64 protein-coding genes (2 of these 64 cut by a window edge) are annotated in these 54284 nt (G+C 65.8%); 34 read left to right on the top strand and 30 right to left on the bottom strand.

The genetic code is table 11. The features are described from left to right. The 13 genes from VHP37_17340 to VHP37_17280 form a co-directional block, all read left to right on the top strand. Window positions 1-742, top strand: partial view of a TauD/TfdA family dioxygenase gene (locus tag VHP37_17340; GenBank protein ID HEX2828122.1) — the 3' portion only. It extends 143 nt beyond the left edge of the window; the window shows 742 of its 885 coding nt (coding positions 144-885); the start codon falls outside the window, past its left edge; the stop codon is at window positions 740-742. A 145-nt stretch (window positions 743-887) separates the two neighbouring features. Further along, window positions 888-1277 carry a VOC family protein gene (locus VHP37_17335; GenBank protein HEX2828121.1) on the top strand — a complete coding sequence of 130 codons (390 nt, stop codon included), beginning with the start codon at window positions 888-890 and terminating at the stop codon, window positions 1275-1277. A 10-nt stretch (window positions 1278-1287) separates the two neighbouring features. Continuing rightward, window positions 1288-1695, top strand: coding sequence for a zinc ribbon domain-containing protein (locus VHP37_17330; GenBank protein HEX2828120.1), 408 nt, complete (start codon window positions 1288-1290; stop codon window positions 1693-1695). A gap of 9 nt (window positions 1696-1704) precedes the next feature. Next, the gene (locus VHP37_17325; GenBank protein ID HEX2828119.1) at window positions 1705-3018 is read left to right on the top strand and encodes a thiolase family protein; all 1314 of its coding nucleotides are present in this window, start codon (window positions 1705-1707) and stop codon (window positions 3016-3018) included. A 5-nt stretch (window positions 3019-3023) separates the two neighbouring features. Continuing rightward, the gene (locus VHP37_17320; protein ID HEX2828118.1) at window positions 3024-3368 is read left to right on the top strand and encodes an HAD family hydrolase; all 345 of its coding nucleotides are present in this window, start codon (window positions 3024-3026) and stop codon (window positions 3366-3368) included. Beyond that, window positions 3365-4615, top strand: a complete 1251-nt coding sequence (locus tag VHP37_17315) for a CoA transferase (protein ID HEX2828117.1) — start codon at window positions 3365-3367, stop codon at window positions 4613-4615. Before VHP37_17320 ends, VHP37_17315 begins: the two co-directional genes overlap by 4 nt. Then, entirely contained in the window at window positions 4612-5823 is a 1212-nt protein-coding gene (locus VHP37_17310) for a CoA transferase (protein HEX2828116.1), read from the top strand. The genes VHP37_17315 and VHP37_17310 overlap by 4 nt, the downstream gene beginning before the upstream one ends. Before the next feature lie 14 nt (window positions 5824-5837). Continuing rightward, on the top strand, window positions 5838-6833 hold the full coding sequence (locus VHP37_17305) for a TauD/TfdA family dioxygenase (protein HEX2828115.1): 996 nt from the start codon (window positions 5838-5840) through the stop codon (window positions 6831-6833). A gap of 9 nt (window positions 6834-6842) precedes the next feature. After that, on the top strand, window positions 6843-7019 hold the full coding sequence (locus VHP37_17300) for a hypothetical protein (GenBank protein ID HEX2828114.1): 177 nt from the start codon (window positions 6843-6845) through the stop codon (window positions 7017-7019). Continuing rightward, window positions 7016-7429 carry a hotdog domain-containing protein gene (locus VHP37_17295; GenBank protein ID HEX2828113.1) on the top strand — a complete coding sequence of 138 codons (414 nt, stop codon included), beginning with the start codon at window positions 7016-7018 and terminating at the stop codon, window positions 7427-7429. The genes VHP37_17300 and VHP37_17295 overlap by 4 nt, the downstream gene beginning before the upstream one ends. Before the next feature lie 25 nt (window positions 7430-7454). Further along, window positions 7455-7832, top strand: a complete 378-nt coding sequence (locus VHP37_17290) for a nuclear transport factor 2 family protein (GenBank protein ID HEX2828112.1) — start codon at window positions 7455-7457, stop codon at window positions 7830-7832. 29 nt (window positions 7833-7861) lie between these two features. Continuing rightward, complete coding sequence (locus VHP37_17285) at window positions 7862-8479, top strand: DUF1080 domain-containing protein (protein HEX2828111.1); 618 nt, start codon at window positions 7862-7864, stop codon at window positions 8477-8479. A 64-nt stretch (window positions 8480-8543) separates the two neighbouring features. Continuing rightward, window positions 8544-8936, top strand: coding sequence for a hypothetical protein (locus tag VHP37_17280; protein ID HEX2828110.1), 393 nt, complete (start codon window positions 8544-8546; stop codon window positions 8934-8936). Window positions 8937-9068: 132 nt separating this feature from the next. On the opposite strand, the gene VHP37_17275 is transcribed toward VHP37_17280, so the two are convergent. The 5 genes from VHP37_17275 to VHP37_17255 all read right to left on the bottom strand — a co-directional run bounded on the left by VHP37_17275 (window position 9069) and on the right by VHP37_17255 (window position 12475). Next, a complete protein-coding gene (locus VHP37_17275) occupies window positions 9069-9524 on the bottom strand; it encodes a hypothetical protein (protein HEX2828109.1) in 456 nt (151 codons plus the stop codon). Between the two features lie 35 nt (window positions 9525-9559). After that, the gene (locus tag VHP37_17270; GenBank protein ID HEX2828108.1) at window positions 9560-9895 is read right to left on the bottom strand and encodes a hypothetical protein; all 336 of its coding nucleotides are present in this window, start codon (window positions 9893-9895) and stop codon (window positions 9560-9562) included. A gap of 28 nt (window positions 9896-9923) precedes the next feature. Beyond that, window positions 9924-10982: a M35 family metallo-endopeptidase gene (locus tag VHP37_17265; GenBank protein ID HEX2828107.1), complete on the bottom strand. Its 1059-nt coding sequence runs from the start codon at window positions 10980-10982 to the stop codon at window positions 9924-9926. Between the two features lie 168 nt (window positions 10983-11150). Next, window positions 11151-12122, bottom strand: a complete 972-nt coding sequence (locus VHP37_17260) for a tripartite tricarboxylate transporter substrate binding protein (protein HEX2828106.1) — start codon at window positions 12120-12122, stop codon at window positions 11151-11153. Next, window positions 12119-12475 (bottom strand): MmgE/PrpD family protein, encoded by a 357-nt coding sequence (locus VHP37_17255; GenBank protein HEX2828105.1) that lies wholly within the window; start codon window positions 12473-12475, stop codon window positions 12119-12121. Before VHP37_17255 ends, VHP37_17260 begins: the two co-directional genes overlap by 4 nt. 63 nt (window positions 12476-12538) lie before the next feature. Between VHP37_17255 and VHP37_17250 the strand changes: the two genes are divergently transcribed. Continuing rightward, a complete protein-coding gene (locus VHP37_17250; protein HEX2828104.1) occupies window positions 12539-13393 on the top strand; it encodes a TauD/TfdA family dioxygenase in 855 nt (284 codons plus the stop codon). Window positions 13394-13415: 22 nt separating this feature from the next. On the opposite strand, the gene VHP37_17245 is transcribed toward VHP37_17250, so the two are convergent. The 4 genes from VHP37_17245 to VHP37_17230 form a co-directional block, all read right to left on the bottom strand. After that, a complete protein-coding gene (locus tag VHP37_17245) occupies window positions 13416-14879 on the bottom strand; it encodes an amidohydrolase family protein (GenBank protein ID HEX2828103.1) in 1464 nt (487 codons plus the stop codon). A 206-nt stretch (window positions 14880-15085) separates the two neighbouring features. Beyond that, window positions 15086-15748, bottom strand: coding sequence for a PEP-CTERM sorting domain-containing protein (locus VHP37_17240; GenBank protein ID HEX2828102.1), 663 nt, complete (start codon window positions 15746-15748; stop codon window positions 15086-15088). A gap of 151 nt (window positions 15749-15899) precedes the next feature. After that, window positions 15900-17078, bottom strand: coding sequence for a CoA transferase (locus VHP37_17235; protein HEX2828101.1), 1179 nt, complete (start codon window positions 17076-17078; stop codon window positions 15900-15902). Window positions 17079-17122: 44 nt separating this feature from the next. Beyond that, complete coding sequence (locus VHP37_17230; protein HEX2828100.1) at window positions 17123-18205, bottom strand: enolase C-terminal domain-like protein; 1083 nt, start codon at window positions 18203-18205, stop codon at window positions 17123-17125. Between the two features lie 179 nt (window positions 18206-18384). Here VHP37_17230 and VHP37_17225 point away from each other — a divergent pair, with 179 nt between their 5' ends. Then, window positions 18385-19368 (top strand): tripartite tricarboxylate transporter substrate binding protein, encoded by a 984-nt coding sequence (locus VHP37_17225; protein ID HEX2828099.1) that lies wholly within the window; start codon window positions 18385-18387, stop codon window positions 19366-19368. A 3-nt stretch (window positions 19369-19371) separates the two neighbouring features. On the opposite strand, the gene VHP37_17220 is transcribed toward VHP37_17225, so the two are convergent. Beyond that, the gene (locus tag VHP37_17220) at window positions 19372-20229 is read right to left on the bottom strand and encodes an amidohydrolase family protein (protein ID HEX2828098.1); all 858 of its coding nucleotides are present in this window, start codon (window positions 20227-20229) and stop codon (window positions 19372-19374) included. An 18-nt stretch (window positions 20230-20247) separates the two neighbouring features. Continuing rightward, window positions 20248-21021, bottom strand: a complete 774-nt coding sequence (locus VHP37_17215) for a class II aldolase/adducin family protein (protein HEX2828097.1) — start codon at window positions 21019-21021, stop codon at window positions 20248-20250. A 134-nt stretch (window positions 21022-21155) separates the two neighbouring features. Here VHP37_17215 and VHP37_17210 point away from each other — a divergent pair, with 134 nt between their 5' ends. Together VHP37_17210 and VHP37_17205 are read left to right on the top strand one after the other, a co-directional pair. After that, window positions 21156-22094, top strand: coding sequence for a hypothetical protein (locus tag VHP37_17210; GenBank protein ID HEX2828096.1), 939 nt, complete (start codon window positions 21156-21158; stop codon window positions 22092-22094). A gap of 26 nt (window positions 22095-22120) precedes the next feature. Beyond that, the gene (locus tag VHP37_17205) at window positions 22121-22738 is read left to right on the top strand and encodes a glutathione S-transferase N-terminal domain-containing protein (GenBank protein ID HEX2828095.1); all 618 of its coding nucleotides are present in this window, start codon (window positions 22121-22123) and stop codon (window positions 22736-22738) included. A gap of 29 nt (window positions 22739-22767) precedes the next feature. On the opposite strand, the gene VHP37_17200 is transcribed toward VHP37_17205, so the two are convergent. After that, window positions 22768-23736, bottom strand: coding sequence for a tripartite tricarboxylate transporter substrate binding protein (locus VHP37_17200; GenBank protein ID HEX2828094.1), 969 nt, complete (start codon window positions 23734-23736; stop codon window positions 22768-22770). A 53-nt stretch (window positions 23737-23789) separates the two neighbouring features. Between VHP37_17200 and VHP37_17195 the strand changes: the two genes are divergently transcribed. Genes VHP37_17195 through VHP37_17185 form a run of 3 tightly spaced genes read left to right on the top strand, consistent with a single transcriptional unit; the run spans window position 23790 to window position 24904 of the window. Next, window positions 23790-24179 (top strand): RidA family protein, encoded by a 390-nt coding sequence (locus tag VHP37_17195; GenBank protein HEX2828093.1) that lies wholly within the window; start codon window positions 23790-23792, stop codon window positions 24177-24179. Beyond that, the gene (locus VHP37_17190; protein HEX2828092.1) at window positions 24160-24510 is read left to right on the top strand and encodes a RidA family protein; all 351 of its coding nucleotides are present in this window, start codon (window positions 24160-24162) and stop codon (window positions 24508-24510) included. The genes VHP37_17195 and VHP37_17190 overlap by 20 nt, the downstream gene beginning before the upstream one ends. After that, window positions 24497-24904, top strand: a complete 408-nt coding sequence (locus VHP37_17185; protein HEX2828091.1) for a RidA family protein — start codon at window positions 24497-24499, stop codon at window positions 24902-24904. Before VHP37_17190 ends, VHP37_17185 begins: the two co-directional genes overlap by 14 nt. A gap of 7 nt (window positions 24905-24911) precedes the next feature. Here the strand turns inward: VHP37_17185 and VHP37_17180 are convergent, their stop codons facing one another. Beyond that, window positions 24912-25262, bottom strand: coding sequence for a RidA family protein (locus VHP37_17180; GenBank protein HEX2828090.1), 351 nt, complete (start codon window positions 25260-25262; stop codon window positions 24912-24914). Window positions 25263-25426: 164 nt separating this feature from the next. Between VHP37_17180 and VHP37_17175 the strand changes: the two genes are divergently transcribed. After that, on the top strand, window positions 25427-26284 hold the full coding sequence (locus tag VHP37_17175) for a tripartite tricarboxylate transporter substrate binding protein (protein ID HEX2828089.1): 858 nt from the start codon (window positions 25427-25429) through the stop codon (window positions 26282-26284). A 26-nt stretch (window positions 26285-26310) separates the two neighbouring features. Beyond that, entirely contained in the window at window positions 26311-27543 is a 1233-nt protein-coding gene (locus VHP37_17170) for an alpha-hydroxy acid oxidase (protein ID HEX2828088.1), read from the top strand. A gap of 7 nt (window positions 27544-27550) precedes the next feature. Here VHP37_17170 and msrA read toward each other — a convergent pair whose 3' ends face one another. Beyond that, on the bottom strand, window positions 27551-28057 hold the full coding sequence (gene msrA, locus VHP37_17165) for a peptide-methionine (S)-S-oxide reductase MsrA (protein HEX2828087.1): 507 nt from the start codon (window positions 28055-28057) through the stop codon (window positions 27551-27553). Then, window positions 28054-28503: a peptide-methionine (R)-S-oxide reductase MsrB gene (gene msrB / locus VHP37_17160; protein ID HEX2828086.1), complete on the bottom strand. Its 450-nt coding sequence runs from the start codon at window positions 28501-28503 to the stop codon at window positions 28054-28056. The genes msrA and msrB overlap by 4 nt, the downstream gene beginning before the upstream one ends. 210 nt (window positions 28504-28713) lie before the next feature. Here msrB and VHP37_17155 point away from each other — a divergent pair, with 210 nt between their 5' ends. Together VHP37_17155 and VHP37_17150 are read left to right on the top strand one after the other, a co-directional pair. Further along, the gene (locus tag VHP37_17155) at window positions 28714-30204 is read left to right on the top strand and encodes a DHA2 family efflux MFS transporter permease subunit (GenBank protein HEX2828085.1); all 1491 of its coding nucleotides are present in this window, start codon (window positions 28714-28716) and stop codon (window positions 30202-30204) included. A gap of 65 nt (window positions 30205-30269) precedes the next feature. Beyond that, entirely contained in the window at window positions 30270-31307 is a 1038-nt protein-coding gene (locus tag VHP37_17150; GenBank protein ID HEX2828084.1) for a hypothetical protein, read from the top strand. 4 nt (window positions 31308-31311) lie between these two features. Here the strand turns inward: VHP37_17150 and VHP37_17145 are convergent, their stop codons facing one another. Next, window positions 31312-32244, bottom strand: coding sequence for a fumarylacetoacetate hydrolase family protein (locus tag VHP37_17145; GenBank protein ID HEX2828083.1), 933 nt, complete (start codon window positions 32242-32244; stop codon window positions 31312-31314). Between the two features lie 83 nt (window positions 32245-32327). Here VHP37_17145 and VHP37_17140 point away from each other — a divergent pair, with 83 nt between their 5' ends. Genes VHP37_17140 through VHP37_17120 form a run of 5 tightly spaced genes read left to right on the top strand, consistent with a single transcriptional unit; the run spans window position 32328 to window position 36166 of the window. Further along, window positions 32328-33257 carry a 2-dehydropantoate 2-reductase gene (locus VHP37_17140; protein ID HEX2828082.1) on the top strand — a complete coding sequence of 310 codons (930 nt, stop codon included), beginning with the start codon at window positions 32328-32330 and terminating at the stop codon, window positions 33255-33257. A 14-nt stretch (window positions 33258-33271) separates the two neighbouring features. Beyond that, a complete protein-coding gene (locus tag VHP37_17135; protein HEX2828081.1) occupies window positions 33272-33805 on the top strand; it encodes a hypothetical protein in 534 nt (177 codons plus the stop codon). A gap of 31 nt (window positions 33806-33836) precedes the next feature. Then, entirely contained in the window at window positions 33837-34238 is a 402-nt protein-coding gene (locus VHP37_17130; protein ID HEX2828080.1) for a heme-binding protein, read from the top strand. Window positions 34239-34253: 15 nt separating this feature from the next. After that, window positions 34254-35165 carry a dioxygenase gene (locus tag VHP37_17125; protein ID HEX2828079.1) on the top strand — a complete coding sequence of 304 codons (912 nt, stop codon included), beginning with the start codon at window positions 34254-34256 and terminating at the stop codon, window positions 35163-35165. Then, the gene (locus VHP37_17120) at window positions 35162-36166 is read left to right on the top strand and encodes a putative FMN-dependent luciferase-like monooxygenase (protein ID HEX2828078.1); all 1005 of its coding nucleotides are present in this window, start codon (window positions 35162-35164) and stop codon (window positions 36164-36166) included. Before VHP37_17125 ends, VHP37_17120 begins: the two co-directional genes overlap by 4 nt. 38 nt (window positions 36167-36204) lie before the next feature. Here the strand turns inward: VHP37_17120 and VHP37_17115 are convergent, their stop codons facing one another. The 5 genes from VHP37_17115 to VHP37_17095 form a co-directional block, all read right to left on the bottom strand. Then, entirely contained in the window at window positions 36205-36687 is a 483-nt protein-coding gene (locus VHP37_17115; GenBank protein ID HEX2828077.1) for a VOC family protein, read from the bottom strand. A gap of 115 nt (window positions 36688-36802) precedes the next feature. Next, the gene (locus VHP37_17110; GenBank protein ID HEX2828076.1) at window positions 36803-37957 is read right to left on the bottom strand and encodes an amidohydrolase/deacetylase family metallohydrolase; all 1155 of its coding nucleotides are present in this window, start codon (window positions 37955-37957) and stop codon (window positions 36803-36805) included. Window positions 37958-37967: 10 nt separating this feature from the next. Continuing rightward, a complete protein-coding gene (locus tag VHP37_17105; protein ID HEX2828075.1) occupies window positions 37968-38966 on the bottom strand; it encodes a mandelate racemase/muconate lactonizing enzyme family protein in 999 nt (332 codons plus the stop codon). A 152-nt stretch (window positions 38967-39118) separates the two neighbouring features. Continuing rightward, on the bottom strand, window positions 39119-40252 hold the full coding sequence (locus VHP37_17100; GenBank protein ID HEX2828074.1) for an aminotransferase class V-fold PLP-dependent enzyme: 1134 nt from the start codon (window positions 40250-40252) through the stop codon (window positions 39119-39121). A 5-nt stretch (window positions 40253-40257) separates the two neighbouring features. Continuing rightward, a complete protein-coding gene (locus VHP37_17095) occupies window positions 40258-41124 on the bottom strand; it encodes a hypothetical protein (GenBank protein ID HEX2828073.1) in 867 nt (288 codons plus the stop codon). Between the two features lie 95 nt (window positions 41125-41219). Here VHP37_17095 and VHP37_17090 point away from each other — a divergent pair, with 95 nt between their 5' ends. Next, entirely contained in the window at window positions 41220-42323 is a 1104-nt protein-coding gene (locus VHP37_17090; GenBank protein ID HEX2828072.1) for a Gfo/Idh/MocA family oxidoreductase, read from the top strand. 103 nt (window positions 42324-42426) lie between these two features. Here VHP37_17090 and VHP37_17085 read toward each other — a convergent pair whose 3' ends face one another. From VHP37_17085 to VHP37_17065, 5 genes are all read right to left on the bottom strand, one after another. Then, window positions 42427-43413, bottom strand: a complete 987-nt coding sequence (locus VHP37_17085) for a hypothetical protein (protein ID HEX2828071.1) — start codon at window positions 43411-43413, stop codon at window positions 42427-42429. Between the two features lie 405 nt (window positions 43414-43818). Then, complete coding sequence (locus VHP37_17080) at window positions 43819-44313, bottom strand: OB-fold domain-containing protein (GenBank protein ID HEX2828070.1); 495 nt, start codon at window positions 44311-44313, stop codon at window positions 43819-43821. Between the two features lie 38 nt (window positions 44314-44351). Further along, complete coding sequence (locus VHP37_17075) at window positions 44352-45608, bottom strand: hypothetical protein (GenBank protein HEX2828069.1); 1257 nt, start codon at window positions 45606-45608, stop codon at window positions 44352-44354. Then, complete coding sequence (locus VHP37_17070; GenBank protein ID HEX2828068.1) at window positions 45608-46600, bottom strand: tripartite tricarboxylate transporter substrate binding protein; 993 nt, start codon at window positions 46598-46600, stop codon at window positions 45608-45610. The genes VHP37_17075 and VHP37_17070 overlap by 1 nt, the downstream gene beginning before the upstream one ends. 14 nt (window positions 46601-46614) lie before the next feature. Then, on the bottom strand, window positions 46615-47598 hold the full coding sequence (locus VHP37_17065; protein ID HEX2828067.1) for a tripartite tricarboxylate transporter substrate binding protein: 984 nt from the start codon (window positions 47596-47598) through the stop codon (window positions 46615-46617). A 452-nt stretch (window positions 47599-48050) separates the two neighbouring features. Here VHP37_17065 and VHP37_17060 point away from each other — a divergent pair, with 452 nt between their 5' ends. From VHP37_17060 to VHP37_17050, 3 genes are all read left to right on the top strand, one after another. Beyond that, the gene (locus VHP37_17060) at window positions 48051-48287 is read left to right on the top strand and encodes a hypothetical protein (GenBank protein ID HEX2828066.1); all 237 of its coding nucleotides are present in this window, start codon (window positions 48051-48053) and stop codon (window positions 48285-48287) included. A 295-nt stretch (window positions 48288-48582) separates the two neighbouring features. After that, a complete protein-coding gene (locus tag VHP37_17055) occupies window positions 48583-49344 on the top strand; it encodes a dienelactone hydrolase family protein (protein ID HEX2828065.1) in 762 nt (253 codons plus the stop codon). A gap of 11 nt (window positions 49345-49355) precedes the next feature. Beyond that, the gene (locus VHP37_17050) at window positions 49356-49658 is read left to right on the top strand and encodes a DUF6295 family protein (protein HEX2828064.1); all 303 of its coding nucleotides are present in this window, start codon (window positions 49356-49358) and stop codon (window positions 49656-49658) included. 36 nt (window positions 49659-49694) lie between these two features. Here the strand turns inward: VHP37_17050 and VHP37_17045 are convergent, their stop codons facing one another. Further along, window positions 49695-50585, bottom strand: a complete 891-nt coding sequence (locus VHP37_17045; GenBank protein HEX2828063.1) for a TauD/TfdA family dioxygenase — start codon at window positions 50583-50585, stop codon at window positions 49695-49697. A 42-nt stretch (window positions 50586-50627) separates the two neighbouring features. Next, window positions 50628-52247 carry a hypothetical protein gene (locus VHP37_17040; protein HEX2828062.1) on the bottom strand — a complete coding sequence of 540 codons (1620 nt, stop codon included), beginning with the start codon at window positions 52245-52247 and terminating at the stop codon, window positions 50628-50630. Between the two features lie 129 nt (window positions 52248-52376). Here VHP37_17040 and VHP37_17035 point away from each other — a divergent pair, with 129 nt between their 5' ends. After that, complete coding sequence (locus VHP37_17035) at window positions 52377-53330, top strand: LysR family transcriptional regulator (protein HEX2828061.1); 954 nt, start codon at window positions 52377-52379, stop codon at window positions 53328-53330. On the opposite strand, the gene VHP37_17030 is transcribed toward VHP37_17035, so the two are convergent. Both VHP37_17030 and VHP37_17025 read right to left on the bottom strand, forming a co-directional pair. Next, window positions 53309-54043 (bottom strand): ABC transporter ATP-binding protein, encoded by a 735-nt coding sequence (locus tag VHP37_17030; protein ID HEX2828060.1) that lies wholly within the window; start codon window positions 54041-54043, stop codon window positions 53309-53311. The genes VHP37_17035 and VHP37_17030 overlap by 22 nt on opposite strands. Then, window positions 54033-54284, bottom strand: partial view of an ABC transporter ATP-binding protein gene (locus tag VHP37_17025; protein ID HEX2828059.1) — the 3' end only. It continues 453 nt past the right edge of the window; 252 of the gene's 705 nt are visible here — the last part of the coding sequence; its start codon lies off the right edge, out of view; the stop codon is at window positions 54033-54035. The genes VHP37_17030 and VHP37_17025 overlap by 11 nt, the downstream gene beginning before the upstream one ends.

Here is a 54284-nt window from a genome sequence, read left to right as displayed (position 1 = left end):
CCTCTCGCCGCGCGAGCTGGTCGACTTCAGCGCAAGGTTCGGGAAGCTCCTCGAATATCCGCTGGGAAACTATCTTCTCCCGGGCTTCCCCGAAATCTTCGTCGTGTCCAACATCATCGAAAACGGCAAGCCGATCGGCATGAAGGAAGCCGGCGCCAACTGGCATACGGACATGTCTTTCACCAGGGAGCCTCCGCGCGGGTCCATCCTGTACGCGGTCGAGGTACCAGTCAGGGACGGCGAGACGCTCGGCGATACGTTGTTTGCAAGCGGCGCTGCGGCGTACGACGACCTGCCGGCCGACATGAAGGAAAAGCTCGAAGGGGTGTATGCCGTCAACAGCGCGAGTCATGCCGCGAAAAAGAAGTTGGAGCGCGCGAAGGAAAGAGGGACCGACGACGCCGAGCTGCGGCAACGCATCGAGCGGCAGGCGAGGGAATTTCCGGACGTGGTGCATCCGCTGGTGCGCAGGCACCCGTTGACCGGGCGGAAGTGCCTGTACCTCAGCGGAGACCAGACCTGCGCGGTCGTCGGCTGGGACGAGCCATCCTCGAACGCGTTGCTGGACGAGCTGAAAAATCACTATCTGTCGCCCAGGTACATCTACCGTCATACTTGGAAAGTCGGCGACGTGGTGTTCTGGGACAACTGTCTTTGCATGCACAAGGCGGTGCAGGATTACCAGCTGCCGCTGCGCCGCAAAATGCTTCGCACCACCATCGCCGGCTGGGCAACGCACTGAGGTTCTGCGGACACATCGCCCCGCGAACGAGCGGCACCCGCTGCGCTTGCCGGTGAAGATTAGGGGGACGCAAATGCGCATCAGATTGCCGGTCGCGGCGCCGACGGCATGCCCATCCAACTGAACGAAACCGGAGGAGATCGCAATGCCCGCTGCAGCCATGAATCATTTCACCGTGCTCACCGACAATCTCGACAAGACCCTGACCTTCTACGCCGATCTGCTCGACCTGCATCCCGGCGCGCGGCCGCCGTTCAAGTTTCCCGGCGCCTGGCTGTATGCGCGCGGCGGCAACGACCCCATCCTGCACGTCATCGCGAACAAGCCCAAGGAGGCGCTCGTGAAAGGCGTGATCGACCACATGGCGTTCACCGGGATCGACCTCGCGGGCACCATCGCGAATCTGAAAGCGCGCGCGATCGATTACGATCTGCGCCGCCTGCCCGAGTACGGGACGTGGCAGCTGTTCTTCGACGATCCGAACGGCGCGAAGGTCGAGCTCGATTTCGACAAGAACGAACGCGAACCCGCCTGACGGATACCGAATGCCCAAACTGATACCGGTCGCCGACGAGGTGAGCAAGCCGTTCTGGGACGCGGTGAACCAGAAACGCTTGCTGCTCCAGCACTGCGCGGCCTGCGACAAGCTTCAGTATCCGCCGCAGGCGAGCTGCCAGGTCTGCGGGTCCGCCGCACAGCTCGGCTGGAAAGAGGTCGCCGGCAAGGGCCACATCGCCGCATTCGCCGTCATCGAGGACGGCCGGCTCAATCGCCGCATGCCCGACCAGCCTTACAACCTCGCGATGGTGAAGCTCGATCAGGACCCGACGATCAACTTCTATTCCAACCTTCCGGGAACGCCGCCGTACGAGGTGCCCGTCGGAGCGGCCGTGGAAGTGACGTTCGAGGAAGTCGCGCCGGGTCAGCTGATACACGAATGGCGCGTAGTGTGAGGGGGATGCATGGCGCAAAGTAACTACAACTGGCGCAGGGACAAGGACGGTCTCGGCGTATGGGAGCATCGCGGCAAAGTCGCGGTCGCCGGGCTCGGCCATTCGCCGGTCGATCGCCGCTGGGACGGCGTCTCGATGGACAAGACGCTCGGCGCCTACTGCATGCTGGCATGCCAGAAAGCGATGGACGAGGCGGGCGTCACGGCCGACCAAATCGACGGCGTGATCTGCTGCGACAGCCATATCGCGGGCCCCAGCGGCGGCTCGGCCTCCAAATGGGCGCCGCGGCCGTACTTCGATCCGCCGTACGATTCCGAGTGGGGCCTCACGCTCGTCAACGCCGAGTGGCTCGTCAGGAACATGGGCTTCAAGAACGTGAAGTTCGCGCCCACGGGCGTGCCGACGATCGGCGAGATGATCGGCATGGCGGCGCAGGCCGTCGGCGACGGGATGTGCACCACGTGCCTGATGATCTATCCGTGCGGCAATCTCGAGGGACGCTATCGCCGCGGCGGCGAGAACGCCGACGATTACGCACGCGGCGCGCGGCAGTGGACGGTGCCGTGGGGTAATCACGGCGGGAACGACTTCATCAACATCTTTCCGCACAACCAGTACTGCCTCAAATACGGCGGCCGGCACGACGATCTCGCGCCGTTCGTCATCAACCAGCAGAAAAACGGCATGCTCACGCCGTGGGGCTTCAATGCGACGCACGGCGTCGAGCCCATCACGGTCGAGGACTACGAGAGCTCGCGCTTCATCCTGAATCCGCTGCGGATCTGGGATTGCGACCGCCCGGTCCAGGCCGCGACCGCGTATCTCTTCACCACCGCGGATCGCGCGAAAGACATGAAGCAGAAGCCGGTCTACGTGCTCAATCACTCGCAGCACAGCTTCAAGAAGCGCAGCACCCAGGAAGATCTGGACGAGATCGAGATGTGGACCGACCGCGCGGCGAAGCGGATGTACGAAGGCGCGGGGCTGGGGCCGAAGGACGTCGACATCTTCAACCCCTACGACGGCTACTCGATCATGACGCAGTTCTACCTGGAAGCGTTCCAGTGGCACGGCGTCAAGCGCGGCGACGCGTTCGGGTTCTACGCCGGCGACATCAGCGTCAAGGGCCCGCATCCGTTCAGCTCGAGCGGCGGCAATCTCGGCACGGGGCGCGTGCGCAGCGCGATGTACACCGACAGCATCGAGCAGCTCCGCGGGACGGCCGGCGCGCGGCAGGTGACGGTGCGCGCCGAGACGGCGCTCGCGGCGTTCACCACGCCGCCTAGCGGCGGGTGGATGATGTTCGGGAAGCATCCGGGCTGACGAACGTGCCGAACCTCATCAGCTTCGACATCGACGGCACCCTCGAAGTCGGCGAGCCGCCGGGCATCATCACCATCGCGCGCGTGCGGGAGGCCCTCGCCCTCGGTTACATCATCGGCAGCTGCTCGGACCGCACGGTGAGCTGGCAGCAGCGCATGTGGGAAGCGTACGGCGTGCCCGTCTCTTTCACGGTGTTGAAGCACCGGCTCGACCAGGTGAAAGCGCAATTCAGCGCCGAACGGTATTTCCACATCGGCGACACGAACATGGACAAGCACTACGCCGAGCGCAACGGCTTCGTCTATTTCTACCCCGACACGTCCATCGATCATCTCTGGGCGCCGCGATGAGCGCCGCATCGCCACTGCTCCAAGGCATACGCGTGCTCACGCTGGAGCAGGTGCACGCATTGCCGTGGGGCACCGCTTTCCTGGCGGACCTCGGCGCGCAGGTGATCCGCATCGAAAGCGTCGAGCACCTCCAGGACCGGAAGGCCGGACCGTTCCCCGACGGCAAGCCGGGCCCGGAATGGTGGAACGAGGGCGCGAACCTCGCGTACTTCGGGACGCGCAACAAGCAGAGTCTCTGCCTGCAGGTCGCGACGCCCGCGGGGAAAGACGTGTTCCTTTCGCTCGTGAAGCACTGCGACATCGTCACGGACAACTTCAGGCCCGGCACCATGAAGCGCTACGGGTTCGACCACGAGAGCCTCGCGGCGATCAATCCGCGCATCATCACGCTCTCCAGCACCGCCTACGGCCATACCGGGCCGTGGCGCAGCGCCGGGTCCCGCGCGCGCACGGTCGATTCGGTGTGCGGCATGTCGTACCTCACCGGCTTCGAAGGCGGGCCGTCGAAACGCGCGAGCAACAACTACATGGATCACTCGACGGGCAACAACGTCGCCTACGCGCTGCTGCTCGCGCTCTATCGCCGCAACCGGACGGGCCAGGGCATGCGCATCGATCTGTCGATGCTGGAGACGGGCGTATCGTGCATCGGGCCGGCGATGCTCGAAGCTCAGCGCGGCATCACGCGGCCGCGGCTGGGCACCTCTCACCTGTGGAAAGCGCCGCACAACCTCTATCCATGCGCCGGTGACGATCGTCACATCGCGATCACGGTGTCCGACGATGCGGAGTGGGCTCGGCTTACGAAGGCGATGGGCGCGCCGGCCTGGGCGCAGGATCCGCGCTACGACACGGTGCAGGGCCGCTGGGAGCACCGGCACGAGCTCGACGCAAAGATCGGCGCGTGGACCGCTGCACAGGACGCGCGGGAGTTGATGCGATCGCTGCAGGCGCAAGGCGTGCACGCCGGCGCCGTCATGACCGCGGCCGATCTCGTCGAGGATCCGCATCTTTCGCACCGCGAGTTCATCCAGACCCTTCAGCGCGCAGGCGGTCCCCGGACGTATGCCGGACGACCGTTTCGCATCCCCGGCCTGTCCATGGCGATCCGCCATACCGCCGACCTGGGCGAGCACAACGAGAAGGTGCTGCGCGAGGTCGCGGGCCTGTCCGCTGAAGAGATCAGCGCGCTCGCCGCAGACGGCGTCATCTCGAATCGGCCGCGGCCCGAGGAGAAAGCGCCATGAGCGGCGGCATCCTCTCCGACATCAAAGTCCTCGAGCTCGCGTTTGATCTCTCCGGCGCATTCTGCGCGAAGCTGCTCGCAGACCAGGGCGCCGACACGATCAAGGTCGAGCCCCCCGGCCGCGGGGACGCAGCGCGCTTCGAGCCGCCGTTCATCGACGGCGAGCCGCACCCCGGCAAGAGCACGACCTTCCTCGCGCTCAACACGAACAAGCGCGGCATCACGCTCGATCTCGATAAGGCCGAAGGCCGAGCGCTCCTGCGTAAGCTCGCCGCTGACGCCGACGTCATCATCGAAAGCTTCGAGCCCGGTCGTCTCGACGAGCTCGAGCTCGGCTACGCCACGCTTTCAGCCGCGAATCCGCAAGCGATCCTGGTCTCGATCACCTGGTTCGGGCAGACCGGACCGTACGCGCACTACCGGGGCAACGACCTGATCGCGCAGGCGACGGGCGGCTTCCTCTATGCGGTCACGGGTCCCCCGGACAAGCCGCCGATGGGTACGGCGCTGCAGCAGATGGAGCTCACCGCCGGCCGCAACGGCGTCATCGCGATCATGGCGGCGCTGTTGAATCGCGACCGGACGGGCGCAGGCACGCACATCGACGTCTCGGTGATGGAAGCCGCAATCGCGACGCCTTCGATGCTCATCCAGAACCACTCGTATCTCGGACGGAGCATCCGCCGCGGCGGCATGGACAACTTCGTGATGGACGGGATGCACCTGCCCACGAAGGACGGCGAAGTGACGCTCACCACCGCCGGGACTGGCGGAAAGCCGATGCAGGTCTGGTCGGAGTTCCTGGGCGAGCCGCGACTGCTCGATCCGAAGTTCGCCACGCGTGCGTCGCGCAACGAGCATTGGGAAGAGCTTCGCGATCTCGTGGCGCCGAAGCTCAAAGAATGGAGCAACCTCGACCTCATGCGCGAGACCATGGCGCGCGGGCTCGTCATCGGGCTCGTGCAAAGCCCGCAGCAGGTCGTCGATTCGCCTCATCTCAAGGAGCGCAACTTCTTCGTCGAGCTCGAGCATCCCGAGGCGGGCGCGCTGAAGTACCCGGGACCGGGATTCCTGCTGGATGGAGAGAATCCGATGAACGCCGCGCGCGCAGCGCCGCGTCTCGGGGAGCACAACGCGGAGGTGCTCGGCGGACGTCTCGGCATTGCGAGCGACGAGCTGGAGAAGTTGCGCGCGATGCACGTAATTTGATTCTGGAAGACACAATGACTTACGTTCATCGTGAACACATCGATCACCCCAGCGCCTGGACCGGACGATCCCTCGGCGGCAAGCAGGGTCTCGTCTATCGTCTCGAGCAACCGCACCTCGATGCGTTCGACGCGATCCTGGCCGCGACGGCGGACATCGAGCCGCTCGAGGTGACGCGCGAGCAGTTCGCCCATCCCGCGATCGAGCCGCTGATGGCCGAGGTCCGCGACATCGTGCTGAAGGGCCGAGGTTCGGTGATCGTTTCGGGCCTCACGCGGGAGCGCTACAGCGACGAGCAATTCGAGCGCATCTACTGGGGCTTCGGCCTGCATCTCGGCGTGCCGGTCAGCCAGAGTTATGGCGGAGACCGCCTCGGAAGAGTGACGCAGACCGAGATCGGTCCGGACAATCCCACCGGCCGCGGCTACAAGGGTTCCGGCGAGCTGAGACCCCACACCGACAACAACGTGACCATCGCGGGGCTCATGTGCGTCCAGAAGGCCGCTGAAGGCGGCTACAGCCTGCTGGCGAGCTCCGCGGCCATCCACAACGCCATCCTCGCCAGCCGGCCGGAGCTGCTCGATGTGCTCTATGACGGCTACTACATGACCAGCCAGGAGGCGACGCTCAGGGCCAAACCTCACGAGGATCTCAGGATTCCGGTCTTCAGCTATGTCGAAGGTCACCTCAGCTGCCTCTTCAACCGCGGGTTCTACGAACGCGCCCACGGCTCGCGCCACGACATGCGGGCGGAATTCGACGAGGCGACCAAGCTGGTCGAAGCGCTTGCCGGGCGCGACGACATCCAGCTACGCTTCATGCTCGAGCCCGGTGAGATCCTGATGATCAACAACTACACCGTCCTGCACGCCCGAACGCCTTTCAAGGATTCGCCGTCGTCGAAGCGCTCGCTCCTGAGACTGTGGCTGACCGTCCCGAATGGCCGCCCGCTGGGAGAAGCGTATCGACTCAAGGCCGTGGGTTATCGGCCCGGCACGCAGCGGGAGTAGGAGCGGGTGATGTCGGACTACGGCGTGCAGCCCGTCGGGTTCGACGAGCTTCTGCAACGCTCCGGCATCGTGTCGAGGCACGCCCCGGCGGCGGCGATCATGGCGCTGCAGGACGGCTGGATCGCCGGCGCCGCGGCCGGTGCTACGATGCAGGGGCCGGCAACAAAAGAGGAAGGCAGCAGATGAAAGCGGATTTTCGCACTGGATTGACGCACACGCAGCGGATCGTCGTGGACAGGGATCGCACGATCGGCTTCATGGGCGAGGCGATGCGCGTCTACTCGACGCCCTCGATGGTGGGCGACGTCGAAAGGACCTGCAAGGATTTCCTCGCAAAGTATCTGACGGACGAACAGAACTCCGTCGGCATGCGCGTCGAGATCGACCATCTGGGTCCGGCGCTGCTGGATACGTGGGTGGACGTCAACATCACCGTCACGGAAGTCGACAGGCGCAAAGTCACCTTCGAGGCCGAGGTGCGCGACGCGCTCGACGTGATAGGAAAGTCGACGCACATCCGCTTCGTCGTCGATCTCGCCAAACAGAAGGAGCGGCTGGAAGCCAAGAAAGCGAAGCTCGCGGAGCTCGGAAAGTGACCGGCCTTCAACCAAGGAGATGACCATGGCAAGCACCAGCACCGGAAAGGAGAGCGCCGTATCGGCGGCGGTGGAAGCGATGCGCAAAGCGATGGCGGAAAGCGACAAGGCGAGCCTCGAAAAGCTCGCCGAGGATCAATTGCTCTACAGCCACTCGAGCGGCCGGGTCGAGGACAAGGCCGAGTTCGTCGCGACGCTGATCGGGGCGAAGACGGGTTTCTCGGCGATCGCGCTCTCCGACCAGACCGTCAACGTGGTCGAGGACATCGCGCTCGTGCGCCACAAGTTCACCGGCACGCGCAAAGGCGACGGCAACAAGATGAATCTCGCGGTGCTCACGGTCTGGCGCGAGCGCGGCGGCCAGTGGAAGCTGCTCGCGCGCCAGGCGGCGAAAGCGGAGTAACCGGTTTCATCCCAAGGGAGGAGATGACCATGAAACGACGGACCGTACTCGTCGCAGCGGCGTTCGCGTTCGCCGCATCCGCCTGCTCGCAGATGGGCGGGCAATCCGAAGCGGGCTGGACCACGCTCATCGACGGCGACAAGGGCCTCGAGAACTTCACACGCGTGGGCGGTGCGAACTGGCGCGCGGAGGGTGGGGCGATCGTCGCCGACAACATCCGCGAGACGGGTTACCTGCTCACGAAGCAGTCGTACCGCGATTTCGTCATTCGCGCCGAATTCTGGGCCGAAGCGAACACCAACAGCGGCATCTTCATCCGCATCACGACCCCGCCCAAGATCACGGCGACCGAATCGTACGAAGTGAACATCTACGACGCGCGGGCCGCGGGGCTGGATTACGGCACCGGCGGGGTTCCGAATTTCGCCAAGGTCGATCAGCCCTATCCGAAAGCGGCCGGCCGGTGGAATACGTACGTGATCACGGCGAAAGGTCCGGTCATCACGGTCGAGCTGAACGGCCGCCAGACCGCGACCATCAGGGACGCCAAGTTCCTGAGCGGTCCCTTCGCGCTCCAGGGCGGCGCGCACGGCAAACAGCCGGGCGGCGCGATCAAGTGGCGCAAGGTGCAGGTCCGCGAGCTGTAGCCGGGAGGCCGGTCGGTCGCCGCGTTACACTCGAGCCATCCCACCGACACGTCAGGAGATCGCCATGCCACTCGTTCCAGGCTTCCCGGATCGCGTGCACTACGTCAACCACGAAAAGTGCGAAGCCGCTTTCGTGGAAGGCGGGCGTGTGATCGAGGACGGCGCGCTGACGGTGATCGCCAACCGCGGCCGGCAGCGCGGCGCCGAGATGCACGACATGACCAACCATGTCTTCATCATCGTCGACGGCGAGGCCGATTTCATTACCGGCGGGACGATGATCGAGCCGAAGGTGATCTCGCCGGGACAGACGCGCGGCTCGGGGATCGAGGGCGGAACGATGCACCACCTTACGAAGGGCGACATCATCGCCATCCCGGCGAAGACGCCGCATCAGTGGAAGGACACCTCGAAGACCGGCTCGGTCTGCTACTACGCGGTGAACTATCAGACGTAGCTGCGAGGCAATCGAGCCGCACGCCGGCGCGCCGGGCCACGGTTTTCCACCGGAAACACCGACGAGGCTGATCGGCGTCACATCTCGACGCGATCATCAGCGTGTAGCCGTCGGGTGCGGCGCCTGCCGCCTTCAGGGCGCGGCTGACACCTTGCGCGTGTCCACGTCCACGAGATAGGCCTTGCCGGCTTCATTGACGATCCGCAGCCGTCCGTCCGGATCGAAGGTCATGGACTCGAAAAAAATCCACTGCGCGTCGGCTTCCTGTTTCGGGTCGATCGGGTTGGGATAGACGGCGAGCACCCACAGGCGCTTGCCGGTGTCGGCTGCCGATGCGACCAGCACCCCGCCCACCTGGTCGAGGCCGACGTCGCGCCCGCTCGCGGCCTGCGTGTATCGCACGCCCTTGCGCTCCAGCGGCGGTATCGCCGGCGGAGGCAGACGATCCGCGCTCGGGCTGACGACGGCGGCCTGCGGCGGCTTCGCTGCAGGGGCCTCGACCGCGCGCGCCTGTTCCGGCGCGGCCGGTGTGCCGGGGCCGGCGCTTTTGTCGCCGCAGGAAGCCAGCAGGACGATCGCGGCGAGCACGCAGGCCGCGCGCGCGCTGTCTCCGCGCAATCGGCTCACCTGGCCGGCGTGGAGCTGCGTTTCTTCACGTCGACCAGGTAAGCCTCACCGTCCTCGTTGACGATGCGCAGGCGGCCGTCTCGATCGAACGCCATCGACTCGAAGAAGAGCCACTGCGCATCTTCTTCCTGCTCGGGATCAATGGGATTGCCGTAGACCGCGAGCGTCCACAGCCGCTTGCCCGTCTCGATCGAGGATGCGACCAGCACGCCGCCGACCTGGTTGAGGCCGACGTCGCGGCCGTCCTCGGCTTGTGCATAGCGCACCCCGTCGCGCTCTACGGGAGGGACCTCCGGCGGCGGTAAGCGGTCCTCCGAACTTTCGATATCCATCGGGAGCTCCTGTTGTCTGCGCGGCCGGCTATGCGACCTTGACCTTCGCGTAGTCGGACTCGGTCATCTCTCCGGCGCAGTCCATGCAGAACATGGCCCAGCTGTCGGCGTTGTCCAGCGCTTTCGCGGCATTGAAGTTGGCGTCGCCGGAGTCCGGCTTCAGGCCGGCGGTGTGATGGCGATAGCGGTGGTCCTGCGTCTTGACCTCGCGATGGGTGAGCTCGTGCACGACGATGCGTGTCCAGTTCTTCAGGCCCTTGAACATGTCGCGATCGCTGAAGAACGCGGGCTCGACGTAGATCGCGTCGATCTTCTCGTTGCTGAAGACGAATGCATTGACCCTTGCCCTGTCCTTGTTCCCGCGGTCCAGCGGCATGTCCACGATGAGCATGAACGTCGACCGGATACGCCCGGCGATCTTCTTGAGACCCGCATTCAGCGCGGCCGCGGCCTTCAGCATGTCTTCGTCGGTGGACGTCGAATCGGCGAACCAGCGCTTGATGATGGTCATGTTCTTCGTTTTCTTCGGGCTGGCCGCGACCTCCATCGCCTTGTGCACCCACTTGAGCCCGTGCTGGGTCGCTTCCGACAGGTGCTTGCGATCTTCCGTGCTGAAGTGCGCCGTCTTGTCGTCGAGCCGGTTGCTGATACCGGCGTAATCCTTGCCGGCCAGGTCCGCCTCGGGCCAGTCCCGATAGCCCTCGGGCAGCGACAGCACCCACAGCTTGTGGCTCCCGGATTTCTTGAGGAGCCACAGGTGGCGCAGCGAATCGAGCACGGCCACGCGCTTGACCACGGTGGCGGGGATCTCCTTCGAGCCGGTCGAAGGCAGACTGGTCACCCCGGCGGCGGTCAACAGGGTCGCTGCCGGTTTGGTTCGGCTCTTCTTCTCCGCGGCATCGACGCGCTTGCGGATCGCTTCGCATGCCCGGTAGCGGTCGACGTCGAAGCCTTCCGAGATGACGATGCGCCGTGCGTCCTCGATGACCGACTTCCAGTCATCGGAGCTCGCGAAGCCCTTGTCCTTCAGAATCTCGATCATCGCCGCATGGCGGGTCGAGTAAAGATCCTTGGTCTGGTACGCCACGATTGCCCCCTTTGCATCGAGTCTTTCCTGCAATTCGACGATACGGGATGGACGGCCGCCTTAACAAGCCGTCGTTCCGGACATATGCCCGATGGCAGCCCCCGCGCGTTCTTCCGGCCGCGCCCCGATGATATAAGAACGGCGCCGGGTCTGCGGCCGGGTCGAGGATCACTCCTTTCGCAAGCCCGCGGCCTGAACCACCTTCGCCCAGACCGCGATGTCGTCGCGGATGAAGCGGGCGAATTCCTCGGAGGAATTGCCCACCACGTCTCCGCCTTCCGCGGTCAGCCTGGCGCGCAGCTCCGGCGCCTTGACGGCCGCTGCGATGTCCGCGTTGAGCCGCGCAACGACGGAAGCGGGGACGCCGCTGGGCACGAAGATACCGTTCCACGCGCTCACGTCGAACCCCGGAACGCCGGACTCCGCGAGGGTGGGGAGATCCGGCACCGCCGAAACCCGACGCGCGCTCGTGACCGCCACGCCGCGCAGCCTGCCGGAATTCACGTGGGGCAACACCGCGAGGCTGGTCCCGAGCGCGAGGTGGATCTGTCCGCCGACGAGATCGGTGATCACGAGCGACGCGCCGCGATAGGCGACGTGCACCATCCTGATCCCGGTCTTGAGCTTCAGGAGCTCGAGCGCGAGCTGGTTCTGCGTGCCCGCCGCGCCGTAGTTGAGCGCACCGGGCCTCGCCTTCGCGAGGGCGACGAGCTCCTGGAACGTGCGCACCGGCACCGACGGATGGACCACCATCACGTACGGGATGAACGAGGTCAGCGTGACCGGCGTCAGGTCCTTGATCGAATCGAAAGGCAGCTTGCTGTGCAGGCTCGGATTGACGCTGAAGCTGGCGGACACCATCAGCAGGGTGTAGCCGTCGGGCGGCGCCTTGGCGACCAGGTCGGTCGCGATGACCATGCCGGCGCCGGGCCGGGGATCGACGACGACCGGCTGGCCCCACGCATCGGAGAGTCGCTTCGCGATGGCGCGCGCCACCACGTCGCCGGTGCTGCTGCCCGGCACGAATGCGGTCACCATGCGCACCAGACGCGACGGATAGACCCCGCCCGCCGGAGCCTGGGCGTCGGCGTGGCTGGACAGACAAACGAGCAGCCACGCGAGCAGAGCAGTCGTTTTCATGCTTCCTGTCGCCCCATCGCGATCGCGGCGGTGGACGTCACAGTACCGAGGTGCGCGTGCGCCGCGAGATCGGAATCGTCCGACGCCGCCGCATCGCTCATGATCGCGTTGGTGCGCGCGGCGTCCATCACCGGGAGCTTCGGACCGCTGTCGAACCAGAGCGTCGCGTCGGCTGTCCCGCCGCGCTCCTTCGCCATCTCGCGAAACGCGTGCGCGGAGCCGATGTCACGCCCCATCGCGGCGCTCCCGATGGTGCTCGCGATGACGACCTTCGCGTGCTCGACCGCGCGCGGAGGCAGATGCTCGAACCCGGTGTCGGTCGCGAAGCGCGCAAGCGTGGCGGCAGTCGTCATGGTGACCTCTCCGAGCGTTTTCCTGTACGATCGACCTGCTCAACCGCAAAAGCGAGACGGAGCATGATTCAGGTACGCCGCCTGGGATCGCAGATCGGCGCCGAGATCACCGGCGTCGATGTCCGCACGCTCGACGATGGCGACTTCGGCGTCATTTACCGCGCGTGGCTAGACTACAACGTCGTGGTCGTGCGCGACCAGACGCTCACGCTGCCCGAGTACGTGCACTACAGCCGTCGCTTCGGTCGGCTCGAGCTGCATCCGTCTAAGAGCACGCGCCATCCGGAAGCGCCCGAAGTCACGTTCCTCGGCGTGAACAAGTTCGATGCCGACGGCAAGCTGAACATGAGGATCTACCGGCGCGGCGCCGGGGGCTGGCACACCGACGGCTCGTATCAGCAGGTGCCGTTCAAGGCGACCCAGTTGTACGCGGTGGCGATCCCGAGCCGCGGCGGCGATACCTATTTCGCCAGTTGCTACGCGTCCTATGAAGCGCTGCCCGAGGCCCTGAAGCAGCGCCTGCACGGCCTGCGCGGCGCATACGTCTACGGCGCCCGCATCAAGGACGGCAAGGCGCTGCTCGATCCGGAAGACCGCAACAAGCCGGCGGTGCTGCATCCGCTGCTCAGGACGCATCCGGAGACCGGGCGCCCGGTGCTGTATTTCGATCCCAACAAGATCCTGCGCATCGAAGGTCTCGCCGACGAAGCCAGCGAGAGCCTGATCGCCGAGCTCAGGACCTACATGGTGCAGCCCGGGGCCGACTACATCCACAAATGGCGCAAGGGCGATATCGTGATCTGGGACAACCGCTGCTCGTACCACAAGGCAGCCGGCGATTATCCGCCCGAGGAAGACCGCATCCACTGGCGGGTTTCGATCAACGAGGCCGAACCGGATCGGGCGACTCGATCCTGATAGTCGAGAGCCGATCGGCGCGCTACGCCGCCGCGCGTGCCGGCGTGCTTGTCTTCAGCAGTGCGGCCGCCTCTTTCGCCACCCGCGTGCCTTCGAAGAACCGCGGGTTCTGCGTGCCCCACAGGCGCACCGCATTGCCGAAGACGAAGTCGGAGAAATCGTCCTCGGTGATGTGACCGTCCTCGACCAGCTCGTACGCTTCCGGCAGCGGGTCGCGCATGTCGACCACGTCGAAGTGTCCGATGTCGGAGCTGAACAGCGCGTTGATGCGCGCGCCGAGGGGCATCATCCTGCCGAAAGCCACCGCGTTCATGCGGTCGTCGGCCTCGCAGCCGAAGTAGTACGGCGTCGCGAAGAGATCGATCCAGTCCTGCTTCCGGGCGATCTTGCAGAAGTGGTAGTCGTCGAGCGGCACGCCGCCTGTCAGTGCGTCCTCTTCCTTCATCGGCCAGCCGTCGCGCCGGTCGAGCTCGGCGCCGATGTCGCCGTAGCCGTACTTCTCGACCAGATCGCGCAGGAGCTTACGGTCGAGCTTGGTCGGGTCCATGTTCGCCAGGCCCTGGGCGCCGCGCCGCTCCCAGTGCTCGATCAGATCGCAGAAGAGCTGGCAGCCCCAGCCGACGCCGCCTTCGAGGAAGGCGAAGCGCAGGTCGGGGAAGCGCCGCGTCACGCCGCCGAGGAACAGCGCTTTCGCCACGGCGTGCTGGGCGGCGGCGAAGTGGCCGATATGGTTGAAGGTGAAGTTGGTCGGGCTGTTGCGCTCGCCGTAGCTGCGGCCGCCGGTATGGAACGTCGGCGCGATCCCGAGCTCCGAGCATTTGCGCCACAGCGGGTCGTAATCGTACTGGCTGTCGAGCCCGAGCTGGTCGAAGCCCTGCGACAGCCGCGCGACGTCGGGATCGACGCCTTTCGCCTGGTCGTGCAACCGGCGTATGCCGCTGCCGAACATGCACACCTTGGCGCCGAGCTGCTTCACCACGAACTCGAGCTCCTCGATCGCCTCGTCCGGCGTATGCATCGGGATGACCGCAACCGCCGTCAGGCGGTCTTCGAGTCCCTTGAAGAAATCGGCGGTGACGATGTTGAAGCCGCGGATCACCGCCCGCCGAACCGCATCGTCGGCGATGCGATGGATGCTCAATCCGGCGGTGGGATAGATGACGGCGTAATCCAGGCCGAGCTCGTCGAGGCGATCGTAGAGGAGGCGCGGCATCATCGCGGTCGCGCGATCGAGCGTGTTGGTCGTCTGCCGGCCCCAGAACCCTTCCATCCCGACGCCGCGGCGCGCGCGCTCGGCGGGCGTCAGCTTGAGCGAGTTGGGAATGCGCCGCTGCGCCTCGAAGAATCCGTCGGCGCCGAGATTGCCGACCGCCTTGCGTATGCGCTCGCCGAATACCGGGGCGTACTCGATCCAGTGTCCGTCGCCGTCGATGACCGGATGCTTGAGCTGCTTGCGGATTTCTGCGGGTGTGCGATGCGCGCTCATCGGGCTCCTCCAGAAAGAAACGGCGATGACCCAGCGGAAGGGTGCGTTACAGGCTAGGCCCCGGGGTAGTCGAAGTCAAACCCGGATCGCCGGCTACGCGGGCACGCAGCGCAGGCCTTGGCGCACCTCGGCGAGCGCGAGGCCTGGGGAAATGAAAAAACCCCGCCGAAGCGGAGTCTCGTGACCGTTGCGCCGCAGGGCGGACGCTAGTCCGCGATGCGAGCTTTACGTCGGCGGGCGAACCCGAGCGCGCCCAGGGCCGCGCCGAGCAGTGCGAGCGATCCGGGCTCGGGCACTGCGGCTTCCGCCAGTTCGAACGTACCGGGACCTGCGGCAAGCTGATAGATCGGAATGTGAAGTGAGAAGCTTTCGCCGGGATCGATGGACGAGGCAAACACGAGATCGACGCGTTTGGCGTTCGGGCTGAGGGTGACCGTCCCGGGCGCTGCGGTCGACGCTACGGTAGGGCCGGAACTGACCGTCGCAAATGTCGGCACCGGAAAACCACTGTCCTGGAAGAAGATGCCATTGGCGCCAAGTTGCAGACTGTACGCCGACCACGCGAATGCCGTGTTGTTGGTGATCGTCTCGGTCCAGCGGAACCCCCTGGGAATGGAAGGAACGTCGAAGTCGAAGTCGCCGGAGGTGTACGTCACGTTGAGCACCGCGTCCATCGCGAGCTGGGACTTACTGACGAGTGTTCCCTCGAAGGCGCCGATCGGACCGGACATCGCAACGTAATTGACCGGGCCCTCGTAGGTGACTGCCGCAGTGGCGCCGACCGGAACGATGATCGGGGTAGCCCACGCGCCCGCCGAAAGGATCAGGCCCCCAAGCAACACCGTTACGCGCAGATCAGCCAGTCTCATGCAATTCTCCGGTCATCGCGCGTGCGTAAAGCATGCTTTATGCCATCTTGCTAAACCACTGGGTATAAAGAGTTCCTCCAAAATTGGCTGAACCGCGGGACGCGAACTGTAAAAATAATCGACAAAGGGCCGCTTCCCTTCGTCGGGCGCGTCAGACGATGCCTTCGTGCTTCATGCGCTTCACGTCCTCGGGCGATACGCCACAAAGCTCGCCGAGCACGCTCTCGGTGTGCTCGCCGAGCATGGGTGGACGGGTGATGCCGGCAGGCGAATCCGAGAGCTTCAGCGGGCAGCCCACCGTCTTGAAGGCGCCGCGCGGCGGATAGTCGAGATCGACGATCATCTCGCGCGCCTTCAGGTGCGGGTCGGCGAGGACCTCGGCGGTGTCCTGACAGGCGCCGGCCGGCACGCCCGCGTCGCCCATCAGCTTCATGACCTCGTGCTTGGTGCGGGTCGAGGTCCACTCGGTGACGAGGGCGTCGAGCGCCGCGCGATTTTCCCAGCGGTCGCCCGGCGTTTTGAACAGAGGGTTTTGCTCGAGCTCGGGCTGTCCCAGCACTTTGCACACCGCGGGCCACATCTGCGGCTGAGCGTAGATATAGACCCAGTCGTTGGGACCGCCGGGCGCGCAACGATAGGTCGTGCCCGGCACCGTCTTCCCCAGTTGATTGCCGGTCCGTGCGTTGACGCCGGTGCGCTGGTGCTCGCGCAGGCTGACGCGGATCAGGTTGAGCACGGCTTCCTGCATCGAGACCTCGACGTGCTGGCCGCGTCCGGTCGCATGACGCTGGTTGATCGCAGCGAGTATGGCGATGGCCATGTGCATGCCGGTGCCGCTGTCGCCGATCGAAGGCCAGTTGTAGGTCGGGGGTCCGTCCGCGAAGCCGGTGACGCACATGGCGCCGCCCATCGCCTGCGCGATCGGCTCGAAGCTCTTCATGTGCGCGTGAGGGCCGTAGGTACCGAAGCCCTTGATGGTCGCGAAGATCAGGCGCGGATTGATCTTCTGCAGGTCTTTCCAGCCGAGGCCCAGCCGGTCCAGCGCGCCGGGCCCGAAGTTCTCGATCAGCACGTCGGACTGCTCGACGATTTTCCTGAAATGCGCCTTGGCTTCTTCGTTCTTGAGGTTCAGCGTCAGGCTGCGCTTGTTGGAGTTGAACGCGAGGAAGAACAGCTCGTCGTTGTTCTGCGCCCGCGCGACATCGCCGCCTTTCGGCTCCTCGAGCTTGATCACGTCAGCGCCCAGAAATCCAAGCATCTGTGCGCAGGCGGGCCCCGCCTGGTTGTGCGTCATATCGATGACACGAAGTCCTGCGAGGGCCAGGCTCATGGCAATTCTCCTGGGGGGGAAATGTGCGACGTGAGGACGCTGTGTCATGCCTGCAGCGGCACCTTCAAGCCATAGCGATCGATGACGGCCTGATCGAGCTCGATGCGAAAACCCGGTCCCTCGACCGGCAATCGTCCGGACGCGTCCGGACCTGCGAGCGGATGGAACGCGGGATTGGTCCAGTCGAGCATCTCCACGGGCAGGCTGCGAGGCAGGCTCGCCAGCATGTGCACCGAGTAATGCGAGAAACGGTGTGCGCCCACCGTTGCGCCGAGGGCGTTCAGAGCCCTCGCGGCTTCGAGCCAGCGGACCGGACCGCCCACGTACTGCACGTCGATGATCAGCTTGCGAAGCCGGCCGCGCGTGTAGAGATCGTGGAGCTCGCGCGCGGTCGTCGCTTTCTCGCCGGCCGCGATGGTATTGACCGCGTCGTCACGAACGAGATGGATCTTGTCGTGCGCTTCGGGATCCTCGATCCACAGGAGCTCGTCGCGGCACGCATCGAGAAACTCGTTGGCGATCGCCGCCGTCCATTCGGAGCCCGTTTCGAGCGCGACGGTTCGAGGCTCGGAATACACTGCGCGCACGGCGGCGATGCGCTCGAGGTTGTCCGGCAGCGAGCGACTGACCCTCATCTTCACGCAGCGATAGTTGTTGCGGCGGTGCATCTTCGCTTCGGCGATCAACTCCGCGGGCGATTTGTCCAGCCAGAGCGCGCTCGCATAACACTCGAGGCTGTCGCGGCCCGCGGGGCGTCCCCACAGATCGGCGCAGGGCACGCCCGCGCGCTTGCCGGCGAGATCCCACGCCGCCAGGCTGATCGCGCTGGCCGCACGCCGGCTGGCCGCGCTGCTCTCGCAGGTGGCCTCCTCCCGGCGCTCGACGTCGAGCAGTCCGGCCAGGCCGGGCGCCGATTCGGCGGCGAGCTTCCGGGCGATCGCGGTCGCGCCGTTCATCTCCATCGCATCCCTGAAGGACGAATAGCCGATGCCGCGTTTGCCCTCCTTGTCCGAGGCGAAAACGAGCAGCAGGCACGTTTCGGTCGTCGGGCCTTTGGGTGAAACGACCGGCGGATCGAGCGGAACGCGAAGATTCCACAGCTCTACGTCGATGTCGCTACCCGCCATGGCGCCGCTCCCTCCGGATTATCGAGTGAACGATTTCAAACTGTTTCACCCTCGACTGGCAACCCGGTCCATAATGCGGCGACGGCCAGGCTTCTCTGCGCTTGGCTAGAAGCTCAAACAACCCGGCCGGGCGCACTGCTCTGCATCGAAAGCGTTGCCTTTCTTCGAGGAGGTGCGTGATGCGTGCTGTGACGGCAAGTCGGGTAGCGCTGTACTCAATCGCGGTTGCAGTGTGGATGTGCTCCGCCGCGGTACTCGCCCAGCAGAATTTCCCCACCAAGCCTGTCCGTTACGTCGTCCCGTTCCCCGGCGGGTCGGGCAACGACATGGTCGGCCGTCTGGTCACCGACCAACTGTCGAAGATGTGGAAGCAGCAGGTCATCGTCGACAATCGCGGCGGCGCCTCGGGCACGATCGGCGCGGCGATGGTCGCGAAAGCGCCGCCGGACGGGTACACGCTGCTCCATTGCAACATCGCGCCGAACGCGATTTCCCTGTCGCTGATGCCGCGGCTGCCGTACGAGCACAAGGATTTCGCGCCGATCACGCGCATCGGGATGCCGCCCAACATCATCATGGTGCACCCGTCCACGCCGTTCAGGTCGATCAGGGATCTGGTCGCGTATGCGAAGGCCCACCCGGGCAAGCTGAGCTATGCCGCCGGGCTGGTCGGCACCTCGCCGCACCTGACGATGGAATGGCTCAAGCAGCGGCTGAGGTTCGAGATCGTGCACGTGCCTTTCGTGAACCCGTCGCAGGCGATGGGGCAGGTCATCGGCGGCGAGCTTCCGATCTACATCACCAACATGCCGCTCGTCATCGGTCCGATCCAGGGTGGGCGCCTGCGCGCGCTGGCCGTCGCGAGCGCACAGCGTCAGGCGCTGCTGCCGGACGTGCCGACGATGCGCGAATCGGGTGTGCCCGACTTCGAGGTCAATTCCTGGTACGGCGTGTGCGCGCCGGCCGGGGTGCCCGAAGCGTTGCTCGACAGGCTGAACGCCGATGTGCACGCGGCCATGCGCGTGCCCGAAGTCGAGCACCGCCTGACCGAGCTGGGAATGCCGCCCGCGCCGACGACCCGCCAGGAGTTCGACGCGTTCATGCGCAAGGAGATCGCGCGCTGGGCGCAGGTGATCAGGGACGCGAAGATCCCGACGCACTGATCTTCAGCGGGCCGCTCTCCCGGTCGGCGACCAGCGATACGCTTTGGCGCAGGCGCCGCCCATGAGCATCGCGCGCTCGCTGTCGCTCAGGCGGTCGGTCTCGAAGAAGGGCCTGGTGGCCTGCTCGTAATCGACGACCGCGTGTGCGCGCGTCCAGTCGGTGCCCCACAGGCAGCGGTCGAAACCCCACGCGTCGAAGATGCGCGCGAGCGGGTCCCAGATGTCGTTGTACGGATACGGCTCGTGCGACAGGGTGCACGCGCCGCTCACCTTGATCACGGCGTTCGACCGTTTCGCGAGATCCACCACCTTCGGCAGATCGGCCCACGCGTTCGGCGGCGCGGGCGGCGTGCGCGGCTGAAGGATCGCGAGGTGATCGATGATGAAGCGGGTCTCGGGAAAGCGATCGATGATCGAAGCGCCGGCGTCGATGTTGCCCCAGCACAGGATGTTCACCGGAAAATCGTGACGCGCGGCCGCGCGCGCGATGCGCTCGAAGCCGGGATGGTTCGGATCGCGGTCGCGGCCCGGATCTTTGGTGATCTGGATTCGAACGCCGACCGTGCCCGGCGTCTTCTTCCACTCCGCGATCACGTCGGCGATGCCCGGATCGTCGACGTCGAGCGGCTTCACGACTGCGAAGCGGTCCGGATGCGCCCGGTACGCTTCCAGTGCATAGCTCGCGTCGTAGCGATACATCGAGAACGACGAGATCAGGATCGCGCCGTCGATGCCGAGCTTGTCCATCGCCGCGACGTTCTCGTCGGCGGTCGCGCTGGCGGGCCAGTTCGGCGTCTTGTCCCACGGCCGCTTCGGCGTGTTGGGTTCGTAAGGGTGAATCTGGGAATCGATGATCGGCATGAAAGGGTGTCTCTCCGATTAATTGCGGTAAGAAGGATTCGTCTCGTCCAGCAGCTTCAGCTGCGCCGGCCAGTCGAGATCTCCGAAGCGCCGGCCCGGACGCCAGTATTGTGCGGCGGTTTTCTCGCAGATCTCGCGCGGCGGCGTACTGTAAGGCTGGCCGGTGCCGAGAACGAGCAGCTGAGTCTCGCACGAACGCACGAGGTGATACATGAGGTGCCACGCCTCGCCGCAGTTCGCGCCCGCGGTCAGCAGCCCGTGGTTGCGCATGATCAGGCACTGGTGAGGGCCGAGGTCGGCGACGATGCGCTCGCGCTCGTCGAGGTCGTCCGCGATGCCTTCGAAGTCGTGATAGCCGATGTGGTTGTAGAACCGCATGGAGGCCTGATTGAGCGGCAGGAGGCCGCAATCGAGCGCCGAGACGGCCTGGCCCGGCACCGTGTGCGTGTGCAGGACGCAGTGCAGATCGGGGCGCGCCATGTGGATCGCGCTGTGGATGACGAAGCCGGCGCGGTTCACCTTGTAGGGCGTGTCGTCGAGGATGTTCCCTTCGACGTCGATCCTGACCAGGCTCGACGCGGTGATCTGCTCGTACAGCAGCCCGTACGGATTGATGAGGAACTGGTCCTCGGTGCCCGGGACGCGCAGCGAGATGTGATTGTTCACGAGGTTGGTCCAGCCGTGCTGCGCGACCAGCCGGTACGCGGCGGCGAGCTCGACGCGGGCCTGCCACTCTTCCTCGCCGACCCGCTGGCGAACCGACGGTGTCTCGAGTGCATTGCGGACTGTCATGAGGTCCTCCAGTCGTTGACCACGCTTTTTTCTATACGCGACTGTATCGCCGCCGAGGCGAGCGGTCCATCGTATTGACAGCCCGGCTCGATTGGCGCGATGGTCGTGCCTCATTGCGTTGACGGAGGTCGATGATGGCGGCTTACAGAATTCCGGGCTCTACTGCGACATCTCTCGGGCCTGTGCTGCCCGGCGGGACGCTGCCGAGAAGCCCCGCGCCGCCGCCGGGACCGGTGAATCTCGAGGGTCCGCAGGCGCGGAAGGTCTTTCGATTCGAGTCCTATCCGATCTACGTCGTTTACTCGAAGCAGAACCAGCTGGGTTACCAGGCCCTGGTGAGCGAGTTCTACAAGAAGGGCCAATACGAGCTGCAGAAGTTCGCCAACAACATCGGACTGCTGACTCCGGACAGCGACGCGGAGTCGCGCGTGGACGCCCGCCGATTCGACGCCGAGATCCGTTTTCTCCTGAGGCGCATACACGCCACGTCGATCGGCAGGACTCTGTTTCGACTCCTGAAAGCCGATGTCTGGATCGTGCCGCGCATCGGCGGCTGCTATTGCGCCCAGACCTACCCTCTCAACTACGGGACCAAACAGCTCGATTATTCGGTCGGCCAGGGGGAAGCGTATGTGTGGTTCGATCCGAACCGCGATTTTCAGGACGACACGCTATTCCACGAATTCATACACGCTTACCGCTACGGCGTCGGAAAGTTCAACCGGCGGCCGATGGCCAACAACGAGTACAACACCGAGGAATTCCTCGCCCACACGATGGAGAACATCTACCGCTCGCTGAAGGGCATGCCGCTCTTGTTCACCTACCAGGCCGGACGGGTGTCCGACCACCCGAGCGAGCAGGGCCGTACCGGGAGCATCTACCAGCACTTCCTGACGGATCCGGAGTTCATCATGGTGCTCAAGCATTTCCTGGATCACGACGATCTTGCGAAGCTCGTGGCGCAGATCAAGCAACCCGAGTTCAACCCGTTTCGGGACTACAAGATCCTCGAGCGCATGTACCTCGACCGGCTCGGCGATCCGGACATCAAGGCGCTGCCCGAGTTCTGATGGCCACATTGAAGAGAGGATGACCGATGCTCAAGTTCTTCTATGCCGTGGGTTCCTGCGCGCTCGCGTCGCACATCGCGCTCGAAGAAGCGGGCGCCGACTACGAAGCGGTGCGCCTGAATTTCGCCAGCAACGACCAGCGCAAGCCCGAGTACCTGAAGATCAATCCCAAGGGCCGGGTACCGGCGTTGATCACCGATTCGGGGATACTGACCGAAACGCCGGCGATCCTCGCCTATGTGGCGCAGGTGTTTCCGAAGGCGGCGCTGGCGCCTCTGGCCGACCCGTTCGCGTTTGCGCGCGTGCAGGCTTTCAACAGCTATCTGTGCTCCACGGCGCACGTGAACCACGCGCATCTCACGCGTGGCGGCCGCTGGGCGGACGAGCCGGCCTCGCTCGAGGACATGAAGCGCAAGGTGCCGAAGAACGTCGGCGAAAGCTTCGCGCTGATGGAGAGCGAGATGGTCGAGGGACCGTGGGTGATGGGCAGCGCCTACACGATCTGCGATCCCTACCTGTTCACCGTGGCGGGGTGGCTGACGCGCGACGGCGTGGACATCGCCCGCTTCCCCAGGATTCACGAGCATCACCGGCGCATGGCGGAGCGCCCGGCGGTGAAGAAAGTGCTCGCGGCGTGGACATGATCCTCGAGGCGGCGGCTGCGCAATGACGTTTACTGCGACGGGATGTTCGCGTCCCTCGCGACCTTCGCCCACTTGAGGGTCTCGGACTTCACGAACGCTGAAAACTCTTCACGGGTCGCAGACGATCCGGGGTCGATGCCCTGCTGCTCCAGCTTGAGCCGCAGATCGGCCGTGCCGAGCGCTTTCAGGGTGTCCGCGTGGAGCTTCTGGAGTATGGGCCGCGGCACGGCAGCCGGCGCCATGACGCCGTACCACACCATGACTTCGAAGCCCGGCACTCCGGATTCGTCGATGGTCGGGATCTCCGGCAGCCGCGGACTGCGCTTCAACGTCGTGACGCCGAGCCCCCGCAGCTTGCCGCTCCTGATCGGATCGACCTGGGCGGGCAGGTTGTTCATCATGACCGTGATGCGGCCGGCCAGGAGGTCCGGCAAGGCGAGCGCGAAGGCCTTGTACGGGACATGCACGAGGTTCACCCCGGTCATCGTCTTGAAGAGCTCCATCGACAGGTGCGTGGAGATGCCCACCCCGGTGGAACCGTAATCGATCTTGCCGGCATTGGCGCGCGCGTATGCGATGAATTCCTGCACCGATTTCGCAGGCACCGACGGATGCACGACGAGGATATTGGCCGTCGTGCCGATGAGCGAGATCGGCGCGAAATCCCTGAGAAGATCGTACGAGAGCTTCCGGTAGAGCGCCGGCGCGATGGTGTCCGAGATGCCGCAGTACACGATCGTATAGCCGTCGGGCGTCGACTTGGCTGCGATCGTGGGCGCCAGCGTGTTCCCGGCGCCGGGACGGTTTTCGACCACCACCTGCTGGCCCCACAGCTCGGTCATCTTCGACGCGTAGGTACGCGCCATGACGTCGGTCGGGCCGCCTGCACCCGGACCGATGAGCATGCGGACGGGCTTGTTCGGAAAAGCTTGCGAAAACGCCTGGCCGCTGACAGCCAGGACCAGCATCGAGGCAAACGCGAACGACAGTCTTATCATTACCGTCTCCACGGGCGCTTCAGCGCCGTTCACTATACTTCGGAGGTCCGACTTTGCGCGAATCGATTGCGGCGCCGGCACCCGGCCTCGATCTACGGCGGCACTACGGGCACTTCCAGTCGCCGGCCATCCGCGCCGGCGGCCTCATTTTCTGTTCCGGCATGATCCCGGTCGACCCGCAGTCGGGCGAGCGCATGCACGGCACGCTGACGAGCGAGGCGCACGTGATTTTCGGCAACCTTAAGCTGCTGCTCGAAGCGGCGGGCTCGTCGCTCGATCGACTGGTGCAGGTTCACGCGCTGATCTACGACAGCATCGAGTACGACGTGCTGAATCGCGTGTACCGGCAGTACGTCGCGAACGGCCCGCCCGCGCGTACCGTGTGGACCGCGCAGATCGAAGCCGGCTTCAAGGTGCAGCTCGATGTCATCGCCGCCGCGTGAAGTGATCGCGCCGTCGCGCGCGGTGCGCGGCGGGGATTTCGTATTCGTGGCCGGGCTGACCGCAATCGAGCGGGGCACGACGGCCGACGAGACCCGACAGATCCTCGAGAACCTCAGGGCGCTGCTCGAGGAAGCCGGCTCGTCGCTCGACCGGGTCGTGAAGGTGAACGTCCTGCTGCACAGCATGCTGGAAGCGCCGAACATGAACGAGGTCTACGCGCGCGTCTTCCCCGAGCCGCCGCCCGCGCGCACCGTCTGCGGCGCGCGCCTGCCCGACGGCGTGAAAGTCATGATCGAGTGCACCGCGCTCGGGTCCGATGTCGACGCTTAAGCTGCCGCGTTCGGCGATCGAGCCCGTGAACCCGGTGCTCAACGTGTCGCGCAGCGCCAACCTGCCGCACGTTCCCGGCATTCGTATCGGCGACTACATCTTCCTGTCCGGCATGGGGCCGATCGATCCGGTCACCGGCGAGCGCAGGCACGGCCCCATCGCGGAGCAGGTGCGCACGACGCTGAACAACGTGAAACACATGCTGGAATCGGCGGGGTCGTCGCTCGCGCGCGTGGTCAGGGTGCACGTCGTGCTCGCGGACATCGCCGACCTCGCGCAGATGGACCGCGTCTATCGCGAATTCTTCCCGGTCGACCCGCCGGCGCGGACGGCGTGGTCGATGCAGCTGCGATTCGGCAACGGATGCGAGATCGAGTGCGTGGCGCTCGCTTGAAGGCGGATCAATCCGTCACGACCGCAGTGACGACGATCTCCACCAGCGCGTCGCCGGCGAGCGGCGCACCGACGCAGGCGCGCTGAGGCCAGTCTTGCCAGTCGGCGCCGATCCAGTCGTTCCAGACTTCGTCCATCGCCGCTTTCTGCGAAAGATCCGCGAGGAAGATCTGGACCGACAAGAGACCCGCCTTATCGGAACCCGCATCCGCCAGATTGGCGTCGATCGCCGCGAGCGCAGCGCGCGTCTGCGTCTGGATGTCCGCGCCGGGCGCGGTGGCCACCGTGTAGACGAGACCGCCATGACGAACGGCACGGTTCCGCCCTTGGGCGCTTCCCCTCCAACGTTCGATAGTCATGTTCTGCCTCCCTTGGATCCGTACTCCGGATGGGTCTTGTTAATATTAACCACATGATCTCCCCCTCCGCATTGCGAGCCGGTGTCCTGTTGACGTGTGCGCTTGCCACGTATTTCCCATTCGCGGCCCGGTCTGCATACCCGGAAAAACCTGTTCGGCTCATCGTGCCGTCGCCGCCCGCCGGCGGCAACGATATCCTGGCGCGCCTGGCGGGCCAGAAGCTCACAGACGCGTGGGGCAGGCAGGTGGTGGTCGATAACCGGCCGGGCGCCGGCGGCGTGATCGCGTTCGAAATGGCCGCGCGTGCGGCACCGGACGGCTACACGCTGTTGCTGGGGAGCACCAACTTCACGACGCTTCCGGACATGACGAAAGTCGGTTACGACCCGATCAGGGATTTCGTGCCGATCTCGATGCTGGCGACCTCGATGAACATTCTCCTGCTTCATCCGAACGTGCCGGCGAAGTCGACGAAGGAGCTCATCGCGTTCGCGAAGGCGAACCCCGGCAAGCTCAGCTACGGCACCACTGCGGCGACGTCCACACATCTCGGCGCGGAGTTCTTCAAGGCGATGGCCGGAGTGAATATCCTGCGCGTCCAGTACAAAGGCGTCGCACAGGCGATGCTCGACGTCGCGGCAGGCAACATCGATCTCACGTTCAGCAACCCTGCCGCCGCGATTTCGTTCGTGCAATCGGGGCGGCTGCGCGCGCTCGCGGTCACCGGGGAGAAGCGCTCCGCGATGCTGCCGGAGGTGCCGACGATCGCGGAGAGCGCGATCCCGGGATTCGAGGCGAGCACGTGGTGGGGCATACTGGCTCCGGCCGGTACACCGGCCGCCGTCGTCGCGGAGGTGAACGGGCAGCTTGCGCGTGCGTTCACGCAGCGCGACGTGACCGACCGCATCGCCGCCCTCGGCGCAGAGCCTATCGGAGGACCGCCCGGTCGGCTTGCCGAGCACCTGAAAGCCGAGATACCGAAGTGGCGCCAGGTCATACGCACGGCGAACATCAGGCTCTAACCACGCAGCAAACATCGGAGTCGGTCATGGCGGGTCATGCCAACCTCGGCGCGTACAGCATCGAAGACCTTCGCAAGATGGCGAAGAAGCGCCTGCCGCGCTGCATATTCGAGTATGTCGACGGCGCTGCCGAGGATGGCATCGCCAAGGAACACAATCGCGAGGTCTACCGGTCGCTCAAGATCAAGAATCGCGTGCTGAAAGACGTGTCGGTGCGCTCGACCGCGACCGAGATCTTCGGCCGGAAGATCGCGATGCCGTTCGGGATCTCGCCGACGGCGTCGGCGGGCCTGATGAGCGAGGGCGGAGAAGTCGCTCTCGCCAGGGCGGCGGCGAGGATGGGGGTTCCCTGCACCGCGGCGACCAACTCGCTGACGCCGATGGAGGAGATCTACGAGGCGGCCGGCGGCAACCTGTGGATGCAGCTCTACATGTGGGTCGATCTGAGGCTCAGGGCGCAGTTCGTCGAGCGCATCAAGGCGGTCGGATTCGACACGCTGCTCGTCACCGTCGACGGCTCGGTGGGCCCGAACAAGGAGCACGATCGCAGGAACGGGTATTCGATGCCGCTCCGGTATACGCCGAAGCTCGTCGCATCGATCCTGGCGAATCCCGGTTGGTGCATGCGCGTGCTGGCGCCGCAGACCATCAAGCGCGGCGCGTTCAGGAAAGCGAACTATCCGCCGGAGATGGCGGGCAAGCTCACCGCGAAGATCAACGAGCACGAGCTGACCAAGCCTGCCACTCAGTGCTGGGACGACATCAAGCGCATACGCGACGTGTGGCCCGGCTACCTGCTGGTCAAAGGGTTGCAAAGCCTGGAAGACGCGGTGATCGCTGCCGACTACGGTCTGGACGGCGTCGTCATTTCGAACCACGGCGGCCGCTACCTGGATTGCGCACCGGCTCCGCTCCAGTTGGTGCCCGAGTTTCGCAGGGCCGTGGGCGATCGTCTCAAGCTCATCATCGACAGCGGTGCGCGACGCGGTTCCGATCTCGTGAAGGCGCTCGCGGTCGGGGCGGATATGGTGATGTCGGGAAGGCCGACGCTCTACGGCTCCGCGGCCGCCGGCGAAGCGGGCGCCTACCGGGCGCTGGAGATTTTCCAGACCGAGATGGATCGCATCATGGCCCAGCTCGGGCTGAACAACGTCGACGAGATCGGTCCGCACATCTTCTGGAATCCGCCCGACTGGGTTCCCAAGCCCCGGACGACCCGAGCGCTGGAAGAGATCGGCTCGCGGGCTATCGTCGGCTGAGGCGGCTTCAGGTCGTCTGCCTGGCCGGAAGCTTCCAGTTGGGGCGGACGAAGTGGCAGGTGTAGCCGTTCGGATGGCGCTCGAGATAGTCCTGGTGCTCCGGCTCGGCTTCCCAGAACGCGCCGGCCGGCGCGACTTCGGTCACGACCTTGCCCGGCCACAGCCCTGAGGCGTTGACGTCCGCGATCGTGTCCTCGGCGACGCGCTTTTGCTCCTCGCTGGTGTAGTAGATCGCCGATCGATAGCTGGTGCCCATGTCGTTGCCCTGACGATTCCGGGTGGTCGGGTCGTGGATCTGGAAGAAGAACTCGAGAATCGTCCGGTAGTCGGTCTTGTCGGGATCGAAGACGATCTCGATCGCTTCGGCGTGGGTGCCGTGATTGCGATAGGTCGCGTTCGGCACGTCGCCGCCCGAATAACCGACCCGGGTCGAGATCACGCCGGGATAGCGGCGGATCAGGTCCTGCATGCCCCAGAAGCAACCGCCCGCGAGAATCGCACGTTCCTGGCTCATTTCACGTCCTCGACTTGATTCAGATAAGCCCCGTAGCCTTGCGCTTCCATGTCGTCACGATGGATGAACCGCAGTGAGGCCGAGTTGATGCAGTAACGCAAGCCGCCCCGGTCCGTCGGACCGTCCGGAAAGACATGCCCGAGGTGGCTGTCGCCGAACGTCGAGCGCACTTCGGTGCGGATCATGCCGTGCGAAGTGTCTCTCAATTCGTTGACGTTGGCCGGCTCGATCGGTTTGGTGAAGCTCGGCCAGCCGCAGCCCGATTCGAACTTGTCGGACGAGGCGAACAGCGGCTCGCCCGATACGACATCCACGTAGATGCCCGGCTCCTTGTTATGGAGATATTCACCGGTCCCGGGCGCCTCGGTGCCGCCGTGCTGCGTTACGCGGCGCTGCTCGGGCGTAAGCCTCGCGACCGCCTCGGCGGTCTTCTGGTATCTGGACATGGGTCCCTGCTTCGTGTCGGTCGAATCGTAAGTTTAGACGCGAAGCGGCTTTTCAGCAGGCTCGATCTTGATGTTCGCGTCCTTCGCAGTCTACGATCGGCGTGAAGCAGCACCGCGCGCCGGTTCCGGCCTGACGACTTCGAGCTGCCCCGACTCCATACGTTCGACGCGTTGTCAGCCTCCCCCGAATTTCAGCACAGCAAATGGCTCGTGACGGGCGCCGGCATGGCCGGCGCGGTCGCGATGGTGCTCTCGTCCACGATCGCCAATGTCGCGGTGCCGACCGTGATGGGCGCGTTCGGCGTGGGCCAGGACCAGGCGCAATGGCTGGCGACGGGATTCGTCGCGACCATGGTCGCGAGCCAGCTCCTGAGCGCGTGGTTCGCGCGCGCCTTCGGGGTGCGCGGCGCGTTCGTCATCATCAACTGTATTTTCTTCCTCGGCACCGCGTTCGCTTTCGTCGGCGCGAGCTTCGAGATGGTCGTGCTGGGGCGTGTGCTCCAGGGTTTCTCCGCGGGCGTCATGCAGCCGATGATCATGACGCTCATCTTCACCCAGTTCCCGCCGGATCGCCGCGGGCAGGCGATGGCCATCCACGGCACCGGCATACAGATCGCCCCCATGCTCGGACCGATGATCGGCGGCATGGTGATCGACACCCTCGGCTGGCGCGAGATCTTCCTCGTACCCATTCCCATCTGCGTGGTCGCGCTGCTGCTCGGCGCGATCTATCTGCCGGGGCGCACCGAGCGCGGCCCGCTGCCGAAATTCGACTGGATCGGCTATTCCCTGCTGGTCTCGACCGTGGCGACGCTGCTCTTCGCCGGCGCGAACGGACAGCGCTTCGGCTGGAGCTCGGACGCGATCGTGATACTGGCGGTCATCGGGGTCACCACCGGCATCGCATTCGTCTGGCTGCAATTGCGGTCGGCGTCGCCGCTGCTCGACTTCTCTCTCTTCAGGATCCCGCAGTTCACGTCGGCCGTGATCGTGGCGTTCGTGTTCGGCTTCGGCAACTTCGCGGCCAACTACCTGATCCCGGTCACCGTCCAGCACGTGCAGGAGTTCACGCCCTTCCTGTCCGGTCTGCTGCTGGTTCCTGCCGGCGTGCTCGTGATCTCGGCCACGCCGATTTTCGGCCGGGTGGCCGACATGTTGCCGGCCCACGTGATGGTGATGGTCGGCCTGTGCCTGTTCGCGCTGGGCAACTACTTCATGAGCCGGACCGATGCGAACACGACGTTCCTCTCGATCGCCGGACTGATCATCGTCGCGCGCTGCGGCATGGCGGTGATCATCCCTTCGCTCAACAGCTCCGCGCTGCGAGCGCTCACCTCCGAGCAGCTGCACCGGGGATCGGGCACCATCAACTTCATACGCCAGCTCGGCGGGGCGGCCGGCGTCACCGCGCTGGTGGTGTTCATCGAGCGGCGCACGCAGTTTCACGTCGAGGCGATGGCCGCGACCCAGACCGCCGGCAACACGACGAGCCTCGACCTGCTCTCGAAGATGAGCGAGTTGTTGTCGAAGGCCGGGGTGTCCGAGAACCTGCTGCGCCCCGGGGCGCTGCACTACCTGGGCGAAATGATCGAAGCGCAGGCGAGCGCCCGCGGTTTCGCCGACGGTTTCCTGCTCATCACGCTCGTGTTCGTGCTGGCGGTCATACCCGCGTGGAATCTGGGCAAGGCGCGTCGGCGCTGACTTTACGTGTAACCTAGCCGTCGAAGCGATCCCGTCCACTCATGCTGCAATTACGGAGGACCTCCATGGCGACCGTAGCGAGCGAAGTCAGCATTGGAATCGTAGCGACCCAACGCGCCCCGCGCTTCGAGATCGATCCGACCTGGCCGAAGCCGCTGCCCGAAGGCTGGATCAATGGCCAGCTCCCGTGCGTGTGCGTCGACAACGACGACAACATCATCTGCACCAACCGCGGCGACATCACCAAGGAGGAAGAGGAGACGTGCATCAAGGCGCCCGCCGTCCTCATCTTCAACCAGGCGGGCGAGCTGATCGATTCATGGGGCGACTGGGACCTGCTGCCGCGCACCGTGCACAGCTGTACCGTCGATGCCGACGACAACATCTGGATCACCGCAAACGGCGACGGCATGATCCAGAAGTACACCCACGACGGGAAGCTGCTGCTGCAGATCGGCACCAAGGGCGTGCACGACACCGACGACGGCACCCGCAACGGCACGCTGCTCAATGCCGGCCGCACCGCGTTCAACAAGCCCGCGGGCATCACGGTCGATCGCACCAACGGGGACGTCTATGTCGCCGACGGTTACGGCAACCGGCGCGTCGTGGTCTTCGACAAGAACGGCAACTACCTGCGCCAGTGGGGACGCCAGGCGACTCCGGAAGAGAGCGAGGCGGGCGTCGGCGGCGCGTTCGCGCAAGTCGTGCACGACGTGAAGATCAGCAACGCCGGCCTGGTCTACGTCTGCGATCGCCAGGGCGACCGCGTGCAGGTCTTCGACAAGCTGGGCAACTTCAAGCGCAACATCTGGGTCCGCACCGGCACGCCGACGCTGCCCGACAAGCGCGGCACCGCGTGGGAAGTCCGCTTCTCACTCGATGCGGAGCAGAAATATCTCTTCGTGATGAACGGCCGCAACGAGCAGGTGCACATCCTCGATCATGCGAGCGGAGAGATCCTCTCGAGCTTCGGCCGCCCCGGCCATCAACTGGGCAACTTCACCCACGGCCACAGCCTCGACCTCGACTCCAAAGGGAATCTGTACGTCGCGGAGACCAACTACGGCCGCCGGGTGAACAAGTTCGTGCCCGTCGGATGAGGCTTTAACGCACGTCCGGCGGCCGGTTGCGTTTGACCGCTTCGGGGTTGGTCGAGTCGGCGCCCATGTAGATGCCTTTCTCCCACGTGCGCTTCAGCGGGTCGCGCACGTTCAGGCGCATGCGGCCGATGTTCCGGATCTCGAAGTCGACGACTTCGCCGTCCTGGAGCGGGCCGAGACCTTCGTGGTTCGTGCCGCACGAGATCACGTCGCCGGAGTTGAGCGTCATGATCGTCGAGGCGAACTCGACGAGATTGGGCACGAGGTGCTCCATGTCGTCGGTGTTGTAGTTGTGGCGTAACTGACCGTCGACCCAGAACCGCACGAGCACGTCGTTCGGATTCGGAATCTCGTCGCGCGTCGCGATGCACGGCCCGAGCGGTGCGAAGGTGTCGAAAGATTTCCCCAGCCAGCTCCCGGTCTTCCATGTGCGCCGGCCGTCGCCGCGAGCGGACACGTCGATCATGCCGGTGTAGCCGAAGACCGCGCTTTCCCAGTCTTTCGCTTTCACCATCTTTGCGGGACCCTTGATCACCAGCGCGAGCTCCGCCTCGTGCATGAAGATCCACGGCTCGTCGAACTCGGGCAGCACGATCGTATCGCCGGGTCCGATCACCGCATCGGGATTCTTCAGGAACATGTTGAGCGGCCGCGCCGCGAGCGCCCCGTGCTCCCAATAGTTGGCGATGCAGGCGAGGATCTTCCCGGGACGCGGCAGCGGCGGGCGGAGCTGCACGTTCTCGAGCGGCGTCGCGTCGCCGTCCGCCGCGCGGCGCTCCAGTTGCGGCCGCAGCCGATCGAAGTCGTCGATGATGCCGTTCATCGTGAGCTGCGGCGTGGCGCCGAGCTTCACCAGGTCGGCGATGGCGACCACGCCGCGCTCGGTGATCACGCCCGGCAACACGTCTGCGTCTTTCTGGAATAGCGCGAGCTTCACTGCGTTCTCCTCTCCCATCGGTGATGCGTATAAGGTAGCGTAAGATCAAAAAAAACGGGTGTCTCATTTCGGAAAGGGTGGCGATGAAAATCGGCGTGGTCGGTGCGGGTGGAGTGGGGGGATTGCTTGCGGCGCTGCTGAAGCAGGCGGGAAACGATGTCGGCGTGCTGGTGACCGAGCGACACCGCGACCCGATCAGGCGCAACGGCCTCGCCGTGATCGGTCCGAACGGCCGGTTCAGCGTCGAGCTCCAGGCAGAAGTCGATCCGCGCGCGATCGGCGCGTGTGACGTCGTGCTCGTGACGCCGAAGATGTGGTCGCTCGAAGCGCTCGCGCCGACACTCAAGCCCCTGCTCAGGGAAAACACCGCCGTCATCCCGCTCCAGAACGGCATCGATGCGCCCGACACGCTCGCCAGGGCGCTCGGCTGGAAGAACGTCGTCTACGGATCGGCGTCGATGAACGCCGCCATCGAGGAGCCGGGCGTCATCCGCCAGCGCAATCCCAACTCGGCGATCACGGTAGCGGAGGCGAACGGCGAGCAATCGGCGAGGCTGCTCGCGGTGAAAGAGGTTTTCGGGGCTGCGGGGATTTCGGTGACCGTCGCCACCGACGGGCGCGCCATCCTGTGGGACAAGTTCATCGGTCTCGTCGCGAACAGCTCGTTGTGTGCGCTGCTGCGCTCGCCCATGGGGGTAGTGCAGTCGCACGACGAAAGCTGGGCGCTCTACAGCGCGGTGTTCAACGAGGCCGTCGCCGTCGGCCGTGCGGTCGGCGTTTCGCTGCCGCCGGAGAAGATGGAGGAGCGCCTCGCAAAGGCGCGCACCGCGACGCCGATGGTGATGCCGTCGATGGCGGTCGACACCGTCGCGGGCAATCGCCTCGAGTACCCGTGGCTGGGTGGACGCGTCAGGGTGCTCGGAAGAGAGCACGGCGTCGCGACGCCGGCGAACGACTTCATCTCGGCGGCGTTGCAGCCGTTCCTGATGGGCAAGCCGGCAGCGGATAAATGACGACGGAGAGCACGATGCCCGAATCGACCCGCATCAAGGACATTCCCGAAAACGAGCTCACGCCCGAGCAGAAGAAAGTATTCGACGACCTCGTCGCCGGGCGCGGCCGGCTGCTGACGCCGTATCGCATCTGGATCCACTCGCCGAAGCTCGCCGCCGCGCTGGAGACGATCGGCACCTTTCTCAACAAGAAAGGCTCGCTGTCGGAGCGCGAGGTCGAGCTCGTCATCTGCATCATCGCCAATCACTGGAAAGGCGAGTTCGTGTGGACGGTGCACACGAGGGCCGCGGTCAAGCTCGGGTATCCGCAGAGCGTGTTCGACGCGATGCGCGCCGGTCAGGACCCGCAGATCGACGACGAGCGAGAGCGCACCATCTACGATCTGGCGAAGATCGCGATGGCGCCGGGCGCGGGATCGGACGAAGTCTTCGAGCGCGCCGAGCGCGTGCTCGGCCGCAACGGCATCGCCGAGGTCCTGGCGCTGCTGGGTTACTACAGCTCGGTCGCGATGGCGGTGAAGCTGCATCGCGTGCCGGTTCCCGCGTGACGACTCGAAACGCCAACCCAAGGAGGCTCACATGTATCTGACCACCCCCGAAGCGCAGAGGATGCTGCAGGCAGCGCAGGCCAAGGCACAGCAGATGGGCGTGAAGGTCTCGATCTCAGTCGTCGACGGGCGCGGCGATCTGCTGACGATGGTGCGGCTCGACGGCGTGTCGTGGCGCACCGCGGGCATCTCCAAAGGCAAGGCGTACGCATCGGCCAATTTCGGCGTGCCGAGCGCCGACCTCGCCGCTCGCGCGGCCTCGCCCGTGATGCAGTCGTTCATGGCGTCGGTGCCCGGTGAATGTGTGCCCGCGCAGGGCGCGGTGCCGGTGCTGCGCGACGGCCGAGTGCTGGGCGCGATCGGCGTCAGCGGCGCGAAGGCCGAGGAGGACGAGGAGATCGCCAAGGCCGGTGTCGCCGCGCTGTCGCAGTAACGCTCCGGAGGTCCCATGCGACAGCTCGACGAGAACACACTGACCGCCGAGGTCCTCGCGCGGCTGAACGACACGAAGAATCCGCGGCTGCGCGAGATCATGGCCGCCGCGGTGAAGCACCTGCACGCCTTCGCGCGCGAGGTCGACCTGACCGAGGCGGAATGGTTCGAGGGGATTCGCTTCCTCACCGCGGTAGGGCAGAAGTGCGACGCGAAATGCCAGGAGCTCATCCTCCTGTCCGACGTGCTCGGGCTGTCGATGATGGTAGTCGCGCTGGGCAACAAGGCCGCGCTCGGCGCGACCGAGGCGACCGTGCTCGGCCCGTTTTTCGCGCACGGCGCGAAGGAATACGGTTACGGCGCCGACCTGCGCCAAGGCGCCACGCTGAAAGGCGAGGATGTGTGGGTCAGCGGCCGTGTCCTGTCGGTCGACGGAGCTCCGATAGCCGGCGCGGTGCTCGACATCTGGCAGGCGAAGGCCGACGGGGTCTACGACCTGCAGACCGACGGTGGCCTCGAATTGCGCGGCCGCGTGAAGGCGAACGACCGGGGCGAGTACGCCTTCGCGAGTTACAAGCCGAAGTTCTACAGCATCCCGATGGACGGACCTGTCGGCGATCTGGTGCGCGCGACCGGCAACCATCACATGCGGCCGGCGCACATGCATGCGATCGTCTCGGCGCCGGGATACGAGCAGGTGATCACGCACGTCTTCGTCGACGGCGATCCGTACCTCGACCACGACGCGGTGTTCGCGGTGAAGCGCTCGCTCGTCGGCTACTACGAGACGGTCGACGACGCGGCGCTGGCGAAGCAGCGCGGTCTCACCAATCCGTTTCTTTCGCTCGAGTTCGATTTCCGGCTCGCGCCCGCCGGTGATGAAAGCAGGGCACGCCAGACGATCGCCGCCAGCGACGCCGTAGCGTGAGACAGCGCCTGGGCTTCTTCACACGCCTGCTCGACCAGGCGCCGCCGGCCGAGCGCTATCGCCTCGCCGACGCACAGATCGCGCAGGCGGAAGCGTTGGGCTTCGATGCGGTGTGGGTCGCGCAGCACCATTTCCATGAAGCCGAGGGCGGCCTGCCGTCGCCCTTCGTCTATCTTGCACACGTCGCCGCGCGCACGTCGCGCATCCGGCTGGGCACCGCGATCATCACGCTGCCGCTGGAGCTGCCGATCCGCGTGGCCGAAGATGCCTCGGTGCTCGACATCATGTCGGGCGGACGCCTGGAAGTCGGCGTGGCGCCCGGCGGCAACCTGAGCATGTACACCGCGTTCGGTCTGGACAGCAACGACCGTCACATCCTGATGACCCATCATCTCGAGTTGCTGCGCGATGCGTGGGCCGGCCGCGCGCTGCCCGGCGGGGACAGTCTCTACCCGGTGAACGCCGGACTGGCCGATCGCATCTGGCAGGCGACGTTCTCGATCGAAGGCGCGCAGCGCGCCGGGCGCGCCGGCGATGGGCTGATGTTGTCGCGCAACCAGCCGCGCCCGCACGGTCCGGGGCGGCTCACGCTGGACCAGATCCAGAACCCGCTGATCGACGCGTATCTCGAAGCGCTGCCGCCAGGCCGCGAGCCGCGCATCCTCGCTTCGCGCACGGTGTTCGTGGCCGACGATCGCAAGGAGGCGTTAAGACACTGCGAAGCCGGCATCCGCGGCACCGGTGCGAAGCTCGCCGGCGTCAGGCGCCTGCCGCCGGGCTGCTCGATCGAGGAAGCGGTCGCGCTGCTCGATATCCATACCGGCAGCCCCGAGGACGTCGTCGCTTCGCTGAAGACCGATACTGCGCTGGCGCGCGCGACCGACTGGACCGTGCAGGTGCATTCGATCGACCCGCCGCATGCGCACATCCTGCGATCGATCGAGCTGATCGCGAAAGTCGTGGCGCCGGCCCTCGGTTGGCAACCCTCCGCTTCCGAATAGCGCCAGCTATTCCGCTTCGAGCAGCTTCGCGTCCGCTTTCATTTTCCCCGCCGTGCCGCCTCGATCGCGGCGATGTCGATCTTCGTCATCGTCATCATGGCGTCGAACGCACGCTTGGCGGCTGCGCGATCGGGGTCGGTGATCGCCTCGATGAGGGCGCGCGGCGTGATCTGCCAGTTCAGGCCCCACTTGTCCTTGCACCATCCGCACGCGCTTTCCTGGCCGCCGTTCCCCACGATCGCGTTCCACAGGCGATCGGTTTCCGCCTGGTCGTCCGTCGAGATCTGGAACGAGAAAGCCTCGCTGTGCTTGAACTGCGGCCCGCCGTTGAGTCCGACACACGGAATGCCGGCGACGGTGAACTCGACGGTCAGGATGTCGCCCTGTTTGCCGTCGGGATAGTCGCCGGGCGCCCGCATCACCGCGCCGACGGCGCTGTCGGGGAACGTCTTCGCGTAGAACCCGGCGGCGTCCAGAGCGTCGCGGTCGTACCAGAGACAGATCGTGTTTTTCGGGGCCATTTCCGCACTCCTGTGAGCGTTGAGAGGATGAGTGGATCTGCACCCTGTAGTCGAACGGCGAGGGCGCGAATCGACGTCGCGCGGATGATTTTTCATCCGCTCGAGGTCGCGAGGCTTACTCCCCTGCGGGCCGCTCGTACCAGATGCGGCCGTCCTTGATCGTGGTCTGAGCGAGCAGCCGGCGCTTTGCGGTGACGACGTTGCCGTCACTGTCTTTCAGGTCGAAGCGGCCGTCGCGCAGCCCGAACACCGCCACGTCGGCGTTGGCGCCGGGCTTGAGCGTCCCGACCGTGCCCTCGTAGCCCATGATGCGCGCGGGCGCCGCGGTGGTGCGCCGGACGATGTCCTCGAGCGACATGCCGAAGTGCAGCAGCTTGGTCATCGTGGTGGGCAGATCCCATACCGGACCCTGGGTGGCCGAGGTCATGGTGAGGTCGGTGGAGATGGTATCGGGCAGGAAGCCCTGGTCCAGCGCCTTCTCGATCATCCGGAAGTTGAAGTGGCTGCGGCCGTGCGCGCAGTCGAAGACGATGCCCGCGCGCTGCGCCTCGACCACTTCCTTCAGCACGAACGCTTTCTCCTGACCCATGATGCCGTTGTTGCGGCCGTGATAGCAGTGGGTGACGATGTCGCCGGGGATCATGTGCTCGATGAGCGCCGGCAGCGGGATGGGCGAATCGGTGATGTGCATCATCATCGGCACGTTGCCGGCCATGTGGGCGGTGCGGCGCGCGAGCTTCACCGGCTCGGCCGAATACTCCCAGACGAGGTTCGGCCCGAAGCGCAGCTTCACGCCGATGGCGAGGTCCGGGTTGTCCTTGATCGTTTGCGCGCAGCCCTCCGGATCGGCATAGGGAAAATGCTGGAGCTCGCCGCCGCGCGCCGTGCCGGTGATGCCGAGCGCCGACAGGTTCACGAAGGCGCGCACGCGCGTGTGCACGTGATGATCGAGCACGTTGCGCAAGCCGGCGAAGTTGGATGAACCCGTGCTGCCCGCATCGCACAGCGTCGTGACGCCGGTCGAGCGCAGGAAGCGGTCGGTGTGGATCCCCATGTCGTGCGCGTTGATCAGCACGTGGGCGTGGATGTCGACGAGACCGGGAAAGACGTAGTACCCCTTCGCGCTCACCGTTCGCACGGCGTCCGCCGACGCCAGCGACGGCGCCACCGCCGCGATCTTGCCGCCGACGATGCCGATGTCCATCACCCCGCGCAGCCCCGCGCCCGGATCGAGCACTTCGCCGCCTGCAATCACCAGATCGAATTTCACGTCTCTCTCCTTAGTCGACGATCTTCAGCCCGTTCACGACTTCGGGCGCGAGCTCGATGCCGAGGCCGGGTCCCGTCGGCACCGCAACCAAGCCGTTCTTCGCTTCGATTTGGGGCCTGTACCAATCCATCGGGCGTTCCGGCAGCGCGGCTGCGTATTCCATCTCGATGGGCAGCTCGGGCAGCGTGGCGCAGTAGTGTGTCGTCAGAGCCTGCCGCGGCCCGAGATAGGGACTGTGCGGCGTCAGCGGCAGTCCGTAGTGCCGCGCGATGACGCTCACCCGGTGATTGCGGATGAAGCCGCCGTTGTAGAGCATGTCGGGCTGGAGGATGTCCACGACGCGGTTGCGCGCCATGTACTCGAAGCGCGGCAGGCTCGCGTCCTGCTCGCCGCCGGCGACGGGCATGTCCAGCGCGTCGGCGACCGCCCTGGTCTCGTCCAGGTCTTCGAACGGGCACGGCTCCTCGAAGAAGACGACGCCGTGCGCCTTCAGCATCTTCGCGACTTCGAGAGCGTGGGGCGCGTCGTAGGAGCCGTTCGCGTCGACGTAGATCTTCATCGCGTCGCCCCACGTCTTTCGGGCGAGCGCGATCAGGCGTTCGCTGCGGCCCGGCGATACGTCCGCGTTTCGGCTGAGACGTCCGCCGATCTTCAGCTTCACCGCCTTCGCCCGGGTCTGCTCGATGCGCCGCCCGACCCACTCGACCTCTTCTTCCGCCGTGGTTTCGCGAAGGAGGCTGGAGACGTAGACCGGCACGCAATCGCGCCGGCGTCCGCCGAGCAGATCGGCGATGGATTTGCCGGCGGCCTTGCCGAGGAGGTCGAACAGCGCCGCTTCGGCCCACGCGACGGTCGTCCACAGCGCCGGCCCGGCGTACTTGTAGTTCGACTTCCACGCGTACACCTCGTCGACCAGCGTTTCGAGATCGCGGGCGTCGCGGCCGGCGAAAAACGGCAGGACCTTCTCCTTCAGCATCGCCGTAAGGAAATGACGGCCCTCGCTGATCATGACGAGACCCTCCGCGCCATCACTGGACCGCGCGCGAAGGAAATGGATGTCTCGCCAGCGCACGACTTCGATGTTTTCGACGATCACCGGTGTGCCGGACACTTTGTGAAGGTCGAAGAGCGGACGATCGTAGTTTGGGCGTCCCTGCTCGGTCATAAGCTCTTGTCTTTCCATTCCGCACTCAACGCGACGATCGCCCGATCGACGTCGCGGCGCGAGTTGTAGCCGTGGAAGCTGAAACGGATGCGGCCCTGGCCGTTCCACGCGAGCACCCCGCGGCGCGCCATCGCATCGACGATCGCCTGCGCGCGCGGCGACGGAATGCAAACGCTCGCACCGTGCCGCGCCGGATCGGCCGGCGTGAGCGTCGGAATCCGCAGGGCTTCGAGCCGCTCCAGCATCGCCGTCGTCATGCCCTGGACGTGCGCCTGGATATCGCGCGCGTCGTGAGCCGCCAGATAGTCCAGCGCATCCGCCAGCACGTAGAGCGAAGCGTGCGCAGGATTGCCGCGGGTGAAGCGCAGCGCGTCGGCCCGCAGCGGCGGCGGATTGTCGTAGCCGCGGGATCCGGGCTCGAAGGAGTACCAGCCCGCGGAAGCGGGCGACCACGCCGGCTGGCGTGTCCGGTTCCAGTAGGCGACGGCAACGCCGGTGACGCCGAGCAGCCATTTGTAGCAGGCCGAGAACGCGAAGTCCGCGACCGATGCCGGAATCGGCAGGTAACCGGCGGCCTGGGTGAAGTCCACGACGAGCAACGCGCCGACGCTGTCCGCCAGCGCGCGGAGCGCTGCGAGATCGTGCCGTTCACCGGTCAGGTACGAAACGTAGCTGACACCGATCGCGCGTGTGCGCGCATCGACGCATTCGGCGAAGCGGCCGGGCGCGGTTCCTCTGGCCTGCCTCAAGGTCACGCGCGGATTGCGGCGGGCGAGGAATGGTCCGACGACGGACGGATATTCGTCGGCATCGATGACGAAATTGTCGCCGTCGCGCCAGTCGAGACTGTCCGCGACGATGGCCACACCCTCTGCGACGTTGCCGACGAATCCGATCGACGCCGCGTCGACTCCCCAGGCGCGGGCGATAGCGGCGCGGGCACGGGCGATCTGCGCTTCCTGCGCGATGCGCCCGGCCATGCCGCTGCTCTTGTCACGCAGATAGCGCGCAAGCGCGGCGGCGTGGCGATGCAGGCACGCGCTCTCTCCGCCGGCGCAGAGATGCGCGACGCCGTCCGCAATCAGGAAATCGCGCGGATCGAACAGCGGCTCGCTTCCGCGCGAAGACACGCCGATCAACGCGGGACGAGGTTGGGCGTCGGTTCGGCAGGCAGCGGTTGGGCGTTTATTTCCCGCGCGCGCTTTTCCAGCGCCGGCAGGACGGCAGCCACGAGATGTTCGTCGTAGTCCGCTGCCACACCCGGATAGCCCGCGCGCTGGATCATGTCGCGCAGCTTCCCGCTCTTGAATTGCTCGAGCGTCCACTCCAGCGGGTCGGGCACCAGCGTCTTGTCCCAGAAGATGCGGTGGTTCTTGTTGCGCGGACCGTAGTGATAGTGCGGGGCTTCGCGGAAGCAATCGAAAGCCAGCAATTCGGTTTCTTCCATGTAGGTGCGGCCCGGCGTGCCCGCCAGATCGGCCAGCACGTGGATCGCCAGGCCGCCGTCTCCGCCTTGCTGCTTGCGCAGCTCAAGGCCGAACCTGAAGGGGCCGGCCTCGAACATCTCGGTGCCGCGGTTGTGCTTGACGGTGTTCCTGGCGCTGGCAAACAGCGCCCGCGCCGTGGATTCGACCTCGGGCAGGGCGCGCTCGACCGCCTGCGCATCGACCTGTTCCGCGAGGTCCTCGTATCGGGACCTGCGGAGCATGTCGGGCAGCCGGGTCCTGATCTGCTTCACCGACCAGCCGATCGGGTTGCCGTCGACCGTCGGATCCATGCGGCAGAGTCTCTTCAGGCTCTCGGGACCGTACACATAGCTGCGCTCCAGGTCGAAACAATTGAACCGCAGCAGCGTCGTCTCTTTCCCGCCAGCCTGTCCGACGACGAGGATGGCCACGCCCTGGTCGGAGTGGTCGTCGATGTTCCCGTCCCACAGCTCGTGCTGGACGGCGAAACGCACATTGCCTGCTTCGAATGTGGACTTCTTGCCGACTTGTGCCATGACGAGATCTCCAGGATACGATCGAGGAAAATCAATCACGGGCAATCTATTCCAAGCGCCGGAACGAGGCAAGACTGATCGGAGGAGCACACTGCATGGCAAACAGGATTCGGCTGGGATTCGTCGGGGCCAACGTCAAATCGACGTGGGCGTCTCAATCGCACTTTCCCGCGCTGCGGGCGAGCCCGGACGTCGAGATGAGCGCGGTCTGCACCACGCGTCGCGAGACCGCCGACGAGGCGCGTAAAGCGTTCGGTGCGAAGCACGCGTACACCGATTTCCGCGAACTGGCGTCCTCGCCCCACATCGATGCGGTGGCCGTGGTGGTGCGCGTGCCGTCGCACTTCGAGGCGACCAAGGCCGCCATCGAAGCCGGCAAGCACGTCTACACCGAGTGGCCGCTCGGCCGCACCACGGGCGAAGCCGAAGAGCTCGCGGCGCTCGCCCGCGCGAAAGGCGTGCAGACCGCGGTGGGCCTGCAATCGCGGGTGAGCCCCGCGCTCCTCTACATGAAAGAGCTGATCGAAGACGGTTTCGTGGGCGAGGTGCTGTCGTGTCACGCGGACTGCATGCGTGACGGCGCACTCGAACGTCCCTCCACCCGCAACTGGCAGCGCGACGTGACGCTCGGGGCGAATCCGCTCACCATCGCCAACGGCCACGTCATCGATGCGCTGCGCTTCGTCGTGGGCGACTTCGCGCGAGTCTCGTGCATGGTGACGACGCAGGCCAAGCAGTGGCTCGAGACCGACACCGGGAAGATGGTGGACGTCACCTCACCGGATAACATCATGGTCAGCGGCAAGCTCGCGCGCGGCGCGGTGGCCTCGGTGCACGTCGCCGCCGTGCCGTGGGCGGGCGGGGGCTTCCGCATGGTCGTTTACGGCCGCGAAGGGACGCTCGTCGCGACCGGCAACGTCTCGTCGCAGCGCGGCGAGATGCTGCGCGTGCAGGGCGCACAGCGCAGCCACCAGTTGAGCGACCTGGCCGTACCGGAACGCTTCTTCTGGATGCCGCCCGATTTCCCGCGCGGCGACCCGTTCAACGTCGGGCAGATGTACAGCCTGTTCGCCGAAGCGATCCGCACCGGGCAGCCGCAGAGCCGGCTGCCGACGTTCGATACCGCCGTCGACCTGCATCGCTTCCTCGATACGATCAGGCAGTCGTCGGAAACGGGACGGGAGTTGCCGGTCGGCTAGCCGGCGCGACGGCTAGCCGCGGATCGACTTCATCGTGCTTCTTCGCGAGCGCTTCTCGCGGCGGACGCGACACGCCGGCGCCCGGACGCGAGGGTGGGCCCTCTCATCCGGCGCGCAAGTGCAGGGGCTTGGGTGGCACCGGCGGCGGTACGCGGCCGAGCGTGGGCTTGGGCGGCACATCTGGCGGCATGACCAGTTCCGGCTCGTTCTTGCCCAGCTTCTTCCACCACTGGTCGCTCTGGAAATAGATCGCCCGGTTCGGATCGATCATGTCGGGTTCCCGCCGGTCGCCCGGCTTGAACTGGACCACTGAACCCGGCTTGCGGGCCGGCGGCACGTAGCGGCGCCAGGTCTGCACGCAGTCCAGCAGCGCGCGTTCCATCGCCTTGATCAGGATCGCGATGCTCCGGGGATTGCCCAGCAGCCCTTTTTCGTTGCCCGTGAAACCCCATTGATAGATCAGGCTCAGGCATTGCGCCACATTCGCGGTGAATTCCACGTGCAGTTTCATGGGGCCCGACGCGTAATCGAGCTGCGTCATCAGCATCGTGCGCTGCCATTGTTTGAGCAGCGAGTTGTTCCGGGCCAAACCTTTGAATTGAGTCAACAGATTGTTGTGCGCGTCGGTGTTGTTCGGGTCGACGAACACCATGTCCATGACCTCGTACTTCCACACATTGCCCAAGGGGAACAGATAGAGCACCGGAACGCGGGCGTTCAACTTCGAGCCGAGAGGAGGACTCGACAGGTTGAAGAAGTAGTAATACATGTCGAGACCGTGCACCAACTCGTGGATCACCTGGCTGCGCTTGCCTTCCATCAGGGTCACGTCCACGCGCTTGAGCTTGATCTTGTTGACCGCCCCGTTGTCCTTCTCAAAGAAGCCGGTCGCGTTGCCGGCGTTGTTGCCGTTGGCCGGAATCCAGTTGACGGTGTTGACGATCGGCAGGATTTTCTGTTGGACGTCGATGATGATGTCGCCGAGAACCCCGTTGGCAATCGCCGGAACCCTCAGCAGCTGATTGAGTGCGACGTCCAGGCTGTGCCCGTGGTCGAGCAGATTGAATTTGTCTTGATCAACGCATGGCATGGAATGTCCTTTGAACGTCTAGACCGATACCAACGGCCGGACCGGAACAACCGGGTGGGCGTGGACTGGTACTGATTGCCCCAAGGGGCCGAAACAGCTGCGCAGCATAGCAGGAAAATCAAACGCCTTTTTGCTGGCCGCGGATGGCCTTCATCGCATCGCGAAAGCCGTTGGCAAGAATCTCGACTTCGCTCTTGTAAACGAGCAGCAGCACGCCGGCTTCCTTCCATTGCTGCGCCTGCTCCCGTTGGCGGCGATCGCGTCGAGGTGTTGAATGCTTCGTCGGTTTAGTGCGCCGCGTTCGCGATCTCGCGGGCGTGAGCCCGATTTTCCAGGTTGACCCAGGTGCCGATCTGCGGCTCGCCGCGGGCGGCGGCGGCCTTCATGGGATTGATGTGCATGCGATCACTCCTGCGGATACCGCCACGGCTTGTCGGGCTGCGCGGCGCTCTCGTCAATGGTCCACTGCGGGAGCGAGAGGCCCGGGCTCACGTCGGAGAACACCATGCGTACGCGGGTGCCGATGCCGACCGTCCTGACCAGCTCGGGCGGCGCGAGCTTGCCGTCCGGCGTGACGAGGTTGCCCACCACGCGCAGCGCCTCGTCGGCGGTGGGCTCGCCTTTCTGGGTATCGAGATCGACCAGCAGGATGAGGTACGGCGTGTATTCCCTGAACGCCGGCTGGATGGCGTGATGCACCTCGGTGTAGGAGTGCACCGCGCCCTTGCCCTCGACGGGCACCCATCCGGCTTCGCGGCTCATGCACCACGGACAAGCGGTGGTCGGCGGATAGCGCCTGAGCTTGCAGTCGCCGCACTGCTGCAGATGGAAGCTGTGCTCGGCGCAGTGCTTGAAATACGCGACGTTCTCGTTGTCGAGGTCGTCGACCCTCAAACTCATTCCAAGATATTCGGCGTTGATGGACATGCCTCCCCCGTTCAATCGCGCCGCATGACCATCGCCGAGCCGGTGCCCGGATTGGCCCAGCCGAGGTTGGCGGTCACCTCGCAGCTCTTCACCTGCCGGCAGCCGCCTTCGCTGTAATCGTAGGTGTGCCTGCGCCTGCCGTCGGGGCCGACGGGACAACTGTCGTCGACGTCGTGGCGGAGCTGGCGCACGTTCTCGATCACCATGTTCATGCCGTGCGTGTAGCCTTCGCACAGGTGGCCGCCGCTGGTGTTGTTGGGGCGCCTGCCGCCCAGCCGTATCGTGCCGTCGCTGACGTACCCGCCGCCTTCGCCTTTCTTGCAGAAGCCGTAGTCCTCGAGCTGGAGCATCGTGGTGAAGGTGAAAGCGTCGTAGGAGCCGGTGACGTCGACGTCCTGCGGGCCGACGCCGGCATTGGGCCACAGGATCTCGCGCGCGTACCTGCCCGCCACCGTCGAGATCGGTCCCGCCTGGTAGTGCATGTCCGCGCGCGGCTTGCACACGCGGCCCGCGACGGCGCGGATCAGCGCCCGGGGATGTCGCAAGTCCTTCGCGCGCTCCGCGCTCGTGACGATGATCGCGGTGGCGTTGTCGGTCTCCACGCAGCAGTCGAGGAGATGCAGCGGCTTGCAGATGATGCGGCTCGCCAGCACATCCTCCACCGTCACGCGCTGCTTGTAGTAAGCCTTGGGGTTGTTGGAGGCGTGCGCGGAATGCGTGGCGCGCACCGCTGCCACCTGCGCCGGCGTGGTGCCGTAATCGTACATGTGGCGCATGAAGGTGAAGCTGAACATCTGCCCGGCGCTCTGCCAGCCGTAAGCGCGCGAGTGCAGCGTGTCGCCGCTGACCGGCGCGGCCGAGCGGGCGCCGGTGCCGCCGATGCGTACCTGCGAGTAGCCGTTCATGGCGCGGAAGATGACGACGGTCCTGCACAGGCCGGCCTCGATCACGCCCATGGCCATGCCCATCAGCGCTTCGGTCGACGAGCCGCCGCCGAACACGTCCATGTAGAAATTCAGGCGCATGCCGAGATCGCCGGCGATGAAGGGCGCGAAGGTGGAATCGCCCGACTGGTACGACAGCATGCCGTCGACGTCGGCGGCCGTAAGCCCGGCGTCGAGGACGGCGTTGCGCACCGCCCAGGTGCCGAGCGCGCGAGTGGTCATGCCGGAGCCGCGCGTGTAGGGGGTCTCGCCGACCCCTACGATGGCGTACTTGTCCCGGAGGTGTTTCGGGGTGGAGACGTCGGTGTCGGTCGGCAGCGGCATCAGCGTTCGGGTTTGAGCCCGGCCTCCTTGATGACGTTCGTCCAGCGGGCCGTTTCCTTGCGCATGTGCGCGGTGAGCTCGGGCCCGGTGCTCGGCGCCGGATCCTGTCCGAGCTCGACGATCTTCTGCGCGAATTGCGGATCGCCGAACATTTTTTTCACTTCCGCAGTGAGCCGCGCGACGATGGGCGGCGGAAGACGGGCAGGGCCGGCGAGGGCGTACCACGTACCGACCTGGAAGCCGGGCAGTGTCTCCGCGATCGTGGGGACGTCCGGCAACGCGGGCGAGCGCTTGGTGCCGCCGTGGCCGAGGGCGCGCACCTTCCCGCTCTTGATGAGACCGATCACCGCGGGAATGCTGTTGAACATGAACTGCGCATGACCGCCGACCACGTCGGTGATGGCGGGCGAGGTGCCCTTGTAAGGCACGTGGACGATGTTCACCTTGCCCATCGTCTTCAGCATCTCGCAGCCCATGTGGTTCGATCCGCCGAACCCCGGCGAGGCGCAATTCAGCTGACCCGGCTTCGCGCGCGCCAGGTCCAGCAACTCGCTGACGGTCTTCGCGGGGATGGCCGTGGTGCCGAACAGCAATTGCGGGCTGTCGACGAGCAGCGAGATCGGCGTGAAGTCCTTGTATGGATCGTACGGCACCTTGGTCAGGAGCGGATTCAGGACGAGCGCGGCCGACGTGGTGACGATCACCGTGTAGCCGTCCGGCACCGCCTTCGATGTGATTTCCATGCCGATCTGGCCGGTCGCGCCGGGACGATTGTCGACCACGGTCTGCTGGCCCATGCTGTCGGTCAGCCGCTGCGCCACCAGCCGCGCTACGATGTCCTGGGCCGCGCCCGCGGTGTTGCCGACGATGACGCGGATCGGCTTCGACGGATAGCTCTTCACGTCTTCTTTCGTCTGGGCGAACGCGGCGCCCGCCACGAGCGCGGTCGCCATCCACGCGGTCGCCGATCGGATGCTCGGGAACAGTGTCATGTCCGTCTCCTTTCTCACTCGGCCGGTTTCATGTTCGCGTCCTTGACGATCTTGCCGTACTTCTCGATGTCCGCTCGCAGGAGCGCCGCGGTTTGCTGCGGATCGTTGTAGAAAGGCTCCTGTCCGAAGGCGTTCAGCTTCTCCTTCGTATCGGGCTTCGCCACGAGCTTCCTGATCTCGCCCGATATCCGGTCGACGATAGCCTTCGGAATCCCCGCGGGTCCGCCGACGCCCTGCCAGTTCGTCAGCGCCATCGCCGGCAGCCCCTGCTCGGCGAACGTCGGCACGTCCGGAAACGCCACGTTGCGCGATTGCCCCGTGACCCCGAGCGCTTTCAGGCGCCCGCTCCTGATCTGCGGAGCGACGTTGACCGGATTCGAGAAGAAGAAATTGATGTGACCGCCCATCAGGTCCGACACCGCGGGGCCGCCGCCCTTGTACGGAACGTGCAGCGTCTTGATGCCGGCGACGGTGTTGAAGAGCTCCGCGAGCATGTGCGTCGGCCCGTTCACCGCCGACGAGCCGTACGTGATCTGTCCCGGCTTCGCCTTCGCCAGCGCGATCAGGTCCGCGATCGTGTTCGCCGGCGACGCGGGCGGGACGACCAGCACGTTCTCGTACTTGGACACGGTGCCGATCGGCGCGATGTCCTTGAGGGGGTTGTACGGCGTCTTCGCGAGCCAGTAGTTGCCGGCCAGGATGCTGCCCCCGACGGAGACGAGCGTATAGCCGTCGGGGCGTGCAGCGACGGCGGCCTGCGTGCCGAGGATGGTGTTGGCTCCGGGCCGGTTGTCGACGACCACCTGCTGTCCCCAGGCTTCGGTGAGCTGCTGTCCGATGAGGCGCGCGATGAAGGTCGTGCTGCCGCCCGAGGCGTACGGCGAGATGTAGCGGATCGGCTTGTTCGGGAAAGCATCCTGTTGCGCGGCCGCGTTTGCAGCGAGCGCGCACAGGACGAGCCGGGAAAGCAGGGCCGCGCATCTCCTCCAGGCATACATGACGCCTCCTTGCGATGCGAGCTACAACATCGGACTCCATTGCGGTCGACCGCGAAGCGCTCGCCCGCTTCGATGGGCACGCGCAATCGATTTTCCAGCGGCGGGATCGGGCAGTTCCAGGCTCTGCTGAACGAGCACAGAAGCAGCGTCGCGTAATTGAAGTCGATGCTGACCGCTCCGCACCGATCGGCCGGTATTCGCACGTTGCGGCCGGAACCGTAGCTCGCATGGCCGCTGGTCCCGTCGGTGAAGTGCAAGACGTAATGGTCCCCCGACCGGGTCGCGTAGAGCGTCTGCTCCGCTCCGTCGACGTCGAAGGTCACTTTCGCGGCGACGGGCCTCTCCACCGGGATGGGATTTCGATGATGGGGGATCGATACGGTCCTGCCGTCGGTCACTTTCTCGAGACGGGCTTTGACGACCCAGTCGGCCGACCAGTCGAAGGCCTGGATGTGACTGAACTGCTGCGCCCAGGCGCTCCTGGGATTCCAGACCTGGAGCGCGAATCGCTTGTGGTCGTAGGTGAAGACGATCCCCTCGGCGCCGTCGGGAAAACAGGCGATCGATGCAGGGCGATCCGCACCGACCTCGAGCTTCGCGGCGCCGTCGACCGTGCGGCGGTCGATCACGATCCCGTCGGCCGCGGTCGCTTCGACGAGGAGACCGGCTTCACCCTCGGGCAGCGGTGACCACAGCCCCGGAGCGCCCGGCACACGCTGACGGGGCTTCACCACATGGTTGCCCCACACGTACGAGACCGGGCCGCGCTTGCCCCTGACGAACTCGGTCCGGCTCTCGATGTGCTCCCGGTGCTTCGCACGCGAATCGACGCCGTCGTTCATGCGATCCCTCCCTGGCTCGCAGCGTGGCGTCCATGATCCGTCACGGAGCGCGGCGCTGCAACTCAACTCTCGTGTTGCGCCCGATATGCAATTGTCGAATACTGGCGGGCCCACCGAGAAACACACCGAAGGAGAGAGAGCGATGTCATTCTACCGAGGCATGACCTGCGAGAACGTGACCATCAAAGGCGACAAAGGAACGCCGATAACGGCTTATACGGCCAAGCCATCGGGTAAGGGCCCATTTCCAGGCGTCGTGCTCATCCACCATCTCCCGGGCTGGAGCGAGCTCTACATCGAGACCACTCGCCGTTTCGCGCATCACGGCTACATGGCGATCTGCGCCAACCTTTACGAGCGCGAGGGCGGCGGCAGCGACGGCAATCCTGACGACGTGGCCGCCAAGGTGCGTGCCGAGGGCGGCATAGCCGACTCGCAGATGGTCGGCGATACCGAAGGCGCGGTGAAGTGGATGCGCGCGCAGCCCGAGCTCAACGGCAAGGTCGGTCTCATCGGCTCCTGCTCGGGCGGCCGCCACGCTTTCATCTACGCCTGCCAGAAGAAGGACGTCGATGCCTGCGTCGAGCTGTGGGGCGGGCGCGTGGTGATGGGCAAGGAGGAGCTCAATGCCAAGACGCCGGTGGCGCCGATCGACATGACGGAGGGTCTGTCCTGTCCTTTGCTCGGTCTCTTCGGCAACGACGACCGCGCGCCGAGCCCGGAGCAGGTGAACCAGCACGAAGCCGAGCTGAAAAAGCACGGCAAGAACTACGAGTTCCACCGCTACGACGGCGCCGGCCACGGTTTCTTCTACTGGCATCGGCCGCTCTATCGGGTCGAGCAGTGCATGGACGGCTGGAACAAGATCTGGGCGTTCTTCGGCAAACATCTGGCCGCGAAATAGGAGGGCCATCCATGTGCACGTCTATCATCGAGATCGTGCCCGCGGAGGGCATGGCGAAGCTCGGCGACGAATGGTTCGCGCTGAAAGAGTCGGTGGTGGCCTATGACCACGCGCGCCACGCGCACCTGGGCGACGTCATCACGCTCGACTTCTTCAACACCGACATCGGCGCCGGAGCGCGCGCGGCGGTCGAGCTGACGCTGGAGTCGGCCAAGGCGCTGCGCGCCGCGCTCGACCGCGCGATCGCAGCGGCCGACTTCGAGGAAGCGGAAGTGCGCGGTAAAGGGGCGCTCAGCCTCGTCAAAGCGGCGTAAGGAGTCGACGACAGCGGCGCGGCGTGGGCTTCGCGCTCACGCCGCCTGCTCGAGCGTCGATCCCGTATCCAGGGTCGTCGCGCGGCGCAGGTCGCGCGGCTGCATCTCGGCGTGCGGCCGGCCGCGATGCATGGTGCAGCGATTGTCCCAGATGACCACGTCGCCGACCTGCCAGCGATGGCTGTAGACGAACTGCTCCCGCGTCGCGTGCGCCGTCAGGTCCCACAACAACAGGCGTCCTTCGGCCACCGGCCAGCCGACGATGTGCGACGCATGCGCCGATAAGTAGAGCGTCTTGCGCTTCGAGCCCGGATGCAGCCGCACCAGGCGCTGCGGCGACGGCGGATATTTCTCGCGCTCGCCCGGCGCGAATTCGGTGAAGCCGATCTGGCCGCGCGACCAGAAGATGTCGTGCTCCGCGACGAGGCCGTCGATCTCCGCCTTCATCGTCTCCGGCAGCGCATCGTAGGCGGCGCGCATGTCGGCGAACTCGGTCTCGCCGCCGCCGAGCGCGGTCGCCGGCGGCACGACCTTCGCATGCAGCATCCCCAGCACGACCGGCACCGGCATGTACGAGGCATCGGTGTGCCACAGGCGATTGCCGAGGCTGTCGAGCCGGCGCTTGTCTTCGCGCGCCCGGACGCGGCTGTCCTCGTCGAGGTTCGAGATGTCGCCGATCTGCGGGATCGCCAGACGGCGTTTGCCGCCTTGCAGCGCCCCGCGGCCGATCTCCAGCGGCCCGAACTCGGCAGCGAAATCGCGCAACTGCGTATCGGTCAGGCGCTGATCGTGAAACACCAGCACCGCGTAGCGGTCGATCGCGTCCCACAGCGTGCGCACGCTCTCGCCGTCCATCGGTCGGCTCAGATCGATGCCGCCGACTTCGGCGGCGAATGATGCGCTCAATGGTCGTAACTCGATGGCCATGGTCGGTTCCTCCGGGTGCTCAGACCCGGTGTACACCGGCCTTCAACGAGCTGCAAGCCTTTGCCTGGATTCGCGGATCTCCGCGCGATCGCCGTCCGCGGCTCGCGTGAGCTGCGCGAGCTTCGCGAAGTATCCGGCGGCTTTGGCACGTTCTCCGCTCGCTTCGGCGGCTCGCGCGGCGCCGTAATAACCGCGCAGGCGATTGGGGGCGTTCAGCATCGACGCCTCGTATTCCCGAAGCGCCCACGACGGCCGGCCGTACTGCAGCAGCAGGTCGGCGAAGAGCTCGCGCATCGGATAGAGCCGGTTCTCCATCGCCACGTGCTTCGCGCTCGCGTCTTCGAGATCGGCCGCGTCGCACATGGACCTGATGGCGTCGGCCTTGTTGCCCTGCGCGTGCGCGAGCCACGCCTGCGCGGCGAGGATCTGGATCTCCACCTGCCCCGCCCAGTACCCCTGGTTGGTTTTCTGCAGGTCGGCGCGGAGCTCCTTCAACCTGTCGACGTCGGCTTGCGCCGCGGCGGCGTCGCCGCTGCGCGCCGCGCCCAGCGCGCGCGCGAAATGCGTCACCGCTTCGGCCGCCTCGACGCCGGTGCCGAGCGGCGCGAGGCGCGCGGCGCCCTGCCAGTCCTGCCGTTCAAGCACGTAACGCGCGGGCACCGCCGCGCGGCCCGTCGCCCCGCCTACACGGGGGCCGATGACCTTGCCGATTCCCGCAGCCTCGTCGATCAGCGCTCTGGCTTTCGCGTCCTGTCCGAGCTGGAGGTACGCGTAGGCCATGAAGTCGTACGAGTGCGGCACCCCTGCGAGCGTTCCGTCGAGGCCGTTCTTCGCCGCGTAGTCCTTCGCGACCGCCACCGACCTCAGGTTCGACGCGATGGAAGCGTCCCACATGCCGAGCATCGAATAGATGTGCGACGGCATGTGCTGTGCGTGCGGCGCGGCGGGCGCGAGCTTCGCGTACTTGTTCGCGGCGGCCACGCCGTGCTTCGCGAGCGGCGCGAAGTCGTAGCTGTGGATGAGGTAGTGCGTGACGCCGGGGTGATCGGAAAACCTGCGGCCGATCGGCTCGAGGATGGCGATGGCCTGCACCAGCGGCGCGTGGCTGCGGTGATCGAAGATCTCGTTCAGCGCGAGGGCGTGGAAGATCTTCGCCTCGACGTCGTTCGGATACTTCTTCGCGAGGCGCTCCATCGCTTTCTCGTAGTTGCGCGTGCGCGTGTCCTGGTCGACGGTTTCGTAGTCCGCGTAGAACGCCTTGATCGCCGCCAGCCAGTCGCGCTCGCGCCCGGTCTTCGCGCCGATCGCTTCGCCTTTGCGGACCGCGTCGAGACCGCGCTTCAACGTCGCCGCGTCGAACGGCCCGACCAGCGGATTGGGCCGCGCGCTCACCGCGAGACCCCAGTAGGCGATGGCGCACGTCGGGTCGGCCTCGATCACCTGGTCGAACGCCTTCAACGTCTCGGGAAAGAAGAACGAATGCAGCATCGCGAGCGCGCGCTCGAACTTGCGCTGCGCTTCGCGGGTGCACGAGGTATTGAAGTGAACGCGCCCCAGCCGCTCCTCACCGGGTCTGGCGGCGAGGTGCTCGTCGTGAGCGTAGCCGTTGGCGAAGGCGGAGGACATCAGCAGGGCGGCGAGTCGAAGCGCTGTTCGATTCATGACGTGCCTCCGCGTAATGGCTCGCCGGCGCGATCGCCTGCGACGTGCGGCCATCCTTGCGCGGCGCCCTTGTTCGTGTCCAATGCATTCTTCGGTCCCTTTCTCATGCAGTTTCTGCATAATGGCCGCGTGAATCTGCGCCAGTTGCGAACCTTCGTGCTCGTCGCCGAAGCGGGCGGTTTCGCCCGCGCGGTGTCGCGCCTGCACCTGTCGCAGCCTGCGGCTTCGCGCCAGATCGAAGCGCTGCAGGACGATCTCGGCGTGAAGCTCTTCGAGCGCGTGGGCCGGCGTATCCGCCTGACGTCGGACGGCGAAGACCTGCTGCGGCGCAGCCGGACGGTGCTCGCCGACGCGGAGGCGCTCGAACAGCGGGCGCGCGCGCTCAAAGGCGGACGCGCGGGAATCCTTCGTGTGGGCGCGACGCCGCAGGCGATCGAAAACATGCTCGCCGACTTCCTGAAGCATTACCGGCGCGGCCATCCGGACGTCGACGTGCGCCTGGTCGAGGAGGGCGGCGCGCGCCTGCAGGCACGGCTGGCGCAGGGCGACGTGCATCTCGCGATCATGGGCACGGGCGATGCGCGGTTCGCCGAGCGCGTGCTCTATCCGATGCACGTCTTCGCGGTGGTACCGAAAGGCCACAGGCTGAGCCGCAAGGTCGCGCTGGACGTGACCGAGCTCGCGGACAGCCGCCTGATGGTCGGGACCGGTTTTGCGTCGCGCGTCTGGTTCGAGGCCGCATGCCAGCTCGCGCACGTGAAGCCGCAGATCGTGCTCGAGAGCGCGGCCCCGCACACGATGATCGCGCTGGTCAGGGCGGGCTACGGGATCGCGGTGCTGCCTTCACCGGCCTCCATCCCGGCCGACGCGGTGCGCGCCATACCCGTGGTCCATCGCGGCGCGTCGATCGGGCGCTGGTCGGTCATCGCGTGGGACCCGCAGCGCTACCTGCCGCGATACGCCGAAGACTTCGTCGACGAGCTCGCGGCGCGCTGCGCGAAGACCTACCCGGGTCGCGCGCTGACGCGGCGTCTGCCGCGCGCGGCTCGGGTGTTGCCCCCTCACACGCCCGCGCCGAGGTAGTAGTTCTTCACCAGCTCGTTCTGTTCGAGCGCAGCGACGTCGCCCTCGAACACGATCTCGCCGTGCACGATGATATAGCCGCGGTCGGCGATGCGGATCGCCTGGTGGAAGTTCTGCTCGGCCATCAGCACGGTGAGCCCGGTGCGCTCCTTGAGCTCCCTGATCTTGGAGATGGTGTTCGACACGAGCAGCGGCGAGAGGCCCACCGAAGGCTCGTCGATGAGGAGCAGCCTGGGCGCCGACATGAGCGCGCGGCCGATGGCGAGCATCTGCTGCTGGCCGCCCGACAGCGAGCCGGCGAGCTGCCGGTGCCTTTCGCGCAGGACCGGGAAGACTTCGAACGCGAAGTCGAGGTTCCTGTGCATGTCCGTGCGCGCCTGCGGGCGAAACGCGCCGAGGAGCAGGTTCTCCTCGACCGTGAGCTTCGGAAACAGGCGCCGGCCTTCCGGGACCATGGCGACGCCCAGGTTCACGATCTCCTCGGTGGCGAGCCTGGTGAGATCGTGCGCCTGCCCGTCGAGCGTGAGCGACACCGAGCCTCGCGTCGGCCGCACGATCCCCATCACGCATTTCATGAGCGTGCTCTTGCCGTTGCCGTTGGTGCCGAGCAGCGCGATGGTCTCCCCCGCGGCAACCGCGAGCGAGACGCCGTGGAGTGCGCGCACCGCGCCATAGCCCGCGTCGACGCCGGAGATCGTCAGCTCAAGCGCCAAGATAGGCTTTCTGCACGTCGCCGTTGGCGACGATCTCTCCGGGCGTGCCTTCGCAGATGATCCGCCCGGCGTCGAGGCACACGACGCGCTGCGAGAAGCGCATCACCGCCTGCATGATGTGCTCGATCATGATCACCGTGATGCCCGCGGCGTTGAGATCGAACAGGATCTTCAGGACCTCGTCCACCTCGTTGCCGGAAAGGCCCGCCATCGCTTCGTCGGAGATCAGCAGGCGCGGCCG

This window comes from Burkholderiales bacterium (assembly GCA_036262035.1).
In the GTDB taxonomy this organism is placed as follows: domain Bacteria; phylum Pseudomonadota; class Gammaproteobacteria; order Burkholderiales; family SG8-41; genus JAQGMV01.
This window is presented reverse-complemented; position numbering and strand designations above follow the sequence as displayed.

Excerpts from the sequence above, each read along its gene's own strand:
- VHP37_17200 (HEX2828094.1), bottom strand. The coding sequence starts at position 23,736 with ATGATAAGACTGTCGTTCGCGTTTGCCTCGATGCTGGTCCTGGCTGTC.
- VHP37_17260 (HEX2828106.1), bottom strand. The coding sequence starts at position 12,122 with ATGAAAACGACTGCTCTGCTCGCGTGGCTGCTCGTTTGTCTGTCCAGC.
- VHP37_17240 (HEX2828102.1), bottom strand. The coding sequence starts at position 15,748 with ATGAGACTGGCTGATCTGCGCGTAACGGTGTTGCTTGGGGGCCTGATC.
- VHP37_17040 (HEX2828062.1), bottom strand. The coding sequence starts at position 52,247 with ATGAATCGAACAGCGCTTCGACTCGCCGCCCTGCTGATGTCCTCCGCC.
- VHP37_17280 (HEX2828110.1), top strand. The coding sequence starts at position 8,544 with ATGCCACTCGTTCCAGGCTTCCCGGATCGCGTGCACTACGTCAACCAC.
- VHP37_17105 (HEX2828075.1), bottom strand. The coding sequence starts at position 38,966 with ATGATCAGCGAGGGCCGTCATTTCCTTACGGCGATGCTGAAGGAGAAG.
- VHP37_17245 (HEX2828103.1), bottom strand. The coding sequence starts at position 14,879 with ATGAGCGCGCATCGCACACCCGCAGAAATCCGCAAGCAGCTCAAGCAT.
- VHP37_17150 (HEX2828084.1), top strand. The coding sequence starts at position 30,270 with ATGGCGACCGTAGCGAGCGAAGTCAGCATTGGAATCGTAGCGACCCAA.
- VHP37_17190 (HEX2828092.1), top strand. The coding sequence starts at position 24,160 with ATGTCATCGCCGCCGCGTGAAGTGATCGCGCCGTCGCGCGCGGTGCGC.
- VHP37_17325 (HEX2828119.1), top strand. The coding sequence starts at position 1,705 with ATGGCGCAAAGTAACTACAACTGGCGCAGGGACAAGGACGGTCTCGGC.
- VHP37_17185 (HEX2828091.1), top strand. The coding sequence starts at position 24,497 with ATGTCGACGCTTAAGCTGCCGCGTTCGGCGATCGAGCCCGTGAACCCG.
- VHP37_17135 (HEX2828081.1), top strand. The coding sequence starts at position 33,272 with ATGCCCGAATCGACCCGCATCAAGGACATTCCCGAAAACGAGCTCACG.
- VHP37_17285 (HEX2828111.1), top strand. The coding sequence starts at position 7,862 with ATGAAACGACGGACCGTACTCGTCGCAGCGGCGTTCGCGTTCGCCGCA.
- VHP37_17235 (HEX2828101.1), bottom strand. The coding sequence starts at position 17,078 with ATGAGCCTGGCCCTCGCAGGACTTCGTGTCATCGATATGACGCACAAC.
- VHP37_17125 (HEX2828079.1), top strand. The coding sequence starts at position 34,254 with ATGCGACAGCTCGACGAGAACACACTGACCGCCGAGGTCCTCGCGCGG.
- VHP37_17050 (HEX2828064.1), top strand. The coding sequence starts at position 49,356 with ATGTGCACGTCTATCATCGAGATCGTGCCCGCGGAGGGCATGGCGAAG.
- VHP37_17220 (HEX2828098.1), bottom strand. The coding sequence starts at position 20,229 with ATGCCGATCATCGATTCCCAGATTCACCCTTACGAACCCAACACGCCG.
- VHP37_17130 (HEX2828080.1), top strand. The coding sequence starts at position 33,837 with ATGTATCTGACCACCCCCGAAGCGCAGAGGATGCTGCAGGCAGCGCAG.
- VHP37_17230 (HEX2828100.1), bottom strand. The coding sequence starts at position 18,205 with ATGGCGGGTAGCGACATCGACGTAGAGCTGTGGAATCTTCGCGTTCCG.
- VHP37_17045 (HEX2828063.1), bottom strand. The coding sequence starts at position 50,585 with ATGGCCATCGAGTTACGACCATTGAGCGCATCATTCGCCGCCGAAGTC.
- msrB (HEX2828086.1), bottom strand. The coding sequence starts at position 28,503 with ATGTCCAGATACCAGAAGACCGCCGAGGCGGTCGCGAGGCTTACGCCC.
- VHP37_17215 (HEX2828097.1), bottom strand. The coding sequence starts at position 21,021 with ATGACAGTCCGCAATGCACTCGAGACACCGTCGGTTCGCCAGCGGGTC.
- VHP37_17115 (HEX2828077.1), bottom strand. The coding sequence starts at position 36,687 with ATGGCCCCGAAAAACACGATCTGTCTCTGGTACGACCGCGACGCTCTG.
- VHP37_17315 (HEX2828117.1), top strand. The coding sequence starts at position 3,365 with ATGAGCGCCGCATCGCCACTGCTCCAAGGCATACGCGTGCTCACGCTG.
- VHP37_17075 (HEX2828069.1), bottom strand. The coding sequence starts at position 45,608 with ATGCCGCTGCCGACCGACACCGACGTCTCCACCCCGAAACACCTCCGG.
- VHP37_17090 (HEX2828072.1), top strand. The coding sequence starts at position 41,220 with ATGGCAAACAGGATTCGGCTGGGATTCGTCGGGGCCAACGTCAAATCG.
- VHP37_17140 (HEX2828082.1), top strand. The coding sequence starts at position 32,328 with ATGAAAATCGGCGTGGTCGGTGCGGGTGGAGTGGGGGGATTGCTTGCG.
- VHP37_17300 (HEX2828114.1), top strand. The coding sequence starts at position 6,843 with ATGTCGGACTACGGCGTGCAGCCCGTCGGGTTCGACGAGCTTCTGCAA.
- VHP37_17080 (HEX2828070.1), bottom strand. The coding sequence starts at position 44,313 with ATGAGTTTGAGGGTCGACGACCTCGACAACGAGAACGTCGCGTATTTC.
- VHP37_17255 (HEX2828105.1), bottom strand. The coding sequence starts at position 12,475 with ATGACGACTGCCGCCACGCTTGCGCGCTTCGCGACCGACACCGGGTTC.
- msrA (HEX2828087.1), bottom strand. The coding sequence starts at position 28,057 with ATGAGCCAGGAACGTGCGATTCTCGCGGGCGGTTGCTTCTGGGGCATG.
- VHP37_17180 (HEX2828090.1), bottom strand. The coding sequence starts at position 25,262 with ATGACTATCGAACGTTGGAGGGGAAGCGCCCAAGGGCGGAACCGTGCC.
- VHP37_17305 (HEX2828115.1), top strand. The coding sequence starts at position 5,838 with ATGACTTACGTTCATCGTGAACACATCGATCACCCCAGCGCCTGGACC.
- VHP37_17330 (HEX2828120.1), top strand. The coding sequence starts at position 1,288 with ATGCCCAAACTGATACCGGTCGCCGACGAGGTGAGCAAGCCGTTCTGG.
- VHP37_17250 (HEX2828104.1), top strand. The coding sequence starts at position 12,539 with ATGATTCAGGTACGCCGCCTGGGATCGCAGATCGGCGCCGAGATCACC.
- VHP37_17290 (HEX2828112.1), top strand. The coding sequence starts at position 7,455 with ATGGCAAGCACCAGCACCGGAAAGGAGAGCGCCGTATCGGCGGCGGTG.
- VHP37_17270 (HEX2828108.1), bottom strand. The coding sequence starts at position 9,895 with ATGGATATCGAAAGTTCGGAGGACCGCTTACCGCCGCCGGAGGTCCCT.
- VHP37_17055 (HEX2828065.1), top strand. The coding sequence starts at position 48,583 with ATGTCATTCTACCGAGGCATGACCTGCGAGAACGTGACCATCAAAGGC.
- VHP37_17170 (HEX2828088.1), top strand. The coding sequence starts at position 26,311 with ATGGCGGGTCATGCCAACCTCGGCGCGTACAGCATCGAAGACCTTCGC.
- VHP37_17065 (HEX2828067.1), bottom strand. The coding sequence starts at position 47,598 with ATGTATGCCTGGAGGAGATGCGCGGCCCTGCTTTCCCGGCTCGTCCTG.
- VHP37_17225 (HEX2828099.1), top strand. The coding sequence starts at position 18,385 with ATGCGTGCTGTGACGGCAAGTCGGGTAGCGCTGTACTCAATCGCGGTT.
- VHP37_17310 (HEX2828116.1), top strand. The coding sequence starts at position 4,612 with ATGAGCGGCGGCATCCTCTCCGACATCAAAGTCCTCGAGCTCGCGTTT.
- VHP37_17205 (HEX2828095.1), top strand. The coding sequence starts at position 22,121 with ATGCTCAAGTTCTTCTATGCCGTGGGTTCCTGCGCGCTCGCGTCGCAC.
- VHP37_17295 (HEX2828113.1), top strand. The coding sequence starts at position 7,016 with ATGAAAGCGGATTTTCGCACTGGATTGACGCACACGCAGCGGATCGTC.
- VHP37_17095 (HEX2828073.1), bottom strand. The coding sequence starts at position 41,124 with ATGGCACAAGTCGGCAAGAAGTCCACATTCGAAGCAGGCAATGTGCGT.
- VHP37_17335 (HEX2828121.1), top strand. The coding sequence starts at position 888 with ATGCCCGCTGCAGCCATGAATCATTTCACCGTGCTCACCGACAATCTC.
- VHP37_17070 (HEX2828068.1), bottom strand. The coding sequence starts at position 46,600 with ATGACACTGTTCCCGAGCATCCGATCGGCGACCGCGTGGATGGCGACC.
- VHP37_17210 (HEX2828096.1), top strand. The coding sequence starts at position 21,156 with ATGGCGGCTTACAGAATTCCGGGCTCTACTGCGACATCTCTCGGGCCT.
- VHP37_17085 (HEX2828071.1), bottom strand. The coding sequence starts at position 43,413 with ATGCCATGCGTTGATCAAGACAAATTCAATCTGCTCGACCACGGGCAC.